At 74.4% G+C, this 52,922-nt stretch carries 51 protein-coding genes and 1 riboswitch; of the genes, 23 read left to right on the top strand and 28 right to left on the bottom strand.

Annotated elements, in window-relative coordinates; genetic code table 11:
- Positions 1 to 164: 164 nt before the first annotated feature.
- From ACFWUQ_RS17005 to ACFWUQ_RS17035, 7 genes are all read right to left on the bottom strand, one after another.
- Complete coding sequence (locus ACFWUQ_RS17005; RefSeq protein WP_384538523.1) at positions 165 to 1,208, bottom strand: zinc-dependent alcohol dehydrogenase family protein; 1,044 nt, start codon at positions 1,206 to 1,208, stop codon at positions 165 to 167.
- Positions 1,209 to 1,238: 30 nt separating this feature from the next.
- Entirely contained in the window at positions 1,239 to 1,886 is a 648-nt protein-coding gene (locus tag ACFWUQ_RS17010) for a lysoplasmalogenase (RefSeq protein WP_384538602.1), read from the bottom strand.
- Positions 1,887 to 1,996: 110 nt separating this feature from the next.
- A complete protein-coding gene (locus ACFWUQ_RS17015) occupies positions 1,997 to 2,977 on the bottom strand; it encodes a sterol desaturase family protein (RefSeq protein ID WP_384538524.1) in 981 nt (326 codons plus the stop codon).
- Between the two features lie 99 nt (positions 2,978 to 3,076).
- Positions 3,077 to 4,300, bottom strand: coding sequence for an amidohydrolase family protein (locus ACFWUQ_RS17020; protein WP_384538526.1), 1,224 nt, complete (start codon positions 4,298 to 4,300; stop codon positions 3,077 to 3,079).
- Positions 4,297 to 5,625, bottom strand: coding sequence for an amidohydrolase family protein (locus ACFWUQ_RS17025; RefSeq protein ID WP_384538603.1), 1,329 nt, complete (start codon positions 5,623 to 5,625; stop codon positions 4,297 to 4,299). Before ACFWUQ_RS17025 ends, ACFWUQ_RS17020 begins: the two co-directional genes overlap by 4 nt.
- 62 nt (positions 5,626 to 5,687) lie before the next feature.
- The gene (locus tag ACFWUQ_RS17030; protein ID WP_384538527.1) at positions 5,688 to 6,572 is read right to left on the bottom strand and encodes an SDR family NAD(P)-dependent oxidoreductase; all 885 of its coding nucleotides are present in this window, start codon (positions 6,570 to 6,572) and stop codon (positions 5,688 to 5,690) included.
- Between the two features lies 1 nt (position 6,573).
- Positions 6,574 to 7,371 (bottom strand): acetoacetate decarboxylase family protein, encoded by a 798-nt coding sequence (locus ACFWUQ_RS17035; protein WP_384538528.1) that lies wholly within the window; start codon positions 7,369 to 7,371, stop codon positions 6,574 to 6,576.
- 113 nt (positions 7,372 to 7,484) lie between these two features.
- On the opposite strand from ACFWUQ_RS17035, the gene ACFWUQ_RS17040 reads away from it, so the two are divergent.
- The 5 genes from ACFWUQ_RS17040 (at position 7,485) to ACFWUQ_RS17060 (ending at position 11,156) form a co-directional block, all read left to right on the top strand.
- Positions 7,485 to 8,108 carry a TetR/AcrR family transcriptional regulator gene (locus ACFWUQ_RS17040; RefSeq protein WP_384538530.1) on the top strand — a complete coding sequence of 208 codons (624 nt, stop codon included), beginning with the start codon at positions 7,485 to 7,487 and terminating at the stop codon, positions 8,106 to 8,108.
- An 84-nt stretch (positions 8,109 to 8,192) separates the two neighbouring features.
- On the top strand, positions 8,193 to 9,170 hold the full coding sequence (locus ACFWUQ_RS17045) for a DEDDh family exonuclease (RefSeq protein WP_384538532.1): 978 nt from the start codon (positions 8,193 to 8,195) through the stop codon (positions 9,168 to 9,170).
- Between the two features lie 93 nt (positions 9,171 to 9,263).
- Complete coding sequence (locus ACFWUQ_RS17050) at positions 9,264 to 9,497, top strand: hypothetical protein (RefSeq protein ID WP_384538534.1); 234 nt, start codon at positions 9,264 to 9,266, stop codon at positions 9,495 to 9,497.
- A 105-nt stretch (positions 9,498 to 9,602) separates the two neighbouring features.
- Complete coding sequence (locus tag ACFWUQ_RS17055; protein ID WP_384538535.1) at positions 9,603 to 10,391, top strand: SURF1 family protein; 789 nt, start codon at positions 9,603 to 9,605, stop codon at positions 10,389 to 10,391.
- Positions 10,392 to 10,400: 9 nt separating this feature from the next.
- Positions 10,401 to 11,156, top strand: coding sequence for an SDR family oxidoreductase (locus ACFWUQ_RS17060; protein ID WP_384538537.1), 756 nt, complete (start codon positions 10,401 to 10,403; stop codon positions 11,154 to 11,156).
- 25 nt (positions 11,157 to 11,181) lie between these two features.
- Here the strand turns inward: ACFWUQ_RS17060 and amaP are convergent, their stop codons facing one another.
- The 8 genes from amaP to ACFWUQ_RS17100 all read right to left on the bottom strand — a co-directional run bounded on the left by amaP (position 11,182) and on the right by ACFWUQ_RS17100 (position 16,749).
- Positions 11,182 to 11,748 carry an alkaline shock response membrane anchor protein AmaP gene (gene amaP / locus ACFWUQ_RS17065; RefSeq protein WP_384538538.1) on the bottom strand — a complete coding sequence of 189 codons (567 nt, stop codon included), beginning with the start codon at positions 11,746 to 11,748 and terminating at the stop codon, positions 11,182 to 11,184.
- A complete protein-coding gene (locus ACFWUQ_RS17070; protein ID WP_384538539.1) occupies positions 11,745 to 12,362 on the bottom strand; it encodes a DUF6286 domain-containing protein in 618 nt (205 codons plus the stop codon). Before ACFWUQ_RS17070 ends, amaP begins: the two co-directional genes overlap by 4 nt.
- Positions 12,359 to 12,742 carry a hypothetical protein gene (locus ACFWUQ_RS17075; protein ID WP_384538541.1) on the bottom strand — a complete coding sequence of 128 codons (384 nt, stop codon included), beginning with the start codon at positions 12,740 to 12,742 and terminating at the stop codon, positions 12,359 to 12,361. Before ACFWUQ_RS17075 ends, ACFWUQ_RS17070 begins: the two co-directional genes overlap by 4 nt.
- 7 nt (positions 12,743 to 12,749) lie before the next feature.
- Complete coding sequence (locus tag ACFWUQ_RS17080) at positions 12,750 to 12,953, bottom strand: hypothetical protein (protein WP_384538543.1); 204 nt, start codon at positions 12,951 to 12,953, stop codon at positions 12,750 to 12,752.
- 17 nt (positions 12,954 to 12,970) lie between these two features.
- The gene (locus ACFWUQ_RS17085) at positions 12,971 to 13,402 is read right to left on the bottom strand and encodes an Asp23/Gls24 family envelope stress response protein (RefSeq protein WP_384538545.1); all 432 of its coding nucleotides are present in this window, start codon (positions 13,400 to 13,402) and stop codon (positions 12,971 to 12,973) included.
- A gap of 226 nt (positions 13,403 to 13,628) precedes the next feature.
- A complete protein-coding gene (locus ACFWUQ_RS17090; protein WP_384538547.1) occupies positions 13,629 to 14,408 on the bottom strand; it encodes an enoyl-CoA hydratase/isomerase family protein in 780 nt (259 codons plus the stop codon).
- A gap of 169 nt (positions 14,409 to 14,577) precedes the next feature.
- The gene (locus ACFWUQ_RS17095; protein ID WP_030010789.1) at positions 14,578 to 14,799 is read right to left on the bottom strand and encodes a helix-turn-helix domain-containing protein; all 222 of its coding nucleotides are present in this window, start codon (positions 14,797 to 14,799) and stop codon (positions 14,578 to 14,580) included.
- A gap of 351 nt (positions 14,800 to 15,150) precedes the next feature.
- Positions 15,151 to 16,749 carry an ABC-F family ATP-binding cassette domain-containing protein gene (locus ACFWUQ_RS17100; RefSeq protein WP_384538549.1) on the bottom strand — a complete coding sequence of 533 codons (1,599 nt, stop codon included), beginning with the start codon at positions 16,747 to 16,749 and terminating at the stop codon, positions 15,151 to 15,153.
- Positions 16,750 to 17,022: 273 nt separating this feature from the next.
- On the opposite strand from ACFWUQ_RS17100, the gene ACFWUQ_RS17105 reads away from it, so the two are divergent.
- Together ACFWUQ_RS17105 and ACFWUQ_RS17110 are read left to right on the top strand one after the other, a co-directional pair.
- Entirely contained in the window at positions 17,023 to 17,913 is an 891-nt protein-coding gene (locus ACFWUQ_RS17105; RefSeq protein ID WP_384538550.1) for a neutral zinc metallopeptidase, read from the top strand.
- A gap of 60 nt (positions 17,914 to 17,973) precedes the next feature.
- Positions 17,974 to 18,369, top strand: coding sequence for a VOC family protein (locus tag ACFWUQ_RS17110; protein WP_384538551.1), 396 nt, complete (start codon positions 17,974 to 17,976; stop codon positions 18,367 to 18,369).
- A 171-nt stretch (positions 18,370 to 18,540) separates the two neighbouring features.
- Here ACFWUQ_RS17110 and ACFWUQ_RS17115 read toward each other — a convergent pair whose 3' ends face one another.
- Together ACFWUQ_RS17115 and ACFWUQ_RS17120 are read right to left on the bottom strand one after the other, a co-directional pair.
- Positions 18,541 to 19,971 carry a hypothetical protein gene (locus ACFWUQ_RS17115; RefSeq protein WP_384538553.1) on the bottom strand — a complete coding sequence of 477 codons (1,431 nt, stop codon included), beginning with the start codon at positions 19,969 to 19,971 and terminating at the stop codon, positions 18,541 to 18,543.
- A gap of 117 nt (positions 19,972 to 20,088) precedes the next feature.
- Entirely contained in the window at positions 20,089 to 21,240 is a 1,152-nt protein-coding gene (locus ACFWUQ_RS17120; RefSeq protein ID WP_384538555.1) for an alpha/beta hydrolase family protein, read from the bottom strand.
- A gap of 310 nt (positions 21,241 to 21,550) precedes the next feature.
- Between ACFWUQ_RS17120 and ACFWUQ_RS17125 the strand changes: the two genes are divergently transcribed.
- The 7 genes from ACFWUQ_RS17125 to ACFWUQ_RS17155 all read left to right on the top strand — a co-directional run bounded on the left by ACFWUQ_RS17125 (position 21,551) and on the right by ACFWUQ_RS17155 (position 30,162).
- Positions 21,551 to 22,816, top strand: coding sequence for an anion permease (locus tag ACFWUQ_RS17125; RefSeq protein WP_384538557.1), 1,266 nt, complete (start codon positions 21,551 to 21,553; stop codon positions 22,814 to 22,816).
- A gap of 25 nt (positions 22,817 to 22,841) precedes the next feature.
- Positions 22,842 to 23,063 (top strand): hypothetical protein, encoded by a 222-nt coding sequence (locus ACFWUQ_RS17130; protein ID WP_384538559.1) that lies wholly within the window; start codon positions 22,842 to 22,844, stop codon positions 23,061 to 23,063.
- Positions 23,064 to 23,177: 114 nt separating this feature from the next.
- A riboswitch (cobalamin riboswitch) is annotated at positions 23,178 to 23,334 on the top strand.
- 35 nt (positions 23,335 to 23,369) lie between these two features.
- Positions 23,370 to 24,416, top strand: a complete 1,047-nt coding sequence (locus tag ACFWUQ_RS17135; protein ID WP_384538561.1) for a cobalamin biosynthesis protein — start codon at positions 23,370 to 23,372, stop codon at positions 24,414 to 24,416.
- Positions 24,413 to 25,933: a cobyric acid synthase gene (locus tag ACFWUQ_RS17140; protein ID WP_384538563.1), complete on the top strand. Its 1,521-nt coding sequence runs from the start codon at positions 24,413 to 24,415 to the stop codon at positions 25,931 to 25,933. The genes ACFWUQ_RS17135 and ACFWUQ_RS17140 overlap by 4 nt, the downstream gene beginning before the upstream one ends.
- Before the next feature lie 85 nt (positions 25,934 to 26,018).
- Positions 26,019 to 28,199: a putative cobaltochelatase gene (locus ACFWUQ_RS17145; protein ID WP_384538565.1), complete on the top strand. Its 2,181-nt coding sequence runs from the start codon at positions 26,019 to 26,021 to the stop codon at positions 28,197 to 28,199.
- A complete protein-coding gene (cobO, locus tag ACFWUQ_RS17150) occupies positions 28,199 to 28,798 on the top strand; it encodes a cob(I)yrinic acid a,c-diamide adenosyltransferase (protein ID WP_384538567.1) in 600 nt (199 codons plus the stop codon). The genes ACFWUQ_RS17145 and cobO overlap by 1 nt, the downstream gene beginning before the upstream one ends.
- Positions 28,792 to 30,162 (top strand): cobyrinate a,c-diamide synthase, encoded by a 1,371-nt coding sequence (locus tag ACFWUQ_RS17155; protein WP_384538569.1) that lies wholly within the window; start codon positions 28,792 to 28,794, stop codon positions 30,160 to 30,162. The genes cobO and ACFWUQ_RS17155 overlap by 7 nt, the downstream gene beginning before the upstream one ends.
- A gap of 11 nt (positions 30,163 to 30,173) precedes the next feature.
- Here ACFWUQ_RS17155 and ACFWUQ_RS17160 read toward each other — a convergent pair whose 3' ends face one another.
- Entirely contained in the window at positions 30,174 to 30,899 is a 726-nt protein-coding gene (locus ACFWUQ_RS17160; RefSeq protein ID WP_384538571.1) for a ZIP family metal transporter, read from the bottom strand.
- 242 nt (positions 30,900 to 31,141) lie between these two features.
- Between ACFWUQ_RS17160 and cobC the strand changes: the two genes are divergently transcribed.
- Entirely contained in the window at positions 31,142 to 32,566 is a 1,425-nt protein-coding gene (gene cobC / locus ACFWUQ_RS17165; protein WP_384538573.1) for an Rv2231c family pyridoxal phosphate-dependent protein CobC, read from the top strand.
- Between the two features lie 142 nt (positions 32,567 to 32,708).
- The gene (locus tag ACFWUQ_RS17170) at positions 32,709 to 33,947 is read left to right on the top strand and encodes a CapA family protein (RefSeq protein ID WP_384538605.1); all 1,239 of its coding nucleotides are present in this window, start codon (positions 32,709 to 32,711) and stop codon (positions 33,945 to 33,947) included.
- A 189-nt stretch (positions 33,948 to 34,136) separates the two neighbouring features.
- On the opposite strand, the gene ACFWUQ_RS17175 is transcribed toward ACFWUQ_RS17170, so the two are convergent.
- Both ACFWUQ_RS17175 and ACFWUQ_RS17180 read right to left on the bottom strand, forming a co-directional pair.
- Positions 34,137 to 35,054 (bottom strand): SCO1860 family LAETG-anchored protein, encoded by a 918-nt coding sequence (locus tag ACFWUQ_RS17175; protein ID WP_384538575.1) that lies wholly within the window; start codon positions 35,052 to 35,054, stop codon positions 34,137 to 34,139.
- A gap of 401 nt (positions 35,055 to 35,455) precedes the next feature.
- Complete coding sequence (locus tag ACFWUQ_RS17180) at positions 35,456 to 36,595, bottom strand: amidohydrolase family protein (RefSeq protein WP_384538577.1); 1,140 nt, start codon at positions 36,593 to 36,595, stop codon at positions 35,456 to 35,458.
- Positions 36,596 to 36,678: 83 nt separating this feature from the next.
- On the opposite strand from ACFWUQ_RS17180, the gene ACFWUQ_RS17185 reads away from it, so the two are divergent.
- Positions 36,679 to 37,761, top strand: a complete 1,083-nt coding sequence (locus tag ACFWUQ_RS17185) for a pyridoxal-phosphate-dependent aminotransferase family protein (RefSeq protein WP_384538579.1) — start codon at positions 36,679 to 36,681, stop codon at positions 37,759 to 37,761.
- A 179-nt stretch (positions 37,762 to 37,940) separates the two neighbouring features.
- Here the strand turns inward: ACFWUQ_RS17185 and ACFWUQ_RS17190 are convergent, their stop codons facing one another.
- From ACFWUQ_RS17190 to ACFWUQ_RS17215, 6 genes are all read right to left on the bottom strand, one after another.
- A complete protein-coding gene (locus tag ACFWUQ_RS17190; protein WP_384538581.1) occupies positions 37,941 to 38,999 on the bottom strand; it encodes an aminotransferase class V-fold PLP-dependent enzyme in 1,059 nt (352 codons plus the stop codon).
- Between the two features lie 70 nt (positions 39,000 to 39,069).
- The gene (locus tag ACFWUQ_RS17195; RefSeq protein ID WP_384538583.1) at positions 39,070 to 39,780 is read right to left on the bottom strand and encodes a DsbA family oxidoreductase; all 711 of its coding nucleotides are present in this window, start codon (positions 39,778 to 39,780) and stop codon (positions 39,070 to 39,072) included.
- Positions 39,781 to 39,979: 199 nt separating this feature from the next.
- Positions 39,980 to 40,186 (bottom strand): antitoxin, encoded by a 207-nt coding sequence (locus ACFWUQ_RS17200; RefSeq protein WP_384538585.1) that lies wholly within the window; start codon positions 40,184 to 40,186, stop codon positions 39,980 to 39,982.
- Between the two features lie 80 nt (positions 40,187 to 40,266).
- Positions 40,267 to 40,758 (bottom strand): GNAT family N-acetyltransferase, encoded by a 492-nt coding sequence (locus tag ACFWUQ_RS17205; protein ID WP_384538586.1) that lies wholly within the window; start codon positions 40,756 to 40,758, stop codon positions 40,267 to 40,269.
- A 100-nt stretch (positions 40,759 to 40,858) separates the two neighbouring features.
- On the bottom strand, positions 40,859 to 42,307 hold the full coding sequence (locus ACFWUQ_RS17210; protein WP_384538589.1) for a peptidoglycan D,D-transpeptidase FtsI family protein: 1,449 nt from the start codon (positions 42,305 to 42,307) through the stop codon (positions 40,859 to 40,861).
- Between the two features lie 114 nt (positions 42,308 to 42,421).
- Positions 42,422 to 43,204 (bottom strand): IclR family transcriptional regulator, encoded by a 783-nt coding sequence (locus ACFWUQ_RS17215; RefSeq protein ID WP_384538590.1) that lies wholly within the window; start codon positions 43,202 to 43,204, stop codon positions 42,422 to 42,424.
- A 127-nt stretch (positions 43,205 to 43,331) separates the two neighbouring features.
- Between ACFWUQ_RS17215 and ACFWUQ_RS17220 the strand changes: the two genes are divergently transcribed.
- From ACFWUQ_RS17220 to ACFWUQ_RS17235, 4 genes are all read left to right on the top strand, one after another.
- Positions 43,332 to 44,864 (top strand): aldehyde dehydrogenase (NADP(+)), encoded by a 1,533-nt coding sequence (locus ACFWUQ_RS17220; RefSeq protein WP_384538591.1) that lies wholly within the window; start codon positions 43,332 to 43,334, stop codon positions 44,862 to 44,864.
- 265 nt (positions 44,865 to 45,129) lie between these two features.
- Complete coding sequence (locus tag ACFWUQ_RS17225) at positions 45,130 to 45,351, top strand: hypothetical protein (RefSeq protein ID WP_384538592.1); 222 nt, start codon at positions 45,130 to 45,132, stop codon at positions 45,349 to 45,351.
- A gap of 53 nt (positions 45,352 to 45,404) precedes the next feature.
- Positions 45,405 to 46,658 (top strand): TerD family protein, encoded by a 1,254-nt coding sequence (locus tag ACFWUQ_RS17230; protein WP_384538593.1) that lies wholly within the window; start codon positions 45,405 to 45,407, stop codon positions 46,656 to 46,658.
- Between the two features lie 102 nt (positions 46,659 to 46,760).
- The gene (locus tag ACFWUQ_RS17235; protein ID WP_384538594.1) at positions 46,761 to 46,937 is read left to right on the top strand and encodes a hypothetical protein; all 177 of its coding nucleotides are present in this window, start codon (positions 46,761 to 46,763) and stop codon (positions 46,935 to 46,937) included.
- Between the two features lie 39 nt (positions 46,938 to 46,976).
- On the opposite strand, the gene ACFWUQ_RS17240 is transcribed toward ACFWUQ_RS17235, so the two are convergent.
- Together ACFWUQ_RS17240 and ACFWUQ_RS17245 are read right to left on the bottom strand one after the other, a co-directional pair.
- A complete protein-coding gene (locus ACFWUQ_RS17240; protein WP_384538595.1) occupies positions 46,977 to 48,416 on the bottom strand; it encodes an alkaline phosphatase PhoX in 1,440 nt (479 codons plus the stop codon).
- Positions 48,417 to 48,608: 192 nt separating this feature from the next.
- Complete coding sequence (locus ACFWUQ_RS17245; RefSeq protein ID WP_384538596.1) at positions 48,609 to 50,141, bottom strand: hypothetical protein; 1,533 nt, start codon at positions 50,139 to 50,141, stop codon at positions 48,609 to 48,611.
- A gap of 367 nt (positions 50,142 to 50,508) precedes the next feature.
- Here ACFWUQ_RS17245 and ACFWUQ_RS17250 point away from each other — a divergent pair, with 367 nt between their 5' ends.
- Together ACFWUQ_RS17250 and ACFWUQ_RS17255 are read left to right on the top strand one after the other, a co-directional pair.
- Positions 50,509 to 52,350: an endonuclease/exonuclease/phosphatase family protein gene (locus ACFWUQ_RS17250; RefSeq protein WP_384538598.1), complete on the top strand. Its 1,842-nt coding sequence runs from the start codon at positions 50,509 to 50,511 to the stop codon at positions 52,348 to 52,350.
- A gap of 249 nt (positions 52,351 to 52,599) precedes the next feature.
- Positions 52,600 to 52,854: a hypothetical protein gene (locus tag ACFWUQ_RS17255; protein WP_384538600.1), complete on the top strand. Its 255-nt coding sequence runs from the start codon at positions 52,600 to 52,602 to the stop codon at positions 52,852 to 52,854.
- Positions 52,855 to 52,922 lie beyond the last annotated feature (68 nt).

Below are 52,922 nucleotides of genomic sequence, written 5' to 3' on the forward strand. Positions count from 1 at the left end.
TGAGGTTCCTGTGCCCCCTACGGCCCCTACAGCCCCAGCGACCCCTGTGACCCCCCAAGGCCCCCGGGCCCCCCAATCCCCCCCGGGCCCCCCGGCCCCCCCCCCGGGGGGGGGCGGGGGGGCTACGGCCCCCCCCCCCCCCCCCTTCCGCGTGCGCGGCGGCGTCAGAGCGTGATCAGCACCTTGAGCGCGCTGCGGTCGTCCATCGCGCGGTAGCCCTCGGGGACCTCGTCCAGGGAGACGGCCCGGTCGAAGACGGGCGACGGGTCGATGGCGCCGCTGAGCACGTCGGCCAGCAGCTCGGGGATGTACGCGCGGACCGGCGCGACGCCGCCGCGCAGGGTGAGGTTGCGGTCGAACATCACACCGAGGTCGAGCCCGGTGCCGCTGCCGTGCGGCACGCCAACGTAGCCGATGGCCCCGCCGTCGCGGGTGATGCCGACGGCCGTGCGCATCGACTGCTCGGTGCCGACGGCCTCGATCACCGCGTGGGCGCCCCGGCCGCCGGTCAGCTCGCGGACGGCGGCCTCGGCGGCCTCGCCCCGCTCGGCGACGACGTCGGTGGCCCCGAAGAGCTTCGCGATGTCCGTACGGGCGGAGTGGCGGCCCAGGGCGATGATCCGCTCCGCGCCGAGGCGCTTGGCGGCGAGGACGCCGCAGAGGCCGACCGCGCCGTCACCGACGACGGCGACGGTGGACCCCTCGCGGACCCCGGCGCCCAGCGCGGCGTGGTGGCCGGTCCCCATGACGTCGGACAGCGCGAGCAGCCCGGTCAGCAGGTGGTCGTCCGAGACGGCGTCGGCGGGCAGTTTCACCAGCGTGCCGTCGGCGTGCGGGACGCGGACGGCCTCGCCCTGGCCGCCGTCGTGGCCGACCGAGCCCCAGAACCCGCCGTGCTCGCAGGAGGTGTACAGGCCTTCGGCGCAGTACGCGCAGGTCCCGTCGGACCACATGAACGGGGCGACGACCAGGTCTCCGGCGCGCAGGCCGGTCACCGCGGCGCCGGTCTCCTCGACGATGCCGAGGAACTCGTGGCCTATGCGCTGCCCCGGTTGGCGCGCGGCCTCACCCCGGTAGGCCCACAGGTCGCTGCCGCAGATGCAGGCGCGCAGGACGCGGACGACGGCGTCCTCGGGACGCCGGATCGCGGCGTCGGGCACCTCCTCCACGCGGATGTCGTGCGGGGCGTGGATGACGGTGGCGCGCATGGTGGTGCAGTCCTCGGGATCGGGGGTGGTTCAGCGTTCGCTGTGCTCGCCCGGCAGGGCTGCTCCCCTACCGTACGCCCGGTTTCCGGAGGCCATCACTCCGGTCGCCAGCAGGTACTGGGCCGCCAGGTACGTGGCCATGATCCAGAAGTCGGGGCGGGGCAGCTGGGGCCAGTCGGCCACCCCGGTGGCGATGAGGGTGTCGGAGAGCAGGAACAGCGCCCCGCCGAGGCCCGCGCGCGGGCCGAGGGCGCTGGAGCGGAAGGCCATGGCGGTGAGCAGCAGGCTGTAGCCGGCCACGGGGACGCGGAGGTCGGCCGGCAGGTCGCCCCACAGCAGGGCGACGGTCCCGACGAGGGCGAGCGCGTACGCGCCCCCGAGCAGCGGGTGCGCGGCGCGCCTGCCGAAGAGCACGAGGTAGCAGACGTGCCCGACGGCGAAGGAGCCCATGCCGACGAGGAAGGCGGCCTCGGCGTCGAAGAGCAGGGCCAGGTCCCCGCCCCAGCCGAACAGCAGGGCCGCGACCAGCAGGCGGGGTGCGCCGCGGGTCAGCGCGTAGGCGACGAGCAGGGGCATCAGCAGCGGCTTGAACACCGGGTGGCCCGCCTCCCAGCCGGCCAGCAGGGAGGCGAGGTCGGCGGCGGCGACCGCGAAGCCGGCCAGGGCGATCCGGCCCAGGCGGGCCCGGCCGGCCGAGGGGGCCGGGCCCGGGGCAGAGGCCCGGGCGGGCGCGGTACGGGCGGTGCCGGCCGGCCGGCCGCCGTCGCCGGCCGAGGACTCCGCGGCGCTCACGCGGTGGACTCCTGTACGGACTGGGGGGCCGGGACGGGAGCCGGCGCCGGGGCCGGGACCTGCGCCGGGACCTGCGCGGCGGGCGTCACCGGTACGGGGGCCGCGGACGGGACGGCGCCCGGGGTCGGGACGGCGGCCGCGGCTCGGGGGGCGGGCTGCCAGCCCGGGCCTCGGAAGACGTGTCCCGCCCGCTGGCGCCAGCTCCCGGCGGCGCGCACGTCCCGCGCGATGGCGGCGTACTCGTGCGTGGCCACGCGCAGCGGGTTGTGGGTGTCGATGTTCTTGGTGAGGCCGTACACGGGCGTGTCGGTCTCCCCGACCCACGAGCCGAACATCCGGTCCCAGACGATCAGGATGCCGCCGTAGTTGCGGTCGAGGTAGCCGCCCTGGGAGGCGTGGTGGACACGGTGGTGCGAGGGGGTGTTGAAGACGTACTCGTAGGCGCGGGGGAGCTTGCCGATGCGCTCGGTGTGGACCCAGAACTGGTAGAGCAGGTTGATCCCGTAGCAGAACGGGATGACGGCCGGATGCACCCCGACGGCCACCATCGGCAGGTAGAACCAGTACGTGGTCGCGCTGGTCCACGGCTGGCGCAGGGCGGTGGTGAGGTTGAACCGCCGGCTGCTGTGGTGGACCACGTGGCAGGCCCACAGGATGCGGACGACGTGGTGCCCGCGGTGCTGCCAGTAGTAGAGGAAGTCCTGGGCGAGCAGCATCAGCGGGAGCGTCCACCACAGCAGCGGCACGCGCAGCGGGGTGAGTTCGTAGACCGCGGTGAAGACCGCGACGACGGGGATCTTCCACAGCAGGTCGAAGCCGATACTGCCCAGCCCCATGGTGATGCTGGTGACGGCGTCCTTGGTGTCGTATCCGGCGGCGTCCTCGTCGGGATGGAGCCGGTAGCTCACCAGCTCGATGACGGTGAGCAGCACGAAGGCGGGTATGGACCACAGCACGACATCGGGCAGGTTCGGCATGCCCGCACCATAAAGGCGCGCTCCGGGGCGCCGCTAGGGGTTGTTACCGATCGGTACTCATCCGAGTTACCGCAGGTACCGAGCCGCGCCGCGGAGCGGTCACCAGACGCGGACCGAGCCGCCGCGGGCGAAGGCCGGGCTGGTCGCGGTCGGGGGGATCGCCGTCAGGGGCTGCGCGACCTCCGAGACCAGGGGGCCGCAGGTGGCCGCGGCCGCGTCCAGGAGGTCGAGGTCGAAGCCGTAGACCCGGGCCGCGTTGCCGCCGACCATCGCGGCGACCTCCTCGCGCGGGAGGCCCGCGTAGGCGATGCGCAGGCCCTCGCGGGAGAACGGCGTGGTGCCCTCGTCGTGGGGGTAGTCGCTCCCCCACATGATCTTGTCGAGGCCGATCCGGTCCCGCAGCGGGACCTCGTGGGGGCGCATGAAGCTCGCTCCGACGAAGCAGTTGTCCCGCCAGACCTCGCTCGGGCCCTTGCCCATCGAGTCGGCCAGTCCCGCGCCGAATTTGGACTCGGCGGTGGCCGAGGCCGCCACCAGGCGGCCGTGGTAGTAGTCCAGCATCTCCATCACGCCCGGGATCCAGCCGGAGCCCTGCTCCGTGAGGACCAGCGTGAGGCCCGGGTGGCGGCGGAAGGCACCGCCGAAGATGAGGTGCCACAGGGCCCGGTGCGAGAACCAGGTGGTCTCCACCATGAACACGGCGCGGGCCGCCGGTTCGTCGCCGAGCGGCGGGGACGCGGAGCCGCCGTGGTGGTTGACGGGGACGTCCAGTTCGTCGCATACCGCCCAGATGGGGTCGTAGGCGGTGGAGTAGAGCTCGGGGACACCGCTGCCGGGTGGCGCGCCCGGCAGGAGGATGCCGCCGGTCAGACCCTCCGCCTTCGTGCGGCGGATCTCCCGTACGGCCGCGTCGACGTCGTTGAGCAGGATCTGGGCCACCCCCGCCCGCCGCCCCGGGGCGGCGGCGCAGAAGTCCGCGAGCCACCGGTTATGGGCCTGGAGCCCGGCCCAGCGCAGGGTGAACTCGGCGGCCGTGGGCGGCTGCGCCATCAGGGAGGCGCTGGGGAAGAACGGCGGCACGGTGTTCGGGAAGAGGACCTCCGCCACGATGCCGTCGGCCTCCAGTTCGGCGAGTCGGCGCCCGGAGTTCCAGTTGCGGTCGGCCGTGTCGGCGAGGAGGTCCTCGTACGGGTTCACGTAGGAGGCGGCCCACGCGTCGAACTCCTCGTGGTGGCGCTTCTCCAGGTACGGCTTGTAGTCCAGCAGGTCGGCGCCCGCGTGGCAGTCCGCCGAGACGACCGTGTACCGGTCCGGGGCCGTCACGGGTTCACCCCCAGCACCGGGAAGTCGTGCTCCGTCAGCCAGTGGCGGCCCACGTCCCGGGAGCGGGCCCAGGAGGCCTCCACCGCCGCCTGGTCCGCGGACTGGCCCAGGTCGGCCGGGGTGGGGCCGATCCGGCGGGCGGTCGGGGCGAGCTTCGCGGTGTCGAAGCCGAAGACCTCGGCGGCGGCGAGGCCCAGCATCCTGCGGGTCTCCGCCACCGGGATGTCGTGGAAGGTCCTGCGGAGCCAGTCCCGGGTGGCGGGCCAGGTGCCCTCGGGGTGCGGGAAGTCGGAGCCCCACAGGATGTTGTCCACGCCGATCTCGTAGCGCTGGGCCAGCTCGCGCCGCTTGGTGTTCGTCGCGCAGACGAACACCTGTCGGTCCAGGTACTCGCTGGGCGGCCTTTTCAGTTCCTCGAACGGCGAGAGCTTCTTGCCGCCGTGGGCGCCGAGGTAGAGGCGGTCCATGAACCACAGCTGGTTCGGCAGCCACCAGCAGCCCGACTCGGCCACGCCGAACTTCAGGCCCGGGTGGCGTTCGAAGACGCCCGACCAGAGCAGGAACCACAGCGGGCGGGCCGGCCACCAGGTGACCTCGGAGACGAAGATGCCGAGGTGGTCGCCGTACTCGTGCCGGGGCGAGGACCCGGAGTGGGTGACGACGGGCATCGCCGTCTCGGCCGCCGCGGCCCACACGGGGTCGTAGCGGCGGTCGTGGTACGGCGCCTTGTCCACCCACATGGCGGGGATCATGAGCGCGCCCAGACCGGACTCCTTGGCCCGGTGGATCTCCGCGACGACCGCGTCCGGCTCGCCCGTGATGGGCAGCAGGGCCACGCCGCAGTGGCGTTCGGGGTGCGCGGAGACGAACTCGGCCAGCCAGCGGTTGTGGGCCTGCGCGCCCGCCATGCCCAGCTCGGGGTCCTGGTCGCCGGACAGGCCGAGCCCGACGCCGAAGGGGGCCGCGGTCTGGCTGTCCACGGCGTCCGCGTCGGGGAAGACGACCTCGGCGGCCACTCCGTCCCCGTCGAGCTCCTTCAGCCGCCGCCCCGCGTCCCAGCCGCCCTTGAGGCCCTCCTCGTGGTCGCGGAACCACTTCTCGGCGAAGGCCTCGTTGCGGACGCCGAGGCGGGTCGCCTCCGCACGGCGCGCGTCGCGCTGACCGAGGAACTCGTCGAACGCGGAGTGGAAGCGGGAGTCCAGGTACGGGCGGTAGAGCTCGGTGGGCAGCCCGGCGTGGCAGTCGGAGGAGATGATCAGGTACGGGTCCTGGCCGGTCGGACCGGGTCGGTCGGTCGGGTCGTCCCGGTCGGCACGGTCGTTCAGGTCGGTCGGCTCGGTCCGGTCGGTCGGGTCGTTCGCATGCGTGTCAGGCACGGCGGGGCCCCTCAGTCGAGGATGAAGCTTTCCAGGTAGGCGGGGTTGGCGCGGTCGAGCATCGACCGCGACCGGGCACGGATCTGCCGGTCGCTGTGCTCGCTCGCCGGGAGCATCCAGAAGCGGTCGGCCCGGATCCCGTCGACGACGTGCTCGGCGACGTCCTCGACGGGTGTGAAGTCCACCTCGCGGCCGGCCTTCCTCATGGCGGCCTCGTACTGGTCGAGGCTGCGGTACGGGGTCCTGCGCGGCCGCTCCTTCGCGTAGCGCGCGGGCCGGTTGCGGTGGGACTCCCACAGCCCGGTACGCAGCATGTGCGGTCCGGGGAAGAGGACGGAGGCGCCGATGTCCGCGCCCTCCGCCCGGAGGTGGGCGTACAGGGACTCCGTCATGGTGACCACGGCCGCCTTGGTGACGGCGTACACGGAGGCGGTGGGCAGCGGGGCGATGCCGCCGTCGCCGGAGGAGGTGTTGACGACGTGGCCCGGTCCGCCGGCGGCGATCATGCGGGGGACGAAGGCCTGGATGCCGTGGAAGACGCCCCACACGTTGACGGAGAAGGCCCACTTCCAGTCGTTGGGCTCGTGCTCCCACATCCGGCCCTCGGCGCCGGATCCGACGCCCGCGTTGTTGCAGAGCACGTGGACGGCGCCGAAGGCCTCGTACGCCGCGTCGGCCAGGGAGAGCACGGAGTCGCGGTCGCTGACGTCGACGGGCTCCGCGAGGACCTCGGCCCCCTCCGCCGCGAGGTCGGCGGCGGCCCGGCGCAGGGCGTCCTCCTCCACGTCGGCGAGGACGACCCTGAGTCCCTCGGCGGCGAAGCGGCGGGCCATGGCGAGCCCGATGCCGCCGGCGGCGCCGGTGACGACGGCGACCTGTCCCGGTTCCAGTCGCATCTCAGACACTGCCTTCCGGGGGGCCTTCGAGGATCTGCATCGGGTCGTCGTACCGCTGGTGGATGTACGGCAGGAGGGCCCGCGCGCTGACCCGCTCGACGACCCTGCCCCTCTGGTCGGTGGTCTTCTCGCCGATGGTGATCTCCACGAGCCGGCGGACGGGGAGGTCCGCGACCGGGTCGTACATCGACTCGCGGAGCACCACATCGCCGGTGATGTGCTCCAGCTTGCGGACCTTCTCGTTGCGGGTGCAGTGGACCAGGACCGGGTCCGCGTCGAAACCCGAACCGTCGACGGCGGGGAGGAACTTGAAGTAGAAGTCGGTCTTACGGGTGGGCTCGGGAAGCGGCAGCTCGCGGTCGACGGCTCCGCGCACCTCCACGAAGGCGATCCCGTGCCGGGCGAGGGCGGCCCGGACGACGAGTCCGTCGCGCTCGACGGTGACCTCGCCCAGCTTCTTCGGCTCGCCGAAGACCTCCCGGCCGCCGGTCAGGGCGCGCTCGTGGGTCATCGGCATCACCAGCGGGTACCAGCCCCGCACCCCGCCGTGCTCGGCCGCGACGGCCACCGAGCCGGCCCCGAGCGGGTAGCCGGGCAGGTCGACCTTGCTGATGTTGGCCCGCACGAGGGGCCGGTCGGCCGGTTTGAGCGGGGGCGGCAGCACCGCCGCGACCACGTCCGGATCGCTCTCCCAGACGGCCACCACACCGGTGGACCAGATGTCGGGGAGCTTGGAACTCTTCTCGCGCGACGCCTCGATCTCGGCCTCGGTCCGCGCTCCGTACCGTATGCGTGCCATGTCTCGCACCACCCTTCGGTCGGTTCTGTAACACAGTTACACCGATGGCGATGAAGGGTGAAGACCCTTGCACGCAACATAACTGACGTTTCGACAGATTGGCTGGGCCGGGCATGGCCAGAAACACGCTGACCCGCCGGGACGTACTGGACGCCGCCGCGTCACTGGTCGAGCAGCACGGCCCCGCTGCCCTGACCATGCGCAGACTGGCCGCTGAGCTCGGCACGGCGGTCACCTCGATCTACTGGCACGTCGGCAACCGCGAGTCGCTGCTCGACGCCCTCGTGGAGCGGACCGTCGAGGAGATGGGCGCGCTGCGGCCGAGCGGCCGCACTCCGGCCGACCGGATCCTGTCCGTGGCCCGCACCCTGCGCCGCGAACTGCGCGAGCGGCCCCACCTGATCGCGATGGTCCACGAACGCGGACTCACGGAGCGGATGTTCCTGCCCGCCCAGCAGGCGCTCGTGCACGAGGTCCACGCGGCGGGGCTGCGCGGCGCCCGGGCGGCGGACGCGGTGCGCGCGATCCAGTTCCAGGTGATCGGCTTCCTGCTCGTCGAGCGCAACCGTGAGCGCTCCCCCGCGCAGTCCCCGGCCGAGAGCGAGCTGTGGGACCCGGCCGCCGCCCCGCACGACCCGGCGCTCGCCCGCGCGCTGGCCCGGCCGCCGGACCCGGACCGGCTCTTCGCGCTCTCCGTACGGGCCCTGGTGTCGGCCCTGCTGGCCCCGGACCGCTGACCGCGTCGCGGAGTCGGGCACGCGGACCGCCGAGCCTGCGTTGTCAGTCCGGGCCGTGACTGTCGGTCGGGGCCGATATCCTCTGTGACCATGCTCGCCGACCGTACGACCGCAGAGACGACGTGGCCGACCGCGTACCCGCAGGGGTACGCGGTCGTCGACGTGGAGACCACCGGGCTCGCTCGCGACGACCGGATAGTCTCCGCGGCCGTCTACCGGCTCGACGCGCAGGGCAACGTCGAGGACCACTGGTACACGCTGGTCAACCCGCGGCGGGATCCGGGGCCGGTGTGGATCCACGGCCTGACCAGTGCCGTGCTCCAGGACGCCCCGCTCTTCGAGGACATCGCCGCGGAGTTCGCCGACCGCCTCGCGGACCGGGTGCTCGTCGCGCACAACGCCATCTTCGACTGGCAGATGATCGCCCGGGAGTACGCGCGGGCCGCCGGCGCCGCGCCGGTCCGTCAGCGGCTGTGCACCATCGCCCTGTCGAAGGAACTGGACCTCCCGCTGCCCAACCACAAGCTGGAGTCGCTCGCCGCGCACTTCGGCGTGGTCCAGCAGCGCGCGCACCACGCGCTGGACGACGCCCGGGTCCTGGCGGAGGCGTTCCGGCCGTCGCTGCACGCCGCCGCGCGCGACGGGGTACGGCTCCCGCTGCTCGAATGCCGGCCGCTGACCGAGTGGTCGGACACACCGGCCGCCCCCCGCGTCGGCCACCAGGCCTCGTACCGGGGCGGCAGCTGGCGTGCCTCGCGCAAGCGGCCGCCGTGCCCGCACCCCAACCCGGGGCGCTTCGAGGACGGCAAGCCGCTGAAGCAGGGCATGCGGATCGCCTTCTCGGGGGACACCTCGGTGGACCGGGAACTGCTGGAGGACCGGGCGGTCGAGGCCGGCCTGCACATCGCCACCAGTGTGTCGCGGCTCACGAGCCTGCTGGTGACGAACGACCCCGACGCGGCGACCTCGAAGACGGTCAAGGCGAAGTCCTTCGGGACCCCCGTCGTCGACGAGGCGGCCTTCACCCACCTGTTGCGCGACGTGGCGGCGGCCGAGGACTGAGTCCCACCGCGGATTGCGCCGGGCGGGTGCCCGCTCGGCGACTCACCCCGGCGGATCTTGTTCCGGTGGTCCGCTGTGCGCAGCATGCGGCGCATGGCACGTTGCGAAGTCTGCGGAAACGACTACGGCATGTCCTTCGAGGTGCACGCGCAGGGCGTCGTGCACGTCTTCGACTGCTTCTCCTGCGCCATTCACCGCATGGCGCCCATCTGCGAGCACTGCCGGGTCCAGATCATCGGGCAGGGCGTCGACGTCGAGGGGCAGTGGTTCTGCGGGGCGCACTGCGCCCGCGCGGAAGGGAAGGTGGGCATCAAGGACCACGTCTGACTCCCCGCCCGAGCCCTCCCCGCGGCCCCGGGCCCGCGCCGTGCGCGACCCCGGACGGCCACCCGGCCGCCGGGGTCGTCCCCACGGGGGGGTACCGTCGTGGGCGTGTACCGCTTTGTGCTGACCCGGCAGTGGGTGTGCCTCACCCTCATCGCCCTCGTCCTCATCCCCGTGATGGCCAAGCTGGGGTTCTGGCAGTTCCACCGCCATGAGCACCGGGTCGCGCAGAACCAGCTGATCGAGGCCAACCTCAAGGCGGAGCCCGTCCCCGTGACCGAGGTCACCTCGCCCGGTCACCGGGTCCCGCGCGCGGACTTCTGGCGGGCGGTCACCGCGACCGGTACCTACGACACCGCCCACGAGGTGGTCGTACGCATGCGGACCTCGGCCGACGACAAGGTGGGCTTCCACGTCGTGACCCCACTCGTCCTCGGCGACGGCCGGGCCGTGCTGGTCAACCGGGGCTGGGTGCCGGGCGGCGGGGACCCCCGCGCCTACCCCTCGGTCCCCGCGGCGCCCTCGGGCGAGGTCACCGTCTCCGGCCGGCTCAAGGCCGACGAGACGAGCGGCGGCAGCGGCATCAAGGACCGCACGGGCCTGCCGGACCGTCAGGTCATGCTGATCAACAGCGGCCGGCAGGCGCAGTCGCTGGGGCGGCCCGTGCTCGGCGGCTACCTGGAACTCACCGCTCCGCCCACCGCCGACGGCGGGCCCGAGCCGGTCCCCGAGCCCGACCACGACTCGATCGGCGCGCACATGGCCTACGCCGTCCAGTGGTGGCTGTTCGCGGCCTCGGTGCCGGTGGGGTGGATCGTGCTGGTCCGCCGGGAGAAGCGCGACCGCGAGGAAGCGGCGGCCGGAGCCACCGGGCGGGAGCCGGCGCCGGCGGCGTAGCGTATCGGCATGGATCTTGGATTGAAGGACCGTGTCTATGTCGTCACCGGGGCCACGCGCGGCCTCGGCTTCGCCTCCGCCCGGGAACTGACCGCCGACGGCGCGAAGGTGCTCCTCACCGGCCGGGACGAGAAGCGGGCGGCCGACGCGGCCGCCGCACTGGGCCCGGGCGCGGCCGGGGTGGCCGCCGACAACGCCGACCCGGCGGCGGCCGAGCGGCTGGTGGCCACCGCCCGCGAGCGCTTCGGCCGGTTCGACGGCGTCCTCATCAGCGTCGGCGGACCGGCGCCGGGCTCCGCCGCGGACATCGCGGACGCCCAGTGGTCGGCGGCCTTCGAGTCGGTGTTCCTGGGCGCGGTCCGCATCGCGCGGGCGGCGGCGGCCGAGCTGGGCGAGGGCGGGGTCATCGGCTTCGTGCTGTCGGGCTCGGTCCACGAGCCCATCCCCGGCCTGACCGTCTCCAACGGGCTGCGCCCGGGTCTCGCCGGCTTCGCGAAGTCCCTCTCCGTCGAGCTGGGTCCGCGCGGCATCCGGGTCTTCGGCCTGCTCCCGGCCCGCATCGACACCGACCGGGTGCGCGAACTCGACGCCCTCTCCGGGGACGCGGCCGCCGCACGGGCGCGCAACGAGGCCGCCATCCCGCTGGGGCGGTACGGGACGCCGCAGGAGTTCGGGCGCACGGCGGCCTTCCTGATGTCCCCCGCCGCCTCGTACCTGACGGGCGTCATGCTGCCGGTCGACGGCGGCTCCCGGCACGGCTTCTGACCCGCCGTCCCTCCGGGCCCGGGGCTCAGGCGACCCTCTGGGCCCGGTGGGACACCACCCTCAGGCGGGCCTCGGTCGGCAGCTCGGCGAGGCCCGCCGCCGACCGCACGTGCCCCAGCACCGGGCCGGCGAGAGCCGCCAGGGCGTCGGCCGGCACGGCGTGGGGCTCCAGCTCCAGGGTGATCCGCAGGGCGGGCGCCCCGCGCCTGCGGTACAGGGCGACCCGGCAGTGCGCGACCCCGTCGAGGGCGCCGGCCTCCGCGGCCACCGCCTCCTCCAGCGCGCGCCCGCGCAGCAGCGCGTACGCCCCGTCCCCCGTGTCGACGGCCACCGCCCGCAGCCGCGAGCGCCGCACCTGGGACAGCAGCCACCACAGCGCCAGCAGCACGCACAGCGCGAGCCCGGCGAGCGCCGCCCACGGCCACCAGCCGTCGGCGTGCCCGTACCGGCGGCGGGTCTCCTCCGCCAGCAGCGGTGCGTGCCGGCCGCCGAGCGGCCACGACGCCGTCAGCAGGGTGGCGCCCGCCGCGAGCAGCACCAGTCCGAGGAGGGCCAGCAGGCTCCGGTTCACCCCCGCGCGCAGGCCGTTCACCGGCCGACCCGCACCCGGGGCCGCGGCGGGTGCGCCAGTCCCAGCTCCTCGATGGCGACGGCGACGACCGCGTCGAGGTCGGACCGTACGTCCTCCAGTTCGCGGAAGTGCGAGGTGGCCCGCACCCCGATGCGGGACCGGCCCACCCGGACCCGGACCGACCGGACCCCGGACACCTCCATCGCCCGGTCCCGCAGCACCTGCGCGGCGTCCCGGCGGCCGAGCCCGGCCCGTACACCGCGGGCCGCGGGACCGGCCGCGTCGGGCACGCGCATCGGCAGGATCCCGCGCAGTCCGGGGGCGAGCGCCAGCATCAGGAGCACCAGTCCGGCCGCGGCGAGGGCCGCGCCGGACAGCACGACCCAGGTGTCGGCGGGGGTGGCGCGGTCCAGCTCGCGGGCGAGCTCCCGGCGCCATCCCATGCCGGGCCGGCCGGCGCGTACGGCGGCCAGGTCGTACAGGAGGAGGCCGGTGGCGGCCAGGACGACGAGTGCGCCGATGGCGGCCGGGATCCGCCGGGCGGAGCGGAGGCGGGGGACGCGGGCCCGGCCGGCGGGGCCCGCGGGGGCCTCGCCGTCGGGCCCGTCCGGGGTGGCGCGGGCGGGGGCCGTCACCGCAGCCGCCGGTCCCGCCCGGCGGCGGCCGGGCGGGCGCGGGTGGGGCGCAGGTGCTCGATCTCGATGTCCACTTCGGGTACGGCCATCGCCGCGTACTCCTCGATCCGCCGGGCGACCTGGCGGCGTACGGCCGCGCACTGGGCGGCGAGGTCGGAAGGGTAGTCCAGCTCCAGGCCGATCCGGACCCGGGCGATGTCGTGGTGCACGGTGACGCCGGCGCGGGGGGCCGGACCCGTTCCGGGGGCCGGGCCCGGGGTGGCGGCGAGCGCTTCCCGGGCGGCCTGCGCGGCGATCTTGGCGACGACCCGGTCGGCGATACGGGTGGACCCCCGCTCGGCGGGGGCCACCCGGGGAGGTGCGGTGCGCGGCGTGGTCATCCGGCCCTCACCCGCGCCGGCCGTCGCGGCCGCGGTCCCGGTCGCGGGGGCGGAGCAGGTCGCCCGGTTCCAGGTCCCCGTCGAGGAACCGCCCGGCGACGAAGCCGACGGCCCCGAGGGCGGCCACCAGCAGGAAGGCCCCGAAGCCGCCGAAGTATCCGGCGAAGCCCAGTGCCATGCCGGCCACCAGGCCGACGACAGCCATGCTCATTGCGGGACTCCTCTCGGCTACTGGAGCCGGGACTCCGGCTCCTCGTCTTCCTCGTCGGGCAGTTTGACGTCGCTGACGGCGATGTTGACCTCGACGACCTCCAGGCCGGTCATGCGCTCGACGGCCGAGATGACGTTCTCACGGACCGCCCGGGCCACGTCGCGGATCGACACGCCGTACTCGACGACGATCTCCAGGTCGAGGGCCGTCTGGACCTCGCCGACCTCGGCCTTGACGCCCCGGCTGACGGCTGCCTTGGATCCGCCGGGGACCCGGTCGCGGACGGCGCCGAAGGTACGGGAGAGGCCGCTGCCGCTGCCCATGGCATGGACACCGACCACCTCGCGGGCGGCCAGTCCGGCGATCTTCTCGACGACCCCGTCGGCGATGCTGGTGCGGCCCCGGTCGCCGGGGTCCTTGGCGGGGCTCCCCGATGCGGATTCGGTCATCGCTTGTCCTTAGGAGTGAGGCGGTCCTGCTCGGTAGGGACTCCCGACCACCGTAAGCGGGCCGGTCCGCCGACGCGCCCGGGACTGCTCCGGTCGGCCCGGACAGGTACCGCTGCCTTTCTGCCCCGCTTGTGCCCGCGTATGCCGCCGCCCCGCTCCCGTGGCGGGAGCGGGGCGGCGGCGGTGGGCGCTCGGTGTGCGCCCGGAGTCGGTCGGCCGGGCCGCGTCAGTCGGACAGGCCCGCGAGGTCGCGCAGGCGGCGGGCCTGGGCGGCGCGCTCGGCGGCGCGCTGGTCGTCGTAGGCGCGGGTGGGCGCGCCGCGCAGCAGGCCCTTGGTCTCGATCACGGCGTCCCGGGGGGCGGCGAGCAGGGCGGTGGTGAGGTCCTGGACGGCGGCGTCGAGCTCCTCCGCGGGGACCACGAGGTTGGCGAGGCCGACCCGCTCGGCCTCCTCGGCGTGCACGGAGCGGCCCGTCGCGCAGATCTCCAGCGCGCGGGCGTAGCCGACGAGGGCGGTCAGGGGCTGGGTTCCGGCCAGGTCGGGGACGAGGCCCAGGCTGGTCTCGCGCATGGCGAACTGCACGTCGTCGGCGACCACGCGCAGGTCGCACGCGAGCGCGAGCTGGAAGCCGGCGCCGATCGCGTGCCCCTGCACCGCCGCGACGGAGATGACGTCATTGCGCCGCCACCAGGTGAACGCCTCCTGGTACTCGGCGATGGTGGCGTCGAGCAGTTCGTCCGAACCGCGTGCCAGGTCGAGGAAGGACGGCTCGCCCTCGAAACCTTCGGGGGTGAACGCCTGCCGGTCGAGCCCGGCGGAGAAGGACTTGCCCTCGCCGCGCAGCACGACGACACGGACGGTGCCCGGCAACGACCGTCCGGCCTCCGCCAAAGCCCGCCAGAGCGCGGGGGACTGGGCGTTTCGCTTGGCCGGATTGGTCAGTGTCACCGTGGCGACCGTGTCGTCGACGGTGAGTCGTACGCCGTCCTTGTCGAGCAGAGCCATCCGTATGCCTCCGGTGTGCAGTCGGCCGTGGACTCGGCCTAAGTGACTGCACAGTAACCACCCAGCCGACCGGGAGGCCGACCGGGGGTCACCGAAGGAACCGTTGGAACGATGGAGCTTGTGAGACCTTTGACGCCGGTGAGATGGTGCGACGCTGGGCCCGGGGAGGTCAGGCTGTAGCAGCCTTCTTGCCGCGCGTCGCGCCTCCGCGACCACGCAACGAGACCCCGGACTCACTGAGCATCCGGTGGACGAATCCGTAGGACCGGCCGGTCTCTTCGGCCAGCGCCCGGATACTCGCACCGGAGTCGTACTTCTTCTTCAGGTCTGCCGCGAGCTTGTCGCGCGCGGCGCCGGTTACCCGGCTGCCCTTCTTCAGAGTCTCGGCCACCCGTGCCTCCTCGTGGGAAGTGCGCTCTGGACTTCTCATGATCACCCCTCCCCCGCTTCCTGGCCACCCATTCAGCAAGGTCGGTACGACGGCATTTCCCGAGCGGTGGACGCGCGAGCAGAACGGAATCTCCTCTTCCGCCGCATGACCTGCGTCACACTCCCCGGCCCTTCGGGGGAATCGCCAGGTCAGGACCGGGGAGCCGGGAAACGGAAGGCCCCGGCGACGCCTCTCGAAAGAAGCGGCCGGGGCCCTCGTGCGACGCGCAGCGGTACGAGACCGCCTCACTCAGATGATGGATCACCCCTGAGCCGAATGATCCATAAGGAACTGGATCAGAAGCGGAACGGCTCAGGCCAGGGCCACGAGGTCCCGGTAGTCCGGTCCCCAGAGGTCCTCGACGCCGTCCGGGAGCAGGATGATGCGCTCCGGTTCCAGCGCCTCGACGGCCCCCTCGTCGTGGGTGACGAGGATGACGGCGCCCTTGTAGGTGCGCAGCGCGCCCAGGATCTCCTCGCGGCTGGCCGGGTCGAGGTTGTTCGTGGGCTCGTCGAGCAGCAGGACGTTCGCGGAGGACACGACCAGCGTGGCCAGGGCGAGGCGCGTCTTCTCGCCGCCGGAGAGCACCCCGGCGGGCTTGTCGACGTCGTCGCCGGAGAACAGGAAGGAGCCGAGCGTCTTGCGGACGGCCACCAGGTCCAGGTCCGGGGCGGAGGAGCGCATGTTCTCCAGGACCGTGCGCTCCGGGTCCAGCGTCTCGTGCTCCTGGGCGTAGTAGCCGAGCTTGAGGCCGTGGCCGGGGGTGACGACGCCCGTGTCGGGCTTCTCGGTGCCCGAGAGCAGGCGGAGCAGGGTGGTCTTGCCGGCGCCGTTGAGGCCGAGGATGACGACGCGGGAGCCCTTGTCGATGGCCAGGTCGACGTCGGTGAAGATCTCCAGCGAGCCGTACGACTTGGACAGGCCCTCGGCGGTCAGCGGGGTCTTGCCGCAGGGCGCCGGGTCGGGGAAGCGCAGCTTGGCGACCTTGTCGGAGACGCGGACCGCCTCCAGGCCGGAGAGCAGCCGCTCGGCGCGCTTGGCCATGTTCTGCGCGGCGACGGTCTTCGTCGCCTTGGCGCGCATCTTGTCGGCCTGCGTGTTCAGCGCGGCGGCCTTCTTCTCCGCGTTCTGGCGCTCGCGCTTGCGGCGCTTCTCGTCGGCCTCGCGCTGCTGCTGGTAGAGCTTCCAGCCCATGTTGTAGACGTCGATCTGGGAGCGGTTGGCGTCCAGGTAGAAGACCTTGTTCACCACGGTCTCGACCAGGTCGACATCGTGGGAGATCACGATGAAGCCGCCGCGGTAGGTCTTCAGGTAGTCCCGCAGCCAGACGATGGAGTCGGCGTCGAGGTGGTTGGTGGGCTCGTCGAGGAGCAGGGTGTCGGCGTCCGAGAAGAGGATCCGGGCGAGCTCCACGCGACGGCGCTGGCCGCCGGAGAGGGTGTGCAGCGGCTGGCCCAGCACCCGGTCGGGCAGACCGAGCGCGGCGGAGATCGTGGCGGCCTCGGACTCCGCGGCGTACCCGCCCTTGGTGAGGAACTCGGTCTCCTGGCGCTCGTACTGGCGCAGGGCCTTCTCGCGGGTGCCGCCGGCGCCGGTGGCGATGCGCTCCTCGTTCATCCGCATCTTCTTGATCAGCACGTCGAGGCCGCGCGCGGACAGGATCCGGTCGCGGGCCAGGACGTCGAGGTCGCCCGTGCGGGGGTCCTGCGGCAGGTAGCCGACCTCGCCCGAGCGGGCGATGGTGCCGGCGGCGGGCTGGCCCTCCCCCGCGAGGCACTTGGTGAGCGTGGTCTTGCCGGCCCCGTTGCGGCCGACCAGGCCGATGCGGTCGCCCTTGGCGACGCGGAAGGAGGCGGACTCGATGAGGACGCGGGCGCCGGCGCGCAGCTCGACGCCGGTGGCGGTGATCACGGAAATACTCCAGGGCGGTGGGGACGGCGGAAGGGGGGCAGGACGCGCAAGCTTCGACGCCGCTAATCCGCGAGGAGATTTGCCATGGGAGTCATTCTACCGGGGGTGCGCAACTACTTTGCGGGCCGCCGGACAGCCGACCGCCCCGCCGGGGGCTCCTCCCCGCGTCCCCCGTCCGGCCGAAGCCCCGTACGTGCACCCGGGACGCGGATCAGGACGAACGGGTCGATACTCACCGCAGGGGCGGCCACGTGGATTCGAGGGCGGTGCGGGATGCAGTTCGACGACGACGCCAATCTGGACACCTCCGACGTCAAGGATGTGCGCGGCAGCCGCATCCCCGGCGGGCGGGCCACGGTCGGCGGCGGCGTCGTCGGCCTCATCGCCCTGGTCCTGGGCCTGCTCTTCGGCGTCGGCCCGGACCAGCTCGGACTGTCCACGGACGAGCAGGAGCCGGCGCCCGCCGCCTCCTCCGTCAGTGAGCTGGAGCAGTCCTGCAGGACCGGGCGGGACGCGAACGCGCGGGAGGACTGCCGGCTGGCGGCGGTGGCCAGGAGCACCCAGGACTTCTGGAAGGGGGAGATCACCGAGCGCGGCGGCCAGTACGCGCCCGCGTCGACGGTCTTCTTCGACGAGCGGGTGAACACCGCCTGCGGCGCGGCGACCGCGGCCGTCGGCCCCTTCTACTGCCCCGCCGACCGGCAGGTCTACCTCGACCTGGACTTCTTCCAGGACCTGCGGACCAGGTTCGGGGCGAACGGCGGCCCCTTCGCCCAGGCGTACGTCGTCGCCCACGAGTACGGCCACCACATCCAGAACCTGACCGGGACGCTCCAGCGCGCCCAGGACGGGCGGCAGGGCGCGAACAGCAACGCGGTCAGGGTCGAGCTCCAGGCCGACTGCTACGCCGGCGTGTGGGCGCGCAACGCGACGACCACCCCGGACCGCGGTACCGGGCGCCCGCTGATCACCAGCCTGACCGACCAGGACATCCGGGACGGGCTGGACGCGGCGGCCGCGGTCGGCGACGACCGGATCCAGGAGAAGCTCCAGGGCCGGGTCACCCCGGAGTCCTGGACCCACGGCAGCGCCGAGCAGCGCCAGCAGTGGTTCTACCAGGGCTACCGCACGGGTGACATGGCCCGGTGCGACACCTTCCGCTGACTGTCGGCGGCGCCTGCCATGCTGTGACGTGGGTCACCGTCACGAGAGGGAGTGATCGTCATGGCAGGCGTTCCGTCCATCTGTCCCACGCTGGTCTACCGCGATGCGAAGGCGGCCATCAAGCTGCTGACCGAGGCCTTCGGGTTCAGCCAGGTCGCCGTGTACGAGGGTGAGGACGGCTCCGTGGTGCACGCGGAGCTGGCGTACGGCAACGGTGTGGTGATGCTGGGGAGCAAGGGCACCGGCGGGGTCTTCGACAAGGCCATGGGCGACGCGGGGCCGTCGGGGGTGTACGTCGTCGTGGAGGACGTGGACGCCCACCACCGGCGCGCCGCCGAGCACGGCGTGGAGGTCCTGATGGAGCCGACCGACCAGGACTACGGCTCCCGGGACTACATGGCCCGGGACGGCGAGGGCAACATCTGGAGCTTCGGGACGTACGCGCCGCAGGTCTGACGTAGGCCTCGCCGCCTTGACGTACGCGTCGCCGCTTTGACGTACGCGTCGCCGCTCCGGGGTACGCGTCACAGGACCCGACGTACGCGTCGCGGGCCCGGTACGCGCCGAAGCTGTGACGGGCGCGCCGCCGGCCCCCGGGTCGGCGGCGCGTCCGTGCCGCTACGCGCGTTACACCCCGCCGGTGTGGACCTGGAAGGCCGCGCGGCGGACCGCTTTGGCCAGCGCGGGGTCGGGGTGGGCCGCCGCGAGCGCGACCAGTACCTGCACGGTGCGCGGGTGGCCGACGGCACGGACCTCGTCGAGCAGCCGGGGCACCGTGGTCCGTACGGCCGCGTCGAGGTGGCGGGCCAGCAGCTCGGCCTCGCCGTGGTCGGCGATGGCCGCCGCGGTGTCGACCCAGAGCCAGGTCGACTCCTCGGGCGTGAGGACGTCCTGGGCCTCGTCGGGGTCGACCCCGTCGTGCTCGGCGAGCCAGAGCAGCGCGTAGGGGCGCAGGGCGGGCTCGCGGACGGCGGCGCGCACCTCGGGCTCGGCGGGCGCGCCGACGACCCGCAGCGCCTCGAAGGCGAGACCGCGCAGCAGCGCGTCCTCCCCGCGGGCGGCGTGCAGCAGCTCGCTGACCGCGTGGCCGACCGGCCGGGCGGCGAGCCAGGCCCGGTACTCGGCGCGGGCGGGGCCGGGGGTGAGGCGGGCGCAGCCGTGCAGCATGGCGGCGGCGGACTGCTCGATGTTCCCGGCGGGGCTCTGCGCGGCTACGCAGATCTGCTCCAGTTTGACCCAGACCGCCCAACTGCCCAGCGGGGTCAGGGTCGCGCGGGCGGGGCCGAGGGTCACGGCGTCCACGGCGGCGAGGCCGCCGAGCGCCCAGCGCAGCAGCCGGGCGAGCGGGACGGGCGGGGAGGCTCCGGCGGCCGGCGCCGCGGGGTCCGCGCCGGCGCCCTGCGCGCCCGCGTCGTACGGGACCTCGCAGCGCTCGTCGCGCAGCTCGGTGACGCGCTGCCCGAGCAGGTCGAGCAGGTCCGGAACGCTCACCGGGCCGGCGGACAGCTGGAGCAGGGACAGGAGTTGAGGCATGGCCTCGACGACCTCCGCGACGGCGGCGGGGGCGATGTCGGCGGGGGCGGGGTGGACCAGCGACCAGGCGTCGAAGAGCGCGACCCAGCCGCGCAGCACGGCCGCGTCGTCGCGGTCCCAGGCCCGCAGCCGCCAGCCGGGTCGGGCGTGGCCGCCGTGCACCTCGACGAGTCCGGCGAGCCGGGCGCGGTCCCAGCCGACCCGGATCTGCCCGTGGGTCAGCTTCAGCTCACCGGCGGCCCGTTCGACGTCGACCGGCGCCAGGGCGCCGGAGGGCGCGGCCCGGCCGCCGTCCCCGGCGCCGAGGTTCACCTCGGCCCAGCGGGTCAGGCGCACGGCGTCCGCGAGCGAGGCCCTGGCGCGGTTCGCCAGGTCCGCCGTGGCCGGTGTGCCCGCCGGTGGTCTCGGGGCGGGGCGGGTGCGTCGGTCGGTCACCGCCTTGCGGGCCGCGGCGACGGAGCGCGGGGAGACGAGTCGGAGTCTGGAGTCGCGAGCCAACTGCTCATCAGGCTTTCGGGACGTCACGGAAGCAGTCTCGCCCGTCACTGGCCGAAAGCCCAAACGGAACTGTCCGTTACTGCTGCTCGCCCGGGGCACAGACCGGGACAACCCGGCCGCCACGCCTCTACCGGCACACGGCCTTCACATGAGGGGGGTGAGGAAGCGGCGCAGAACCTCCTCGTACGCGGCGGGGTCGGCGTTCCACATCGCCCCGTGGCCGGCGGCCCGCACGGTGTGCAGGGTGACCAGGTCGGGGCGGGCGGCGGCGAGCCGGCGCGAGGGGTCCCAGGGGGCGAGAGCGTCGTCCGGGCCGTGGAAGACCAGGACGGGGACGCGCAGCGCGGCGGGGTCCGAGCCGGGCGCCGGGCGGTCGGCCCGCAGCCCCGCGCGGCTCTCGGCGGCCCGCACGGCGAGCGGCAGCACCGCGGCCGGGGTACGGCGCGCCGCGGCGAGCGCGCGCAGGGTCGTGTGCCAGTCGAGCACGGGCGAGTCCAGCACCAGCCCGGAGATGCGGCCGGCCAGCGCCGAGTGCTCGGCGGCGTGCAGCGCCATGGTGGCGCCGGTGGACCAGCCGTGCAGGATCACGCGGCGGGCCCCGTAGCGCAGGGCGTAGCGGATGGCGGCGTCCAGGTCGCGCCATTCCGACGCGCCGAGGTGCCCGAGGCCGTCCGGGGAGGCGGGGGCGCCCAGGTCGCCCCGGTAGGCGAGGTCCAGGACGGGCAGCCGGTGGCGGTGCAGGAAGGGCATGACGGCCATCGGGTGCTCGCGGCTGCCGCCGAGCCCGTGCACGGTGATGACCCAGGTGTCGCGGGCGGCGGGGACGAACCAGGCGGGCAGGGCGCCCAGCTCGCCGGGAACGTCCACGTCGGCGTGGTCGAGGCCGAGGGCGGTGCGCGGGTCGCCGAGGTGGACCTGGGGGGTGAGGGTGACGCGCGTGCCGGGGTCGAGGGAGCCGTGGGTGACGGCGAGGAGGCGGCGTACGACGGTGTCCCGGTCGTGGGGGGTCCCGTCCAGGACCGGTCCGACGACGGCGTGCACCCCCGGCGCGTCCAGGCCGTACGTACCGGGGCGCAGGGCGGCGGGGGCGCCCCCGGCCGGGGCCCGCCGGAGGGTGAGCGCGATCCGGTCGCCGGCGACGGAGTGGACGGTGAGCTGCGGCCCGCCGGGCAGCGGGTGTCCGGGCCGGTGCCGCAGGGCGGCGCCCGCGGCGTACCGGCCGGCCGCGACGGCGGCCGCGCCGGCGCCCAGGAGCGTGGTGGTGACGGCCGCTGCCGTCGCTGTCGCGGTACGCACCGCTCCAGTGTCGGGTCGCCGCATCCGGGGGGCCACCGGAGGAGAGCGCGCCGAGCGGGCCGCGGCGGGCGTGATCCATCTCTCTTCCGGGGGTGCGGACGGCGGTCGGCACAGGACCGGGATGCGGTGCGGAGGGGTTCATTCACCCGGCTTTGACGTGCATTAATCGATATATCTCCGCCAGAAACGGGACGAAGCTCGCGATCACGCGCCGGACCAGTACACCGGTCGGCCCGTGTCAGTTCATCTTCCGTTCATCCAGGTTGCTTACGGTCGCCGAGCCACTGACGTCAAACAGAAGCCTGGGTAAATGGAGCACATAACGCTTCTCCTCGGGATCGTGATCATCACCGCTCTCGTGTTCGACTTCACGAACGGTTTCCACGACACGGCCAACGCGATGGCCACCACCATCTCGACCGGCGCCCTCAAGCCCAAGACGGCGGTGGCCATGTCCGCCGTGCTCAACCTCGTCGGCGCGTTCATGTCCGTGGAGGTCGCCAAGACGATCTCCAAGGGCCTGGTCAACGAGGAGGGCATCCAGCCGGAAGTGATCTTCGCCGCCCTGGTCGGCGCCATCCTCTGGAACCTCGTCACCTGGCTGGTCGGCCTGCCCTCCAGCTCCTCGCACGCCCTGATGGGCGGCCTGATCGGGGCCGCCGTCGCCTCCGCCGGCATCGGCGCGGTCAACGGCAGCGTCGTCGTCACCAAGGTGCTGATCCCCGCGATCGCCGCGCCGCTCGTCGCCGGTCTGGCCGCGATGCTGGCCGCGAAGGTCACGTACAAGCTGGGCGGCAGGGTCGGCGAGAAGACCTCCGCGAAGGGCTACCGCACCGGTCAGATCGCCTCGGCCGGCCTCGTCTCCCTCGCGCACGGCACCAACGACGCGCAGAAGACGATGGGCATCATCACCCTGGCCCTCGTGGCCGGGAACGCCCTGCCCGCCGGCGCCAACCCGCCGGTGTGGGTCATCGTCTCCGCGGGTCTGGCCATCGCGATGGGCACCTACCTGGGCGGCTGGCGCATCATCCGCACCATGGGCAAGGGCCTCACCGACCTCCAGCCGCAGCAGGGCTTCGCCGCCCAGACCTCTGCCGCCAGCGTCATCCTGGCCTCGTCGAGCCTCGGCTTCTCCCTCTCCACCACCCACGCGTGCTCCGGCGCCGTCATGGGTTCGGGTCTGGGACGCAAGGGCGGGGTGGTCCGCTGGTCCACCGCCACCCGCATGTTCATCGCCTGGGGCCTGACGCTGCCGGCGGCGGCCCTGGTCGCCGCGGGCGCCGAGCTGGTCATGCGCACCGGTGACATCGGGATCGCCGCGGTCACCGTCTTCCTGGTCGGCTCCTGCTTCGCCATCTGGCTCATCTCGCGCCGCCAGGTCATCGACCACCACAACGTCAACGACGTGCAGCCGGTCGGCGCCGAGGAGGCGGGCGTGGTCACCACGGCCATGGCCGCCGTCGCCGTCCCGCCGACCGCGGCGGCCGGTACCACCGCCGCCGTGACCGACGAGGACCTGCGGGCCACCATCCCGGCCGCGACGACGACCCCGGCGGCTCCGGCCGCCGCGGTCTGACCGAGACAGACAGAGGAACGGCAGTATGAAGATCGACTGGGCAGCACTCGGCTCCGTCTTCGGGGTCAGCCTCTCCGCCACCGTCGCCCTCGTGGCCCTGTTCACCCTGGGCCTGGTGGGCCTGTCCAAGCACGAGGCCGCCACTGAGCAGGGCGGCGCCGCCACCCTGGCCCGCAGCGGCGCGTACGCCTGCTTCGCGCTGGTCGCGGCGGCCGTGGGCTACGGGATCTACCTGATCGTCGCCTGACCCGCGCGGCGGCGCGGACCGCATGCGCCGAGGCAGCTCCCCCCGGGTTCTTCCCGGGGGGAGCTTTCGCATGCCCGCCGGCTCCCTCGCCGCAGGTCAACGGCGAGTTGACGGGCGTTCTCGGTGCGTGGTGGACTGCCCGAGCCAATACGGCGGCATGGAGAGGAAGTCCGGTGCGATTCCGGCGCGGTCCCGCCACTGTCACCGGGGAGCGCACGCGACGCGTGAGCCCCGGGAGCCAGGAACTCTCGCCACCGGACACGTCGAACCAGGGCGCGGACCCTGAGTGAGGACATACCTGCCACCATGCGTGCCGATCGCGTTTTCGCGTACGGCGCCGCGGCGGGCCTGATCGGCGACCGGATCCTCGGGGATCCGCGCCGAGGGCACCCCGTGGCCGCCTTCGGACGAGCCGCCGCCGCGGTGGAGCGCGCCCTGTGGCGCGACGACCGCGCCCGGGGCGTCCTGCACACCCTGGTGTGCGTCGGGGGCGCGACGGCGATCGGTGCGCTCGGCGCCCGTGCCGTGCGCTCCGCGCCGCCCGCGGTCCGTGTCGCCGTGACCGCCGCCGCCACCTGGGCCGTCGTGGGCGGAACCTCGCTGGGCCGGGAGGCGCGGGCCGTCGGCGCGGCGCTCGCCTCCGGCGACACCGAGGCCGCCCGGCAGCGGCTGCCCCACCTGTGCGGACGCGACCCGCAGTCCCTGGACGAGCAGCAGATGGCCCGCGCCGTCGTGGAGTCCGTCGCCGAGAACACCTCCGACGCCGTCGTCGGCGCCCTCGTGTGGGGCGCGGCCGCCGGGGTTCCGGGGCTGCTCGCCTTCCGGGCGGTGAACACCCTGGACGCGATGGTCGGCCACCGGTCCCCCCGCTACCTGCGCTACGGCTGGGCCTCCGCCCGGCTCGACGACCTGGCGGGCTGGCCGGGCGCCCGGCTGACGGCGCTGGCCGCCGTCCTGGCCGGACCCGACCGGCGGGGTGCCGTACGGGCCTGGCGCGCCGACGCCCGCGCGCACCCCAGCCCGAACGCCGGCCCGGTGGAGGCCTCCTTCGCGGGGGCCCTCGGCGTACGGCTGGGCGGAACCCTGGCGTACGGGGGCCGGGTCGAGCACCGGGCCGTGCTCAACGGCGCGCGGGGGCGGGCGGTGGAGGTCGCCGACATCGAGCGCGCGGTGCGGCTGTCGCGGCGGGTGACCTGGCTGGCCCTGGCGGCCTGCGCGGCCGCCCGGCTGACGCTCGCGCGCGCGACGGCGGCCGGTACGGCGGCGTCGGCCACGGCGGCTACCGGCAGAGCGGCGTCCACATGGGCTTCCGGTACGGCGGCTTCCGGTACGACGAGGAGAGGACGCGCATGAACGGCGCGAAGCGCGGCGGCGGACTGCTCGTCGCGGGAACGACGTCGGACGCGGGCAAGAGCGTCGTCACGGCGGGCATCTGCCGCTGGCTGGCCCGCAGCGGCGTGAAGGTGGCGCCGTTCAAGGCGCAGAACATGTCGCTGAACTCCTTCGTGACGCGTGAGGGCGCCGAGATCGGGCGCGCGCAGGCCATGCAGGCGCAGGCGGCCCGGGTGGAGCCGACCGCGCTCATGAACCCGGTCCTGCTCAAACCGGGCAGCGACCGCAGCAGCCAGGTGGTGCTGCTGGGCAAACCGGTGGGCGAGATGAGCGCCCGCGGCTACCACGGGGGCCGCCAGGAGCAGTTGCTCGGCATCGTCACGGACTGCCTGGAGCAGCTGCGGGGCACGTATGACGCCGTGATCTGCGAGGGGGCGGGGAGTCCGGCCGAGATCAACCTGCGCCGGACCGACATCGTGAACATGGGGATCGCGCGGGCCGCGCGCTTCCCGGTGGTCGTCGTCGGCGACATCGACCGGGGCGGGGTCTTCGCCTCCTTCTTCGGGACGACGGCGCTGCTGTCCCCCGAGGACCAGGCGCTGGTCTGCGGCTACCTCGTCAACAAGTTCCGGGGCGACGTCTCCCTGCTGGAGCCGGGCATGGAGATGCTGCGCGGTCTCACGGGCCGGGCGACGTACGGGGTGCTGCCCTTCCGGCACGGCCTCGGCATCGACGAGGAGGACGGCCTGCGGGTCTCGCTGCGCGGCGCCGTGCGGGAGTCCGCGGTGACGCCGCCCGTCGGCGAGGACGTGCTGCGGGTCGCGGTGTGCGCGGTCCCGCTGATGTCGAACTTCACGGACGTGGACGCCCTCGCCGCCGAGCCGGGCGTCGTCGTGCGGTTCGTGGACCGGGCGGAGGAACTGGCCGACGCCGACCTGGTGGTGGTACCCGGCACCCGGGGCACCGTGAAGGCCCTCGCCTGGCTGCGTGAGCGCGGTCTCGCGGACGCCCTGGCGCGGCGGGCCGCCGAGGGCCGCCCGGTGCTGGGCATCTGCGGCGGGTTCCAGGTGCTGGGCGAGCACATCGAGGACGAGGTCGAGTCGCGGGCCGGCTCGGTGGCGGGTCTCGGACTGCTGCCCGTACGGGTGCGGTTCGAGGCGGAGAAGACCCTGGCGCGGCCGACCGGCCGGGCGCTGGGCGAGCAGGTCTCGGGGTACGAGATCCACCACGGCGTGGCCCGGGTGCTGGGCGGCGAGGCCTTCCTGGACGGCTGCCGGGTCGGGTCGGTGTGGGGCACCCACTGGCACGGCTCGCTGGAGTCCGACGGCTTCCGCAGGGCGTTCCTGCGCGAGGTCGCGGAGGCCGCCGGGCGGCGCTTCGTACCGGCCCCCGACACCTCCTTCGGGACCCTGCGCGAGGAGCAGTTGGACCTGCTCGGCGATCTGATCGAGGAGCACGCGGACACGGACGCGCTGCTGCGGCTGATCGAGACCGGCGCGCCGGCCGGGCTGCCCTTCCTCCCGCCGGGCGCGCCGTGAGTCCCCGGCGGGGCTGGCCCCCGCCCGGTCCCTTCCCGAAACCGGGCTCCGACCCGGTCCGCAGCATCGAAGGAGTGAGCAGCACATGAGCACGCCCTACCCGTTCACCGCTGTCGTCGGCCAGAGCGACCTGCGCCTGGCGCTGCTGCTGAACGCCGTGAGCCCGGCGGTCGGCGGTGTGCTCGTGCGCGGCGAGAAGGGAACCGCCAAGTCCACCGCCGTACGGGCCCTGTCGGCCCTGCTGCCGCAGGTGGACGTGGTGCCCGGGTGCCGTTTCTCGTGCGCGCCCGGCGCGCCCGACCCGGCCTGCCCCGACGGCCCGCACGAACGGGGGCCCGGCGGCGCCCGGCCCGCCCGGATGGTGGAGCTGCCCGTCGGCGCCTCCGAGGACCGCCTCGTCGGCGCCCTGGACATCGAACGGGCCCTCGCCGAGGGCGTGAAGGCCTTCGAGCCGGGGCTGCTGGCCGACGCGCACCGCGGCATCCTGTACGTCGACGAGGTCAACCTGCTCCACGACCACCTGATCGACCTGCTGCTGGACGCGGCCGCGATGGGCGCCTCCTACGTCGAGCGGGAGGGCGTCTCGGTGCGCCACGCGGCCCGGTTCCTGCTCGTCGGCACGATGAACCCGGAGGAGGGCGAGCTGCGCCCTCAGCTGCTCGACCGGTTCGGGCTGACCGTGGAGGTGGCCGCCTCCCGCGAGCCGGCCCAGCGCGTCGAGGTGGTCCGCCGCCGGCTCGCCTACGAGGACGACCCGGCGGGCTTCGCGACCCGCTGGGCCGGTGACGAACAGGACGTGCGCGCCCGGGTGGTGGCCGCCCGGGCGCTGCTCCCGCAGGTCTCGCTCGGCGACACCGCACTGCTCCAGATCGCCGCGACCTGCGCGGCCTTCGAGGTCGACGGCATGCGGGCCGACATCGTGATGGCCCGCACGGCCACCGCGCTGGCCGCCTGGGACGGCCGGACCGCCGTGCGCAAGGAGGACGTGCGGCAGGCGGCGCTGCTGGCGCTCCCCCACCGGCGGCGGCGCAGTCCCTTCGACGCGCCCGGCCTCGACGAGGACAAGCTGGACGAGATCCTGGACCGCTTCCCCGACGAGGAGCCGCGGGACGAGCCCGACCCGGAGCCGCAGGGCCCCGACGACGACGGTCCGCAGGGCGGCCCCGACGGCGGGGGCGGCGGGGTGCCCCCGCGCGGCGGCGGGGACGGGACGGCCGACACGGGCGACGGGGCGTCGCCCGCTCCCGACGCCGCTCCCGACGCCTCCGACGCGCCGCCCGCCCCCGACGGGGACGACGCGGCGCAGGGCCCCGAACCGCGGCCGGACCGCGGCGGGGACGGGGCGGCCGGGCCCGAGCAGGCCGCCGTGCGGGCCGCGGAGCCGTTCCGGACCCGGATGCTGAGCGTGCCGGGCCTCGGCGAGGGCGCCTCCGGGCGGCGCTCGCGCGCCCGTACCGCCCACGGCCGGACCACCGGGGCGCAGCGCCCCCGCGGCCACCTGACGAAGCTGCACCTCGCTGCGACCGTCCAGGCCGCCGCCCCGCACCAGAAGGTCCGCGGCCGCAGCGGCCGGGGGCTGATCGTGCGCAAGGACGACCTGCGCCAGGCGACGCGGGAGGGCCGCGAGGGCAACCTCGTGCTCTTCGTCGTCGACGCCTCCGGGTCCATGGCGGCCCGCCGGCGCATGAGCGCGGTCAAGGGCGCCGTGCTGTCCCTGCTCCTGGACGCCTACCAGCGCCGGGACAAGGTCGGTCTGATCACCTTCCGGGGGTCTGCCGCGGAGCTGGCGCTGCCGCCCACCTCCTCGGTGGACACGGCCGCCGCCCGTCTGGAGCAGCTGCCGACGGGGGGCCGCACCCCGCTGGCCGCCGGGCTGCTGATGGCGCACGAGGTGCTGCGCGTCGAGCGGTTGCGCGACCCCTCGCGCCGGCCGCTGCTGGTGGTCGTCACCGACGGCCGCGCCACGTCGGCGGGCGGCGCCGGGGACCGGTCCGGCGCGGCCCCCCGCGATCTCGCGGCGCGCGGCGCCCATCTGCTGCGGGCCCAGGGCGTCGCGTCCGTGGTCGTGGACTGCGAGTCGGGTCCGGTCCGGCTGGGGCTGGCCGGGGAGCTGGCAGCCGACCTCGGCGGGCCCGCCGTCACCCTCGACGGGCTGCGGGCCGACTCGCTGGCCGGGCTCGTGAAGAACGTACGTACATCCGTGACGTCCGCCGCCGGGTCACACCGCGGCGGCAACAGCAACCACAGCCACAGGAGGGCCGCGTAATGCCGCAGGGACAGCCGTCCGTCGTACCGGACGACGGACTCACGACGCGCCAGCGCCGCAACCGCCCGCTCGTCTTCGTCCACACCGGACCGGGCAAGGGCAAGTCGACGGCGGCCTTCGGGCTGGCGCTGCGGGCCTGGAACCAGGGCTGGCCGATCGGGGTGTTCCAGTTCGTCAAGTCGGCGAAGTGGAAGGTCGGCGAGGAGAACGCGCTCAAGGTGCTCGGCGCCTCCGGCGAGGGCGGCTCCGTCGTCTGGCACAAGATGGGCGAGGGCTGGTCCTGGGTCCAGCGGGACGCGCAGCTCGACAACGAGCAGGCGGCCAAGGAGGGCTGGGAGCAGGTCAAGCGGGACCTGGCCGCCGAGACGCACCGGCTGTACGTGCTCGACGAGTTCGCGTACCCGATGCACTGGGGCTGGATCGACGTCGACGAGGTCATCGAGGTGCTGCGCGACCGGCCCGGTACCCAGCACGTGGTGATCACGGGGCGCAACGCGCCCGAGAAGCTGCTGGAGTTCGCGGATCTCGTCACCGAGATGACCAAGGTCAAGCACCCGATGGACACCGGCCAGAAGGGCCAGAAGGGCATCGAGTGGTGACCTCGCTCCGCATTCCCCGGCTGGTCGTCGCCGCCCCCTCCTCCGGCAGCGGCAAGACCACCGTCACGACGGGCCTGATGGCCGCGTTCTCGGAGCGCGGGCTCGCCGTGTCCCCGCACAAGGCCGGGCCCGACTACATCGACCCCGGTTACCACGCCCTGGCCACCGGCCGGCCGGGCCGCAACCTCGACGCCTTCATGTGCGGGCCGGAGCTGGTCGCTCCGCTGTTCGCGCACGGGGCGGCGGGGTGTGACCTGGCCGTGGTCGAGGGCGTGATGGGGCTCTACGACGGGGCCGCCGGCCGGGGTGAGCTGGCATCGACGGCGCAGGTCGCGAAGCTGCTGCGGGCGCCGGTGGTACTGGTGGTGGACGCGTCCTCGCAGTCGCGGTCGGTCGCGGCGCTGGTGCACGGCTTCGCCTCGTTCGACCCGCTGGTGCGGCTGGGGGGCGTGATCCTCAACAAGGTCGGCTCCGACCGGCACGAGGTGATGCTGCGGGAAGCCCTGGAGGAGGCCGGCATGCCGGTCCTCGGTGTCCTGCGGCGCGCTCCGCAGGTCGCCGCGCCGTCGCGGCACCTGGGACTGGTGCCGGTCGCCGAGCGGCGGGCCGATGCCCTGGCCTCGGTGGCGGCCCTCGCGGAGCAGGTCCGGGCCGGGTGCGACCTCGACGCGCTGATGGCCCTGGCCCGTACGGCCCCGGCGTTGGACTGCGAGCCGTGGTCGCCGCAGGCCCCGGCGGTCCCGACGGGCCCCGGCCGGCGGCCGGTGGTCGCGGTCGCGGGCGGTCCGGCGTTCACGTTCTCCTACGCCGAGCACGCGGAGCTGCTCACGGCCGCCGGGGCGGAGGTGGTCACCTTCGACCCGCTCCGGGACGAGTCGCTGCCCGAGGGGACCGCCGGCCTGGTGATCGGCGGCGGTTTCCCCGAGGTGTACGCGCCCGAGCTGTCGGCCAACCAGCCGCTGCGCGAGGCGGTCGCCGCCTTCGCCGCGGCCGGCGGGCCGGTGGCCGCGGAGTGCGCCGGGCTGCTGTACCTGGCCCGGTCGCTGGACGGGAAGCCCATGTGCGCGGTGCTCGACGCGGACGCGCGGATGTCGGAGCGCCTGACGCTGGGCTACCGCGAGGCGGTGGCGCTCTCCGACAGCCCGCTGGCCGCGGCCGGGGCCCGGCTGCGCGGGCACGAGTTCCACCGGACGGTGATCGACCCGGGTGCGGGAGCCTCGCCGGCCTGGGGCTTCACGCATCCGGAACGCCGCGTTGAGGGCTTCGTACAGGGCGGTGTGCACGCCAGCTACCTGCACACGCACTGGGCGGCGGCGCCGTCCGTGGCCCGCCGCTTCGTGGAAGCCTCGGCGCGGGCCCGGTGAGAGCGCCCGGCTCACTCCGCGAGGCCCACCACCAGCCAGATCCCGGCCACTCCGCCCACGGTGCACAGCAGCGTGGACAGCGCGGGGTGCCTGTGGTGCGCCTCGGGCAGGATCTCTGCGGCGGCGAGGTAGAGCAGGACGCCGCCGAAGAAGCCGAGGTAGGCGCCGAGCGCCTCCTCCGGAAGGGTGAACAGCAGGGTGGACGCCGCGCCGACCACGGGCGCGGCGGCGTCCGCGAAGAGCATCAGCAGCGCTTTGCGGCGGGCGTTGCCGTAGAGGCTGGTGAGCGTGTACGTGTTGAAGCCGTCGGCGAAGTCGTGGGTGATGACGGCGATGGCCACGGCGACGCCCATGCCCCCGCCCACCTGGAAGGCCGCGCCGAGGGCCACGCCGTCGGCGAGGCTGTGGGCGACCATCGCCGCCGCGGCCGCGAGGCCCACCTGGGGGACGCGGGCTCCGTCCTCGGCCCCGTGGGCGGCCTGCCGGACGGCCAGCAGGCGCTCCATGACGTGCGCGACCAGGAACCCGGCCACGAAGAGCAGCAGGGCGAGCGGGACGCCGAACACCTCGTGCCCCGCCGCGTGCACGGCCTCGGGGAGCAGGTCGAGGCCGACGACGCCGAGCATGAGCCCGCCGGCCAGGCCCAGCACGAGGTGGCGGCGGTCGGTGACGCGCTGCGCCGTCCACCCGCCCGCCAGGGTCATCAGGAACGCGCCCAGCGCCACGATCACGGCCATGTGCCCCTGGATACCGATTCCCCGGCCCGCGCGCACGTCCGCGCCCGGGTCGCGGGCAGCGCCGTGTTGACGACCGGCCGCGGCGGGCGCTCCGGTTGTGGGAGGCGCTCCGGTTGTGGGAGGCGCTCCGGTTGTGGCGGCGGGGCGGGCGGTCCGGGGTGTGGCGGGCGGCGGGTGACGGGCGGCGGTGGCCGCGGCGGTGACAGGTGGGCGGGACCCATGACGACGGAGGGAGGATTCCGGTGGGCGAGTACGTGACGCAGGTGGTGGTCGGGGTCGGCGGGCGCGCGGGGGTCTCCGTGGCGGAGGTCTGCGCCCTGGTCGAGGAGACGCTGCGCGGGGCCGGGCTGGCCGCGGCGTCGGTGACGGCGCTGGCGACGGTGGAGTCGAAGGCGCAGGAGGCGGGGCTCGTGGAGGCGGCGAAACGATTCGGCGTCCCCCTTCTCGGCTACTCCGCCGACGAGTTGGCCGCGATCCCCGTGCCGCATCCCTCGGAGGCCGTGCGCGCCGCCACCGGGAGCCCTTCCGTGGCGGAGGCCGCGGCGCTCGCCGCCGGCGGGGAGCTCCTCGTACCGAAGCGCCGGTCGATGGCGGCGACCTGCGCGGTGGCCGCGGCCCCGGCGCACGACCTGCGCCACCACGGGGACGCGGAGGTGCGGGACACCGGCTCCGACGTGGTCGACCTCGCGGTCAACGTACGGTCGGACACCCCGCCCGAGTGGCTCAAGCGGCGGCTCGCCGCCTCCCTCGACGACCTCGCCGCCTACCCCGACGGCCGGGCGGCGCGCGCGGCGGTGGCCGCCCGGCACGGGCTGCCGGCCGAGCGGGTGCTGCTGACCGCCGGCGCGGCGGAGGCCTTCGTGCTCGTGGCGCGCGCCCTGGGAGCCGTACGGCCCGTCGTGGTGCATCCGCAGTTCACCGAACCGGAGGCGGCGCTGCGGGACGCGGGCCGGCGGGTGGAGCGGGTGCTGCTGCGGGCGGCGGACGGTTTCCGGCTGGACCCGGCGGCGGTGCCGGAGGCGGCGGACCTGGTGGTGGTCGGCAACCCGACCAACCCGACGTCCGTCCTGCACCCGGCGCGGACCCTGGCCGCCCTCGCCCGGCCGGGCCGGATCCTCGTGGTGGACGAGGCGTTCATGGACGCCGTCCCGGGCGAACGGGAGGCGCTGGCGGGGCGGACGGACGTGCCGGGGCTGGTCGTACTGCGCAGCCTCACCAAGACCTGGGGGCTGGCGGGGCTGCGGATCGGCTACGTGCTGGCCGAGCCCGAGGTGATCGCGAAGCTCGCCGCGGCGCAGCCGCTGTGGCCGGTCTCGTCCCCCGCGCTGGTGGCGGCCGAGGCCTGCCTGGCACCGGCGGCACTGGCCGAGGCGCAGGAGGCGGCGCGGCGGACCGCGGTGGACCGGGAGCACCTGCTGGCCGGCCTCGCCGAGTTCGACGAGGTCACGGTCGCGGGGGTGGCGGAGGGACCGTTCGTCCTGATCCGGGTGGAAGGGGCCGCGGAGGTACGCACCCGGCTGCGCGCCCTCGGTTTCGCGGTGCGGCGCGGGGACACCTTCCCGGGGCTGGACGGCTCCTGGCTGCGGCTGGCGGTGCGCGACCGCGCGACGACGGGCCGGCTGCTCCAGGCGCTGGACCGCGCGCTGAACCTGGCGGGCCGCGGCTGACCACCCCGGCGGGCGGTGCGGGTTGGGGGGAGCGGTGTTCCGGTGGCCGCGGAGGGCGAACGTGTCACCCGGACGGGCGCCTACGATGGCTGTTCGGACGGTGCCGGGTGAGGATCCCCGCATCGCGATGTCGGGGGTGGGAATGAAGGCACCGGCCAGAACCGCCACGGCCCTGGCCGCGCTGCTCGTCGTGGGCGGAGGGATGTACGCCGCGCCGCGCCTGCTCGGTTCCGCGCGCGGTCCCGCCGCGGAGCAGGTACTGCGGGAGGAGCCCGGAGCGGGCCGGTCCGCCGCTGCGGAGAGCGCCGCCGCCGCTCCGGCCGGGAAGCCGTTCACCCTGGTGGCGACCGGCGACATCATCCCGTACCCCTCCATCGTCCAGCGCTCGGCGGACGATGCGGGCGGCGGGGCCGGAGGGTACGACTTCCGGAAGATACTCGCCGGCGTCAAACCCGTGGTCTCCGCCGCCGACCTGGCGATATGCCACCACGAGATACCCTACGGACCCCCCGGCGGGCCCTACACCGGGTACCCGACGTTCAAGGCCCCGCACCAACTGGCCGACGCCCTCAAGGACGCCGGGTACGACAGCTGCTCCACCGCCTCGAACCACACGCTGGACGCCGGCTACGACGGGCTCGTCCGCACCCTGGACCACCTCGACCGGGTCGGCCTCCCCCACGTCGGATCGGCGCGCAGCGCCGAGGAGGCACGGGCCCCGGCCCTGCTCTCGGCCGGCGGCGCGACGGTCGCCCAGCTGTCGTACACATACGGCACGAACGGCATCCCGCTCCCCCCGGACAAGCCCTGGGCCGTCAACCTCATCGACCGGGACCGGATCATCGCCGACGCCCGCGCCGCCCGGGCTGCCGGCGCGCACGTCGTGGTCCTGAGCATCCACTGGGGCACGGAGTGGCAAACCGCTCCGGACCAGCAGCAGACCCTGCTGGCACAGGAGTTGACGGCCTCCCGGTCGGCCGACGGCCTCGCCGACATCGATCTGGTCCTCGGCACGCACAACCACGTGCCGCAGCCCTACGAGAAGATCAACGGCACCTGGGTGGTCTACGGCATGGGCGACCAGGTCGCCAGCTTCGTACCGGCCGACAAACTGCGCGGCAACCAGTCCTCCGTCCCGCGCTTCACCTTCGCTCCTGCGGCGGGACGCCCGGGCCGCTGGGAGGTGGTCAAGGCCGAGTACCTGACGCAGTACTCGGACATGGGACCGCCGTTCCGCGTCGTCTGCGCCTCCTGCTCGGCCGGTGACGGTGCGCTCGCGGCCGGCAAGCGGAACGAGTACGCCCGGATCGACCGGCAGGTCACGGAGGCCGTGCTGTCGCGGGGCGCGGCCGGCCAGGGTCTGGAACACGCCACGCGCTGAGCGGGTACGGGAGCCGGACGAGAGCCGGACGGGAGCCGGACGGGAGCCGGACGGGAGCCGGACGGGAGCCTCCGGCCGCTGCGCCGCCCCGGACCCGCCGCGTGCCACCGCGCCGCGCCGCCCGCCGCTCAGCCGAGCACTCCCCTCCAGGTGCTCCGGCGGGCGGCGGGCGGGGGCCGTGTCCGCCGCCTACGAGGTCCGGCCGCGCCGGGTCACGACCAGAGCGGCCCCTCCGATGCCGAGCAGGACCAGCGCCCCGCCCGCGACGTACGGGGCCGGGGAACCGCCGCCGGTCTCGGCCAGGTTGGCCTCGGTGGCGGGGCCGCCGGTCCCCGCGGTCAGGCCCGTACCGGTGCCGGTCTGCGGCTTGACGTCCGGCTCCGCGGACGGCGCGGGCGCGGGGCCCTTCGGCGACTCGCAGTGCGCCTCGGCCAGGACGATCTCGCCCTCCACCTGGGCGACGTTCAGGTTCAGCGGGTTCACCGACACCTTGAGGCGCAGCGCGGTGGCCGCCGCCGTGTCGGAGGTGGTGCGCGTCGCGGAAAGCTCCAGGCTGACGACGCCGACCCCGGGGACCTCGACCTTGGTGGGGCCGCCGGCCGTGAGCGTGGTGCGCTTGCCCAGCGCGGTGACCGTACCGAGGACGTTCGAGACGGCCACCGGCTTCTTGCCGACCTCGCAGACGGCCTTGGAGGTGACCTTCTCCACCTCGATGAGGGAGAGCAGCGGCAGCCCGGGCACATGGACGGAGGCCTTCGCCAGGTTCGCCTCCGCCTCGGCGCGGGTCCGGTCCGCGGTGGCCCTGGACGTGGCCACGTCGGCGCGCAGGACACTGACCGGCTTGCCGCCCTCGACTCCGTCGAGCTTGACCGTCAGGGCCGTCTGCTCCGCCGTCGCGGGTGCGCTGACCTCGTTGAGGGTCGCCTTCAACGGCACGTGCACGGTCTTGTTGAGCAGGCCCACGTCCAGCCCGGCCCGCAGGACGACGGCGCCGGCCCTGCCCTCGCCCCCGCCTCCGGTGGCGAGGGCGGGCGGGGCGGTGAGCAGGGCGACCGCTCCCGTGGCGAGCAGGACGGCCGCGGGCATGCGGAAGGAGTTGCTGTTCAAGATGGTGGAACCCCCGGGGAGATGGGTGCCGTCGCGTCGCCAATGGGGGACATCGCGCGCCACGGCCTCGACCCGGGAATCTTTACGCACGGAGAGTGAACGGGCGGCAGCCTGCAGTGAGTTCACCCCAAAGGGTGGTTTCCACGCATGTATTCGAATCGTCGGGCCCCCTGAGGAACTCCCGTTCCCTCCCGTCACGCGCAATCCCGCGATCGGGCCCGTGACGGGCAGGGACAACGATCGCGGCCCCGCCGACGTCACGCCTCGTCAACACCGTGCACGACCGGAGAGGGGAGGGGAGGGGAGGGGAGGAGCGGGGGCGGGCCCGGGGCGGGGGCGGGCGGCCCTCCGGCCGCGCGGTGCGCGGGCCGGTCCGCGCGGCGGGTGCCCCGCCCGCCCGCTCAGGCCCGTACGCCGCCGTTCACGACGACCCGCAGCGGCTGCGCCAGCGCCCGTACGTCCTCCCGCGGGTCGGCGGCGTAGACCACGAGGTCCGCCGGCGCCCCCTCGGTCAGGCCCGGCCGGCCCAGCCACGCCCGCGCGCCCCAGGCCGTCGCCGAGAGGGCCTCCAGCGGCGGGATGCCGGCCTTCACCAGCTCCGCGACCTCCTGCGCGACGAGGCCGTGCGGCAGCGAACCCCCCGCGTCCGTGCCGACGTACACGGGCACGCCCGCGTCGTAGGCCGCCCGGACGGTGTCGTAGCGGCGCTCGTGGAGCCGTCGCATATGGGCCGACCAGCGCGGGAACTTCGCGTCGCCGCCCGCCGCGAGCTTCGGGAAGGTCGCGATGTTCACGAGCGTCGGGACGATCGCCACCCCTCGCTCCGCGAACAGCGGGATGGTGTCCTCCGTGAGGCCGGTGGCGTGCTCGACGCAGTCGATGCCCGCCTCCACCAGGTCCCGCAGGGCGTCCTCGGCGAAGCAGTGCGCCGTGACCCGGGCGCCCAGCCGGTGCGCCTCGGCGATGGCGGCCTCGACCTCGGCGCGAGGCCAGCAGGCCGTGAGGTCCCCGGCGTCCCGGTCGATCCAGTCGCCGACCAGCTTCACCCAGCCGTCGCCGCGCCGCGCCTCGCGGCCGACGTACTCGACGAGGTCGGCGGGCTCGATCTCGTGGGCGTAGTTGCGGATGTAGCGGCGGGTGCGGGCGATGTGCCGGCCAGCTCGGATGATCTTGGGCAGGTCCTCGCGGTCGTCGATCCAGCGGGTGTCGGAGGGGGATCCGGCGTCGCGGATGAGGAGGGTCCCGGCGTCGCGGTCGGCGAGGGCCTGGACCTCGGCGGTGGCCGCGTCGACCGGGCCGTGCGCGTCCAGCCCCACGTGGCAGTGGGCGTCGACGAGGCCGGGCAGGACCCAGCCGGTCACGGTGGTGGTCTCGCGGGCCGTGCGCGGGCGCTCGTAGGAGACCTTCCCGCCGATCACCCAGAGCTCGTCGCGGACCTCGTCGGGCCCGACCAGTACGCGGCCCCTCACGTGCAGGACGTCCTGCGGGGCGGCGCGGTGCGACACGTCGTACGGCACGTCGTGCGGAGCGGCATCGGTCATGGCGGCACTGTACGTGCGTGCTCGGTACGCTCTCCCGGTAACCCCCGGACGAACCGGTGAACCCGGACGAAGAGAGCACCGCCGTGACCCACCCCCTCCTGGACCTGCCGCCGCTGACCGCGGAGCGCTTCGCGTCGATCGAGCGCGGGGTGGCCGAACTCCTCTCCACACGGCAGGACGTGGTGATCACCCAGGGCGAGGCGCTGCTGCCGCTGGAGGGGTGCATCCGGTCGGGCGCGCGCCCCGGTTCCACGGCCCTGAACGTCGTCACGGGCCCTTACGGGACCACCTTCGGCAACTGGCTGCGCGACTGCGGGGCGAGCGTCGTGGACCTCGCCGTCCCCTTCGACACCGCCGTGACGGCGGAGCGGGTCGCGGACGCGCTGGCCGAGCGCCCTGAGATCGACTTCGTCTCGCTGGTCCACGCGGAGGCGGCGACCGGCAACACCAACCCCGTCGCGGAGATCGGCGCGGCCGTACGGGCGCACGGTGCGCTGTTCATGCTGGACGCGGTGGCGTCGGTGGGTGCGGAGCCGCTGCTCACGGACGCGTGGGGCGTGGACCTGTGCGTGATCGGCGCCCAGAAGGCCATGGGCGGCCCGGCGGGGGTGTCCGCGGTGTCGGTGTCGGACCGCGCGTGGGACCGCTTCGCGGGGAACCCGGCGGCGCCGCGGCGCTCGTACCTCTCGCTGCTGGACTGGAAGGAGCGCTGGATCGACGCCGGCCGCACGGTGCTGCCGCACGCGCCGGCGCAGTTGGAGATGCTGGCCCTGGAGGCCTGCCTCGACCGGATCGCCGCGGAGGGCATGCCGTCGGTGACCGCCCGGCACGCGGCCGCGGCGGCCGCGACCCGCGCGGGCGCGGCCGCGCTGGGGATCGCCCCCTTCGTCGGCGAGGTCGCCGCGGCCGCTCCGGTGGCGACCACCCTGCGCGTCGAGGAGGCCTCCCTGGTGGTGGCGAAGGCCCTCGCCGCGGACCCGGACGCGCCGCTCGCCGCGGGCGGCGGTGCGCTGGCCCGCGAGATGGTCCGGGTCAACCACTACGGCCGGGCGGCCTCGCTGCCCGCGGTCCGGGCCTCCCTGACGGCGCTCGCGACCGCCCTGGGCACGGGGCCGGACGCGGCCCTCGCCGCGGCGGACTCGGCGTGGGGGACGACGCCGCGCTGACCCCGCGGGCGGGCCCGGGGCGGCGGGCCGGAACCGGGCGCTGACCCGGCACCGGACGACGCCGCACTGGCCCCGCCGTGGCCCCCGCCCGGGGGCCGGCGCGGGGCCGGGGCCCCCGGTCCGGCGGCGGCAGGGTCGCCGCGTCACCGGTGGGTCGCCGCGTCACCGGGAGGGTCCCGTCAGCCGTCGAGGGCGTCCAGCAGCCGGTCGACGTCCGCCTCCGTCGTGTAGAGGTGGAACGAGGCGCGCAGGGTCCCGCCGCGCGCGGCCGTGGCGATACCGGCCGCCTGCAGGGCGGGCTGCCGGGCGGCGAGGCCCGGCACGGAGACGATGGCGCTCGCACCGGGTACGGGCTCGTGCCCGAGGCGGGCGAGGCCGGCCCGGTAACGGGCCGCCAGGGCGGTGTCGTGGGCGTGCACGGCCTCGATGCCGACCCGTTCCAGCAGCGCCAGCGAGGCCTCGGCGGCGTGGTAGGCGAGGAAGGCCGGCGACTCGTCGAAGCGCCGGGCGCCGCGGGCCAGTCCGGGCATCGGCCCGTACGTGGCGTCCCACATGGACTCGGCGGCCACCCATCCCGCGTGCAGCGGGGTCAGCGTGTCCTGGGCCTCCTCCGAGACGGTCAGGTAGGAGGCGCCGCGACCGCCGAGCAGCCACTTGTACCCGGCGGTGACCGTGTACGCGTAGGGCGACGCGTCGAAGGGCAGCCAGCCCGCGGCCTGGGTGGCGTCCACCAGCATCCGGGCCCCGTGCTCCGCGGCCGCCGTACGGATCCCGGCCAGGTCCGCCACGCGCCCGTCCGCCGACTGCACGGCGCTGAGCGAGACGAGGGCGGTGCTGGGGCCGACCGCCCCGGCCACCGCGTCCAGCGGTACGAAGCGGACCTTGAGGTCGCCGCGCACCACAAAGGGGTTGATCACCGAGGCGAAGTCGCCCTCGGGGCAGAGGACTTCCGCGCCGGCGGGGAGGGAGGCCGCGACCAGGCCGACATGGGTCGCCACGGACGAGCCGACCGCCACCCTCCCGGGATCGACCCCGACCAGCCGGGCGAAGGCGGCGCGGACCCGGTTCGCACGGTCGAAGTCGCCGAACCCGGCGGGCAGTCCGGCCCCGGCCGCCTCGGCCAGGTCGCGTACGGCCGCGACGGCGGAACGCGGGAGGATCCCGCAGGTGGCGGTGTTGAGGTAGACGGTGGAGTGGGCGAACTCGGCACGGGTCGCCTCGGCGAGCGCAAGATCCATGCTCTCCACTCTGCGCCAGGACGCCCCCAAAGTCCATTGCCGAGCCAGGCAGGCCTCCCCAAAGGATTCCTTATACCTGCGGGACGGCACACGCCTCGTCGGGCGCGCACGCCTCGGCCGCGGGCGCCGGCTCGGCCGCCGCCTCGCGGCCGGACCAGGCCTGCTCAAGGGCCCGGGTGAACACCTCGGCGGGCTGCCCGCCGGAGATCCCGTAGCGGCGGTCGAGGACGAAGAACGGCACGGCGTTCGCGCCGAGTTCCGCGGCCTCGCGCTCATCCGCCCGCACGGCGTCGGCGTATGCGGAGCCATCGGCGAGGACGGCGCGCGCCTCGGCCTCGTCCAGCCCCGCTTCGACGGCGAGCCCGACGAGCACCTCCGGGTCGAAGACGGACCGCTCCTCGGCGAAGTTGGCCCGGTACGCGAGGTCGAGCAGCTCCTCCTGCCGGCCGCGGGCGGCAGCCAGGTGCAGCAGCCGGTGCACGTCGAAGGTGTTCCCGTGGTCGCGGCCCTCGGTGCGGTACCCGAGGCCCTCGGCCCGGGCGGCGGCCGCGACGTGCTCCTCCATCGCGCGCGCCTCGTCCAGGGTTCGGCCGTACTTCTCGGCGAGCATCTCCACGACGGGCAGCGTGGCCCTGCGGGGGCTGTTCGGGTCGAGCTCGAAGGACCGGAAGACGACCTCCACCCCGTCCCGGTGCGCGAAGGCGGCCAGCCCCTCGGTGAAACGGGCCTTGCCGATGTAGCACCACGGGCAGGCGATGTCGCTCCAGATCTCGACGCGCATGTTTCTTCTTCTCTCCGGGTCGGGTCAGGGGTGGGCGGCAAACCGCTTGCCGCTTCAACCATCCGCCGGAACATCCCATTCCCCGGAGCGGAGCACGCCCCGCCCGGCCCGTTCCCCACCCCGCCGCCCGGGTACGCCTCCGCCCCGGTGCGGCGGGGGCGCGTGCCGGGGCGGGGCGGCGGGGGTTCCGCTGAACGGGCTACGGCTGGGGCGGGCGGGTGTCGCCGCCGGCCGGGGGCTGCCGCTTGCCGATCTGGTCGTTGATCTTCTGCTGGGCCGTGTCCACCTGGCTCTGGTACTTGTTCCGGGTCCTCGCGTCGAAGGCGTCTCCGGCCTTCTCGACTCCCTGGCGAGTCTGGTCGGGGTGTCCCTTGATCAGGTCTTTGAGCTTGTCGAGCATGGACATGGAAGGTCCTCTCTTCTTCTCTGGCCGTCCCCCCAGCGTGACACCACTGGGCCCGGGGGGCACCCCGGGCCTGAGCGCGGTCACTCCCCCGGCGCGGGTACGACCGTCAGCCACAGGGTCCGGTGGGAGCCGGAGCGGGGGGCCGCCGGGTCCTGCCTCCAGCCGAGGGCCGCGTAGAAGGCCTGGGCCCGGAGGTTGTGCTCGTAGACCTCCAGGCGGACCCGCCGGACGCCGGCGCGCCGCCAGGCGTCGAGGCAGGCCGCGTGCAGGGCCGCGCCGGTGCCCCGGCGCCAGTGGTCGGGGTCGACGTGCAACTGGGTGAGGGTGGTCTCGCCGTCCTGGATGCGGAAGGCGGCGACCCCGGTGACCCGCCCGTCCCGTTCGGCGCACAGGACGCCGCCGTCGGCGGCGGAGCGGCCGACGGCGGCTGACCAGCCCCGGCGGGCCCCCGCGAGTCCGTTCTCCGTGGAGTACCAGTCCTCCGCGTACCGGCCCCGGTAGTACGTGGCCCGGGCCCGGGTGTGCAGGACGGCTATGGCGTCGACGTCGTCGGCGTGCGCGGTGCGGATCACGGGAGGGGGAACGCGCCGGGAACCGCGGCGGTTCCCGGCGCGCTCGCCCACGCCCGGCGGTTCCCGGCGGTTCCCGGCGCGCTCCCCCGGGCCCGCGCGGCTACTTCTTCAGCCAGGCCTGCATCATCTTCTGCGCGATGGGGGCGGCGAGCTTGCCGCCGCCGATCTCGGACCGCTCTGCGCTGGAGTTCTCGATCACGACGGCGACGGCGATCTGCTTGCCGTTCAGCTTGCCGTACGAGGTGAACCAGGCCAGCGGCGCGAGGCTGTTGCCGACTCCGCGCTGGGCGGTTCCCGTCTTGCCGCCCACTTCGGCCCCGGGCACCAGCGCGAGCTTGCCGCCCCCCTCGACCGCGACGGTCCGCATGGCGTCCTGGATCATCGAGGCGGTCCTGGCGCTCACGACCTGCCGGGACTCGGGGTCGTCGAAGCTCTCCAGCACGTCGCCTCCGGCGTCGGTGACCTCGGAGACCATGTGGGGGGCGACGAGCTTGCCGCCGTTCTCGACGGCGGCGGTCACCATCGCCATCTGGAGCGGGGTGGCCTGCACGTCGAACTGGCCGATACCCGTCTGCGCGACCTGGTCGACCGACATCTTCTTCGACGGGTACGTGCTCGGCGGGTTGGTGCGGACGGGGGTGTCGATCCGGACGTTGAAGCCGAACTTCTCGGCCGTCGCCCGCATCTTGTCCTGGCCCAGCTGGGAGGCGAGTTGGGCGAAGACGTTGTTGCAGGACAGCTTCAGGGCCGTGCGCACCGACACGTTGGCACAGGCGGCGGACCCCGCCTCGCTGGGCAGCAGGGTGCGGGTGCCGGGGATCGTGTACGGGTCGGGGATGCCGGTCGGCCGGTCGAGGTCGCTGACGAGGCCGTTCTCGATGGCGGCGGCGAGCGTGACGAGTTTGAAGGTGGAGCCCGGCGCCTGCGGTTTGCGCAGCGCGACGTTCTCCATCGCCTTGCCGCGGTCGGCCGAGAGCTCCTGCCAGGCCTCCGCGTCGTTGGCGCCGGCGATGCGGCCCGGGTCGAAGGAGGGGTTGTTGACCACGGCGAGGATCCGGCCGGTCTCGGGGTCGATGGCGACGGCGGCTCCCTGCTTGCCCTGGAGCGCGTCGTAGCCGGCCTTCTGCACGTCCCTGTCGATGGTGGTCACGACGTTGCCCGGATCGGCCCGTTTGTTGGTGAGCATGTCCATCACCGTCTTCAACCGGCTGTCGGAGCCGTTGAGGACGTTCTTGTAGACGCCCTCCAGCATGCTGGTGCCGAAGGCCTGGGAGCTGAATCCGGTGACCGGCGCGTAGAGCGGACCGTCGACGTACGTGCGCTTGTACCCGAAGTCCTTGCCGCCCGTCCGCTCCGAGCCGGTGACCGCCTCCCCGCCCACGATGATGTTGCCCAGCGGGTTCTCGTACTGCCCGATGAGGTTCCGCCGGTTGTTCTTGTCGTCTGCGAGGGCCTGGCCCTGGTATGCCTGCACCCAGGTGACGCGGACCAGCAGGGCCACCACCAGGAGCAAACAGAAGACCGACGCACGCCTGATCGTCTTGTTCATCCCCCGGAAGGACGCCCCAGCCGCCCCAGCCGTTCCGCTGTGCCCCGATTGTGGCGGAGTTCTCAGCTTTTCTTCATACGAGCCGCGTCACCCCCGCCGCCCCCGCACCCCGCCTCACACCCGCCGCGTCACCACCGACAGCCGGTCCCGTGCCTCGAAGAGCGCCGCCTTGATGGCCCGCTCGTGCCCCGCCGTCAGCCGGGCCACCGGAACCGAGCAGCTCAGCGCGTCCCGCGCCGGCGTCCGGTACGGCACGGACACCCCGAAGCAGCACAGTCCGAGGGTGTTCTCCTCCCGGTCCACCGCGTAGCCCTGCTCCCGCACCATCGCCAGCTCCTCCACCAGCTGCTCCCGGTCGGTGATGGTGTGCTCGGTGACGGACTCCAGCCGCGGCGGCAGCAGCCCGCGCACCTCGTCGTCCGTGTGCGTGGCCAGCAGGGCCTTGCCCAGCGCCGTCGAGTGCACGGGCAGCCGCCGCCCGACGCGGGTGAAGGGGCGCAGGTAGTGCTGGGACTGGCGGGTCGCCAGGTACACGACGCTCGTCCCGTCCATCCGCGCCAGGTGGATGGTCTCCGTCGTGTCGTCGGAGAGCCGGTCCAGGGTGGGGCGGGCGGCGGCCACCACCTCGTCCCCGTCGATGTACGAGCTGCCGACCAGCAGCGCCCGTACGCCGATGCCGTACCGGGTGCCGGTCGCGTCCGTCTCCACCCAGCCGAGCCCCACCAGCGTGCGCAGGAGCATGTACAGGCTGGACTTGGGCAGGCCCAGGTCGTTCTGGATGTCGGCCAGGCTGTGCCAGCCGGGCCGCGCCGCGAAGTGCTCCAGCAGCAGGACCGTCCGCACCGCCGATTTGACCGGCGCCGCCTGAACGGCGCTCCCCGACTCGGTCGTCGTCATACGCCGGCTTCCCCTCTGGTCGCCTCTTGTCACGCGGAGGACGCGGAAATAGAGTCCGCAGCAGATGTGATCATTCATCCACCGGAACGGCGTTCAGAATACTGAACGATCCAGGAGGCAGTGGCCCATGACAGCGACCCCAGTCTGGAGTGTGGACCCCCGCACCGGGAAGCAGCGCGAGCAGGTTGCGGTGGAGGCCACACCCGGCGAGGTGGACGAAGCGGTACGCGCGGCCCACACCGCCCGCGGCGCGCTCGCCGACGCCGCCGTCCGGGCCGCCTTCCTGCGCGCGGCCGCCGCGCTGCTCGACGGAGGCGCCCACCGCGTGGTGGCGGCCGCCGACGCCGAGACGGCGCTCGGGCCGGGCCGCCTCACCGGCGAGCTGGCCCGCACCACCGGCCAGCTGCGCGCCTTCGCCGACGCCGTGGACGAGGGCTCCTACCTCGACATCCGGATCGACCGCGCGGACCCCTCCCTCACCCCGCCGCGCCCCGAACTGCGCCGCTACAAGGTGCCGCTGGGCGTGGTCGCCGTCTACTCCGCGTCCAACTTCCCGCTCGCCTTCTCCGTCCCCGGCGGGGACACCGCGAGCGCGCTGGCGGCCGGCTGCCCGGTGGTGGTCAAGGCGCACCCGGACCACCCCGCCACCTCCGAGCTGTGCGCCTCGCTGCTGCGGGAGGCGGCGGTCTCGGTGGGGCTGCCCGCCGACGTGGTCCGCGTGGTCCACGGCTTCGACGCCGGCCTGGAGCTGATCCGCCACCCCCTCGTGTCCGCCGCCGGGTTCACCGGCTCCGTGCGGGGCGGACGGGCCCTCTTCGACGCCGCCGCCGCCCGGCCCGTGCCCATCCCCTTCCACGGCGAGCTGGGATCCCTCAACCCGGTCGTGGTCACCGCGGCCGCCGCCGCGGAGCGCGCCGAGGAGATCGGTACGGGGCTCGCGGCCTCGGTCACCCTGGGCGTCGGCCAGTTCTGTGTGAAGCCGGGACTGGTCCTCCTGCCCGAGGGCCCGGACGGCGACCGGGTCGCCCAGGCGCTCACCAAGGCCCTCGGCGAGACCGGACCGGGGGTGCTGCTCGACCACCGGATGCGGGAGAACTTCATCGCCGGGGTGCGCGAGCGTTCCGCCCTGCCCGGCGTCGCCGCGCCCGTCGCCCCCGGCGACGGCGGGGAGCACACGGTCCGCGCCGGCTACCTGACCGTACCGGCCGCCCGGTTCCTCGGCGGCGCCCAGGACGAGGCGTACGAGGTCCTGCTGGAGGAGTGCTTCGGCCCGGTCACCGTCCTCGCGCGGTACGCCGACCAGGACGAGGCGGCCGCGGTCCTCGCACGGCTGCCGGGGAACCTCAGCGCGACCCTGCAGCTGTCGGCCGCCGAGACCGGGGGCGCGCCCGGCCCGGCCGCCGAGCTGATCGGGCAGGTCACGGCGCTGGCGGGCCGGATCGTGGTCAACGGCTGGCCGACCGGGGTCGCGGTGTCCCCGGCCCAGCACCACGGCGGCCCGTACCCGGCGGCGACCTCGCACTCCACCTCGGTCGGCGGGACCGCGATCGAGCGCTGGCTGCGGCCCGTGGCGTACCAGTCGGTACCGGACGCGCTCCTTCCGGCGGAGCTGCGCGAGAGCAACCCGCTGGGTCTGCCGCGCCGCGTGACGGGCGCCTGAGACCGCCGGGGGCGTACGGGGCCGTACGCGCGTCCCGGCCGGGGGCCGGACGAGCGTACGGGCTCCCGCCGAGGCGTACGACCCCCGGCGCGCCACCCCGCGGCCGGCCCGGACGGGCGTACGGCCCCCGGCGCCTCGCGGCCGGCCCGGACAGGGCGTACGGACCCGGCGCCCCGCGGCCGGCCCGGACGGGCGTACGGGCTCCCGCCGCGCCTCCCGCTAAACCCGTTGCCGCGCCCGCGGCCGGCACGGCAGGCTGCGCCGCATGCCGAGACCGCACGGATTCACGTACCAGCAGCACACCGACTCCTCCGTCGTCATCACCCACCGGGGCCGCGCCGCGACCACCCTGCGCGGCGGCCGGGCCGAGAAGTTCCTGGTCGAGGTGGAGTCCGGCGACGCGCAGCTCGTCATGGCCCGCTGGACCGGCGCGTACAAGTTCGGCAACGAGCGCACGGCGAGGAACCACCCGCGCAACCGCGGCTGAAACAACCCGCGCGGGCGGGGGAACGGCACAGCCCCTCCGGTCGTTCTCCGGGCATGACCGCTATGACCCCTGGATCCAACCTGCCGCTCGACACCACCCGCGTGACGGTGGACGTGGCCGCCCCCGTCCGGCTCGACGTCTCGGGACTCCTCCTCACGGCGGACGGCAAGGTGCGCTCCGACGCCGACTTCATCTTCTACAACCAGCCCTCCGGCCCCGGTGTCAGCCACCGGTCCGGCGGCGGTTCGGCGCCGGACTCCATCACGGTGGACACGGCGGCCCTGCCGCCGGGCATCGAGCGGATCGTGGTCACGGCCAGCCCCGACGCGGCCGGCCAGACCTTCCAGGGCATCGAGCCCACCGCCACCGTGCGCGGCGCGGACGGCGGAGCCGTGATCGCCACCTTCACCCCGCCGCAGCTGGGCTCCGAGACCGCGCTCGTCGTCGTCGAGGTCTACCAGCGCGGCGGCGTGTGGAAGGTGCGCGCGGTCGGCCAGGGGTACGCGAACGGCCTCGCCGGCATCGCCACCGACTTCGGGGTCTCCGTGGAGGAGGAGCCGGCCCCCGCCGCCGCTCCCGTCGCCCCCGCCCCGGTCACGCCCGCCGCGCCGCCGGTCTCCCACCCGGTCTCCCCCTGGCTCGGCGGTACGACGCCCACCCAGGCCCCGCCCGCCCCCGCGGCGCCCCCGGCGCCCCCCACCGCGCCCGCCACCGTCCCGCCCGGCGCGGGGAAGATCAACCTCGACAAGGGCCGGGTGAACCTCCAGAAGAACCAGACGGTCTCCCTGGTCAAGGGCGGCCGTCCGCTCCTCTCGCAGGTCAAGATGGGTCTGGGCTGGGAGCCGGCCTTCCGCGGCAAGGACATCGACCTCGACGCCTCCGTCATCGCCTACGGCCCCCAGCGCAACCACCTCGACAGCTGCTACTTCGGCAAGCTGTCCATCCTCGGCGGCTCCGTCAAGCACTCCGGTGACAACCTCACCGGCGACGGCGCCGGGGACGACGAGGTGATCGTGGTCGACCTCGGACGGCTGCCCGCAGACGCCACCGGCCTGGTCTTCACGGTCAACTCCTTCTCCGGTCAGAAGTTCAGCGAGGTGGCGAAGGCCTACTGCCGCCTCATCGACGCCGCGACCGGCGAGGAGCTGGTCCGCTTCGACCTCACCGGCGCCGAGCCGCAGACCGGCGTGATGATGGCGAAATTGATCAAGCAGTTCTCCGGCGAATGGGAGATGACGGCCCTGGGCGAGTTTGTGAAGTCGCGCACAGTGCGCGGCATGGTGAAGCCCGCCGCGCAGGCACTCTGAGCAGGTGGGCGGGCACACGGAGCCACCGACCGCCTCCCGGGGTGAGCGATTCCACCCCTGAGACGGGGAGGTGGGCCGGTGCCCGCCCGTAGCCTGGAAGGCATGCAGAAGTCATTCACCCCCGCGGGACCGGCCCGCCCGTCCGCCGCCGAGGCGAACGAGGCGATACGGCACCTCGTCGACGCCCGGGTGGGCGACGAGTGGCCCGCGGAGGCATACGAGTTCCTGCTCGCCGAGTGGGCGGCCGCCTCCGGTTCGGGCGTGTCCGCGGCCCAGTGAGGCGCGGACCGCGGCGGCCCCGCGGGGCCGCCGCCCGGGTCAGCGGCTGCGCCGCCACGGCCCGGTGACGGCCAGCAGGATGCCCGGGTCCTGGATGCCGGCGAACAGGGTGCGCCCGTCCGGGGAGAAGCAGACCCCGGCGAACTCGGAGTACTCCGGCTCCTCGGCCGTCCCGACGTTCAACTCGTTGCGCGCCAGCGGGTAGGTGCGGCCCGAGTCCGTCGCGCCGAACAGGTGCTGGAGGCCGGAGCCGTCCTCGGCCAGGATCAGACCGCCGTACGGGGACACCGTGATGTTGTCCGGCCCGTCGTAGCCGGCGCCCGCCGACGGGTCGGCGTTCACCCCGATCAGCACGGTCAGCCGTACCGTGCGCCGCTTGGGGTCGTAGAACCACACCTGGCCGTCGTGCGCGGCGCCCGGGCTCTCCCCTCGGGCGTACGAGGAGACGAAGTACGCGCCGCCGTCCGCCCACCACATCCCCTCCAGCTTGCGTCCCCTGGTCACGGCGTTCGCGCCGAACTGCTTGCGCACCGGCACGGTCCGCGCGTCGCGGTCCGCGACGTCCACCCAGTCGACCCCGTAGACGGTGCCGACGCGGGTGGCGCGCGAGAGGTCGTCCACGAACCGGCCCGAGCTGTCGAAGCACTTGGCCGCCTGGAGCGCTCCCGCGTCGGCCGCGAGCGTCCGGAGCTTGCCGCGCCCGTGCCGGAAGCCGCGGGGCGGGGTCCAGCGGTAGAACAGCCCGTTGGGGCCGGAGGCGTCCTCGGTGAGGTAGGCGTGGCCCTGGCGCGGGTCGATGACCACGGCCTCGTGGTCGTACCGGCCGAAGGCCTTGACGGGCCGCGGGTCGAGGTTGGCCCGGCGGTCGTGCGGGTCGACCTCGAAGCAGTAGCCGTGGTCCTTGGTCATGCCGTTCGTGCCGGCGAGGTCCGAGTTCTCCTCGCAGGTGATCCAGGTGTCCCAGGGGGTCGCCCCGCCCGCGCAGTTGGTGGACGTACCGGCGATGCCCACCCATTCGGCGACCTCGCCGCCGCGCCGCACCTCGACGACCGTGCAGCCGCCGGCGGCCGCCGGGTCGTAGACGAGGCCCTCGGCGGCCGGGACGGGGTGCGCCCAGTTCTCCCGCGGGCCCTTCAGCTCATGGTTGTTGACGAGGAGGGTGACGCCGCGGCGGCCCGCGAAGGCGGCCGTCCCGTCGTGGTTCGACGGGGTGCTCTCGCCGGACTCCAGCCTGGTCACACCGCTGCGGGTGAGTACGCGGTACGAGAATCCGGCGGGGAGGGCGAGCAGTCCGGCCGGGTCGGGGAGCAGCGGGCCGTACCCGGGCTCGCGGTCCCGCCCGTGCTCGTCGCGGTGCGTCCCTCCGTCGGCGGCGAGAGCTCCCGGCGCGGTGGCGAGGGCGCCGACCGTGCCGGTGAGGGCGATGCCCGCGCCGGCGAGGACGGTGCGGGAGGTGAAGTCTCTGCGGCTGAGCGGCATCGGGTCTCCAGGGGTGGGGAGGTGGCGCGCCTGTCGTGCGGTCGTCGGCGCACACGCTCCCGCCCGCACGTGAACGGCGGCTGAACTACCCACGAAGCCGCGCCGACCCCTTGCCGGTGCCGGGAATGGCCAAGTCCCGTCGGGGACTGGCGCGTTGTCACCGCCTCGGGGCCCTCGCCGCCCCCCGGGCGGTCAGGGCCGGCGCGAGCGTGCCTTGAAGGCGGCCTTGCGGGCCTCCTTCGCCGACTTCCGGTCCGGGTGCAGCCTCCCCATCGCCTCCAGGACGTAGGCCGTCGCGGGGTGCTCCACCCGCCACACCCGGTCGAAGAACTCGGCGTGCAGGGCGGTCAGGGACTCCATCAGGAGCGGCAGCTCGTCCGTCTCGCCGCCCGAGGCCAGCTGCGCGGCGATCGTGTCGACGGTCAGCCAGTACACCATCGCCGCGTCGGGCGCCGGTACGCCGCCCGCCCCGCGCTCGGCCAGCCACACGCGGGCGAGACCGCCGAGCTGGGGGTCGTCCAGCACCGCGCGGACCGCCGGCTCGGCCTCCGGTCCGGCCGGCGCCAGGGCCTGCTGGCAGCGCAGCCGGCGCAGCGGCGCGCCCTCGTCGTCGCCCCGGGCCGCGGCCAGCAGCTCGGGCACGGCGTCGGACGGGGGCCGGCCGGCCAGCCACTGCCCGATCTCGGCCTGGGCGGCGGCCTCCGGGTAGCGGGCCACGCCGTCGAGCAGCGCGTCGGCGCCCTTGTCGGCCAGGTCTCCGACGGCCGGTGCCTCGACCCCCGCCTCCAGCATCCGGGCGCGGATGCCGTACAGGCCGAGCGGGGTCAGGCGGACCATCCCGTAGCGCGACACGTCCTCGTCGTCGAGGTCGGCCCCGGCCGGTCCTCCGGCGGGCGGTCCCTCGGTGGCGGGCTCCCCGGCGAGCGGTTCCGGCGTGTGCGGGTCGCCGGTCTCCGCCATCAGCTCCTCGTCGACGGGCCGGAACTCCACCAGGCCGATCGGCTCCAACTGCCGGAACTGGTCGTCGAGCCGCATCATCGCGTCCGAGACCTGCTCCAGCACGGCGTCGGTCGGCTCCCCCATGCCGTCGGGCACGACCATCGACGCGGCGAGCACGGGCAGCGGAATCGGTCCGTCCGCCGCCCCGCCCCCGGTGGCGGTGAGCAGGTAGAGGTTGGCGAGGACCCCGTCGAGGAAGTCGGCCTCCTGGTGCGGGTTCCAGTCCAGCCGGTCGAAGTCGATCTCGCCGCCCTCGTCCAGCGCCTCGACGAGGTCGCCGAGGTCGGGCACGGCCGCGTCCGCGATCACGGTGTCCAGGGCGGTGAGCCACAGGTCGAGGACGTCGCCGGGCGCGCCGCCCGTCACCAGGGCCAGGTCCTCGCCGGGCGCGGCGGTGCCGAAGTCCGCGTCGTCGGCGGCGTCCGGGCTCCGGTCCTCCTCCGGCTCGGTCACGTCGACCAGACCGGTGTCCACGGCCACGCGCCAGGCCTGGCTCGCGTGCATCGGGGCGTCGGGGTCCTCCGCGCCGAGGCCGAGCGCTCGGGCGGCCTCGGGCAGCTGTGCGGCGACGAGTTCACCGCCGACGTCGACCCGTGTCCCGGGCCCGGCCCAGCGGGCCAGCCGTACGGCGCGGGCGAAGAGCGGGGCGCTGAGGGCCTCGCGGGCCAGTTCCGCATCGGAGTGCAGCCGTACCGGCGGCAGCGTGGGGTGCGGCTCTGCGGACATGGGGCGGTTCTCCTCGCGGGCGCGGTGGGGCGGGCGGTGACAGCCCGTCGGCGGGTGCGGCCGGCCGGTGGGCCCGGTCGGGACCGGGGCCGGTACGGCGTGCTGTGCCGGGAGGCCGGGCCGGGGCGGTCGTGCCGTCTTACGGCGACCAAGCGTAGACGCATTTCGGGCGTGCCCGGGGGGTCATCGCCTTTGGTTCATCCCACAGTCAGCTGTCGTATTCCCTGGAGGGCTTGACAACTTTGCTGGCAACCCAGGAAATTGACGCGCGTAGATGTATCGGTGGCCGTCGGCCGCCCGCAGATCTCACCGCGCCGCTCTTGCGCTGTTCCTCCGTTTCCCCCACCTCACACCGGAGTTCCCGCCCATGCGTTCCTCGCATCCCCGTACCGCCGCCGTAGCCGCCCTCGTCGCCAGCGCCCTGGCCACCGGCCTGCTCGCGGGCTCCGCCGACGCGGCCGAAGGCGTCGCGGCCGCCGATCCGATACGCATCCACGACATCCAGGGCAGCACCCGCATATCCCCCCTCAGCGGTCAGCAGGTCGCCGACGTCGAGGGCCTCGTGACCGGCGTGCGCACGTACGGCTCCCGCGGCTTCTGGATCCAGGACCCGGACGGCGACGGCGACGACGCCACCAGTGAGGGCGTGTTCGTCTTCACCGGCTCGGTCCCGACCGTCGCCGTGGGCGACGCCGTCAAGGTCTCCGGCACGGTCGGCGAGTACGTCCCCGGCGGCCTCAACTCGGGCAACCAGTCGGTGACCCAGATCTCCAAGCCGACGGTGACCGTGGTCTCCTCCGGCAACACGCTGCCGCAGGCCGCCGCGATCAACGAGTACACGGTGCCCGGTGAGTACGCCCCGGCCGGCGACCCGGCCGCCGGCGGCAGCATCAACGGCCTCGCCCTGGACCCCTCGCGCTACGCGCTGGACTTCTACGAGTCCCTGGAGGGCATGGACGTCCGTATCGGCACCTCGCGCGTGGTCGGCGCCACCGACCCGTACTCGGAGCTGTGGGTCACCGTGAAGGGCTGGGAGAACGCCGCCCGGCGCGGCGGCACCGTGTACGGCTCCTACGAGTCCCAGAACACCGGCCGGCTCCAGATCCAGCAGCTCGCGCCCGCCGCGCAGCAGCCCTTCCCGGTCGCCAACGTCGGCGACAGGCTGACCGGTACCACCGAAGGGCCCCTGGACTTCAACCAGTTCGGCGGCTACACCCTGGTGGCCCGTACGCTGGGCACGGTCCAGGCGGGCACCCTCGCCCCGGAGAAGACCAAGGCGCAGGCCGCGAACGAGCTCGCGGTGGCCACGTACAACGTCGAGAACCTCGACCCGTCGGATCCGCAGGAGAAGTTCGACGCGCTGGCGAAGGCCGTCGTGGAGAACCTGGCCTCCCCCGACATCCTCGCCCTGGAGGAGATCCAGGACGACAACGGCGCCAAGAACGACGGCACCGTCTCGGCCGGCCAGACGCTCGCGAAGTTCACCGCGGCGATCGCGGCGGCGGGCGGGCCCGCCTACCAGTGGCGGACCATCGACCCGCAGGACAAGAAGGACGGCGGCGAGCCCGGCGGCAACATCCGCCAGGTGTTCCTCTTCAACCCGGAGCGCGTCTCCTTCGTCGAGCGCGCCCCCGGCGACGCGGTGACGGCGACCGGCGTGGTCCAGGAGAACGGCAAGGCCGCCCTCACCCACTCCCCCGGCCGGATCGACCCGGCGAACCCGGCGTGGGCGGACAGCCGCAAGCCGCTGGCGGGCCAGTTCAGCTTCCGCGGCAAGTCGGTCTTCGTGATCGCCAACCACTTCGGGTCCAAGGGCGGCGACGAGGGCCTGACCTCCCACCACCAGCCGCCGGTGCGCTCCTCGGAGGCCAAGCGGCTGCTCCAGGCGCAGTCCGTGAACGGCTTCGTCAAGGAGATCCTGGCGGTCGAGAAGAACGCGAACGTCCTCGTCGTCGGTGACATCAACGACTTCGAGTTCTCGGCGACGACGGACGCGCTGGCGGACGGCGGGGCGCTGTACCCGGCGATCAAGTCGCTGCCGAAGTCGGAGCGGTACTCGTACGTCTACCAGGGCAACGCCCAGGTGCTGGACCAGATCCTGACGAGCCCGTCGATCAAGAAGTTCACGTACGACAGCGTGCACATCAACGCCGAGTTCGCGGCGCAGAACAGCGACCACGACCCGCAGGTGCTGCGCTTCCGTCCGTAGCCGCGCGGATCCCCCGGTCCGCCGGGGGATCCCCCCGACCGCAGAGGGCCCGGCCGCCGTCCCGGCCGGGCCCTCTGCCATGCCCGCGGCTCGGCGGGGGCGGCGCGGTCCGCGGAGGTGGGCGGGATGAGGCTTTCGGCCCTGGCGTGACGCTCGCCACATCCCTGCCCAATGGGCTGGTTGTGGTGTTGAGTGTCTGCCACGCCCGAGCTTGCCCCGCCTTGTACCGTCGGCCCCCTGGAGGACCGTGTGTTCCCCTCCATCTCCCTCGTCCAGGAGATCGGCCTCGCCGTCCTGCTCGTGGCCGCCCTCGTCCGGGTCGCCGGCCTCGGCCACATGCTGTGGGACAGCCGCTTCCACCAGCCGGAGCCGGCCGCCTTCGAGGGCCTGCCGGCCATCCCGGCCCAGCGCACGGCCGCGGCGCACCCGATGGAGTCGGTGGAGCTCACCGAGGCGGAGCAGCAGGCCTTCGCCGGCCTGGTCCGCACCCTCCCCCCGAACTGACCCGCACGCCGCCGGGCGCCCCGCGCCGGCCCGTACGCCGTCGAGCGCCCTCCCGGATCCCGGTAGGG

Source organism: Streptomyces sp. NPDC058662 (assembly GCF_042716255.1).
Lineage (GTDB): Bacteria > Actinomycetota > Actinomycetes > Streptomycetales > Streptomycetaceae > Streptomyces.

What these genes read in the sequence shown, in the direction of transcription:
- ACFWUQ_RS17215 (WP_384538590.1), bottom strand. Translation starts at nt 43,204, where the DNA reads ATGACGACGACCGAGTCGGGGAGCGCCGTTCAGGCGGCGCCGGTCAAA.
- ACFWUQ_RS17180 (WP_384538577.1), bottom strand. Translation starts at nt 36,595, where the DNA reads ATGACCGATGCCGCTCCGCACGACGTGCCGTACGACGTGTCGCACCGC.
- ACFWUQ_RS17245 (WP_384538596.1), bottom strand. Translation starts at nt 50,141, where the DNA reads ATGTCCGCAGAGCCGCACCCCACGCTGCCGCCGGTACGGCTGCACTCC.
- ACFWUQ_RS17110 (WP_384538551.1), top strand. Translation starts at nt 17,974, where the DNA reads ATGGCAGGCGTTCCGTCCATCTGTCCCACGCTGGTCTACCGCGATGCG.
- ACFWUQ_RS17195 (WP_384538583.1), bottom strand. Translation starts at nt 39,780, where the DNA reads ATGCGCGTCGAGATCTGGAGCGACATCGCCTGCCCGTGGTGCTACATC.
- ACFWUQ_RS17140 (WP_384538563.1), top strand. Translation starts at nt 24,413, where the DNA reads ATGAACGGCGCGAAGCGCGGCGGCGGACTGCTCGTCGCGGGAACGACG.
- ACFWUQ_RS17170 (WP_384538605.1), top strand. Translation starts at nt 32,709, where the DNA reads ATGAAGGCACCGGCCAGAACCGCCACGGCCCTGGCCGCGCTGCTCGTC.
- ACFWUQ_RS17190 (WP_384538581.1), bottom strand. Translation starts at nt 38,999, where the DNA reads ATGGATCTTGCGCTCGCCGAGGCGACCCGTGCCGAGTTCGCCCACTCC.
- ACFWUQ_RS17090 (WP_384538547.1), bottom strand. Translation starts at nt 14,408, where the DNA reads ATGGCTCTGCTCGACAAGGACGGCGTACGACTCACCGTCGACGACACG.
- ACFWUQ_RS17075 (WP_384538541.1), bottom strand. Translation starts at nt 12,742, where the DNA reads ATGACCACGCCGCGCACCGCACCTCCCCGGGTGGCCCCCGCCGAGCGG.
- ACFWUQ_RS17040 (WP_384538530.1), top strand. Translation starts at nt 7,485, where the DNA reads ATGGCCAGAAACACGCTGACCCGCCGGGACGTACTGGACGCCGCCGCG.
- ACFWUQ_RS17060 (WP_384538537.1), top strand. Translation starts at nt 10,401, where the DNA reads ATGGATCTTGGATTGAAGGACCGTGTCTATGTCGTCACCGGGGCCACG.
- ACFWUQ_RS17030 (WP_384538527.1), bottom strand. Translation starts at nt 6,572, where the DNA reads ATGCGACTGGAACCGGGACAGGTCGCCGTCGTCACCGGCGCCGCCGGC.
- ACFWUQ_RS17125 (WP_384538557.1), top strand. Translation starts at nt 21,551, where the DNA reads ATGGAGCACATAACGCTTCTCCTCGGGATCGTGATCATCACCGCTCTC.
- ACFWUQ_RS17015 (WP_384538524.1), bottom strand. Translation starts at nt 2,977, where the DNA reads ATGCCGAACCTGCCCGATGTCGTGCTGTGGTCCATACCCGCCTTCGTG.
- ACFWUQ_RS17220 (WP_384538591.1), top strand. Translation starts at nt 43,332, where the DNA reads ATGACAGCGACCCCAGTCTGGAGTGTGGACCCCCGCACCGGGAAGCAG.
- ACFWUQ_RS17210 (WP_384538589.1), bottom strand. Translation starts at nt 42,307, where the DNA reads ATGAACAAGACGATCAGGCGTGCGTCGGTCTTCTGTTTGCTCCTGGTG.
- ACFWUQ_RS17005 (WP_384538523.1), bottom strand. Translation starts at nt 1,208, where the DNA reads ATGCGCGCCACCGTCATCCACGCCCCGCACGACATCCGCGTGGAGGAG.
- ACFWUQ_RS17160 (WP_384538571.1), bottom strand. Translation starts at nt 30,899, where the DNA reads ATGGCCGTGATCGTGGCGCTGGGCGCGTTCCTGATGACCCTGGCGGGC.
- ACFWUQ_RS17050 (WP_384538534.1), top strand. Translation starts at nt 9,264, where the DNA reads ATGGCACGTTGCGAAGTCTGCGGAAACGACTACGGCATGTCCTTCGAG.
- ACFWUQ_RS17240 (WP_384538595.1), bottom strand. Translation starts at nt 48,416, where the DNA reads ATGCCGCTCAGCCGCAGAGACTTCACCTCCCGCACCGTCCTCGCCGGC.
- ACFWUQ_RS17230 (WP_384538593.1), top strand. Translation starts at nt 45,405, where the DNA reads ATGACCGCTATGACCCCTGGATCCAACCTGCCGCTCGACACCACCCGC.
- ACFWUQ_RS17085 (WP_384538545.1), bottom strand. Translation starts at nt 13,402, where the DNA reads ATGACCGAATCCGCATCGGGGAGCCCCGCCAAGGACCCCGGCGACCGG.
- ACFWUQ_RS17200 (WP_384538585.1), bottom strand. Translation starts at nt 40,186, where the DNA reads ATGTCCATGCTCGACAAGCTCAAAGACCTGATCAAGGGACACCCCGAC.
- ACFWUQ_RS17105 (WP_384538550.1), top strand. Translation starts at nt 17,023, where the DNA reads ATGCAGTTCGACGACGACGCCAATCTGGACACCTCCGACGTCAAGGAT.
- ACFWUQ_RS17035 (WP_384538528.1), bottom strand. Translation starts at nt 7,371, where the DNA reads ATGGCACGCATACGGTACGGAGCGCGGACCGAGGCCGAGATCGAGGCG.
- ACFWUQ_RS17250 (WP_384538598.1), top strand. Translation starts at nt 50,509, where the DNA reads ATGCGTTCCTCGCATCCCCGTACCGCCGCCGTAGCCGCCCTCGTCGCC.
- ACFWUQ_RS17145 (WP_384538565.1), top strand. Translation starts at nt 26,019, where the DNA reads ATGAGCACGCCCTACCCGTTCACCGCTGTCGTCGGCCAGAGCGACCTG.
- ACFWUQ_RS17225 (WP_384538592.1), top strand. Translation starts at nt 45,130, where the DNA reads ATGCCGAGACCGCACGGATTCACGTACCAGCAGCACACCGACTCCTCC.
- ACFWUQ_RS17080 (WP_384538543.1), bottom strand. Translation starts at nt 12,953, where the DNA reads ATGAGCATGGCTGTCGTCGGCCTGGTGGCCGGCATGGCACTGGGCTTC.
- ACFWUQ_RS17130 (WP_384538559.1), top strand. Translation starts at nt 22,842, where the DNA reads ATGAAGATCGACTGGGCAGCACTCGGCTCCGTCTTCGGGGTCAGCCTC.
- ACFWUQ_RS17235 (WP_384538594.1), top strand. Translation starts at nt 46,761, where the DNA reads ATGCAGAAGTCATTCACCCCCGCGGGACCGGCCCGCCCGTCCGCCGCC.
- cobO (WP_384538567.1), top strand. Translation starts at nt 28,199, where the DNA reads ATGCCGCAGGGACAGCCGTCCGTCGTACCGGACGACGGACTCACGACG.
- ACFWUQ_RS17135 (WP_384538561.1), top strand. Translation starts at nt 23,370, where the DNA reads ATGCGTGCCGATCGCGTTTTCGCGTACGGCGCCGCGGCGGGCCTGATC.